This window comes from Vibrio sp. YIC-376 (genome assembly GCF_052353105.1).
GTDB lineage: Bacteria > Pseudomonadota > Gammaproteobacteria > Enterobacterales > Vibrionaceae > Vibrio.
Genome location: NZ_JBBWFK010000015.1, coordinates 1 through 57,671, shown reverse-complemented (window position 1 = coordinate 57,671; position 57,671 = coordinate 1). Strand labels below are relative to the sequence as shown.

51 protein-coding genes and 1 rRNA gene (1 of these 52 running past the window's edge) are annotated in these 57,671 nt (G+C 47.0%); 19 read left to right on the top strand and 33 right to left on the bottom strand.

The features are described from left to right. On the top strand, positions 1–92 hold the 3' end of the coding sequence (locus WJM94_RS20865; protein ID WP_444496098.1) for a DUF2860 domain-containing protein. Its footprint begins 868 nt before the window's first position; only the last 92 of its 960 coding nucleotides appear in the window; its start codon lies off the left edge, out of view; the stop codon is at positions 90–92. A 45-nt stretch (positions 93–137) separates the two neighbouring features. On the opposite strand, the gene WJM94_RS20860 is transcribed toward WJM94_RS20865, so the two are convergent. Next, positions 138–1,661, bottom strand: coding sequence for a YifB family Mg chelatase-like AAA ATPase (locus WJM94_RS20860; protein ID WP_444496097.1), 1,524 nt, complete (start codon positions 1,659–1,661; stop codon positions 138–140). A gap of 468 nt (positions 1,662–2,129) precedes the next feature. On the opposite strand from WJM94_RS20860, the gene ilvG reads away from it, so the two are divergent. From ilvG to ilvA, 4 genes are all read left to right on the top strand, one after another. After that, a complete protein-coding gene (gene ilvG / locus WJM94_RS20855; RefSeq protein WP_444496096.1) occupies positions 2,130–3,776 on the top strand; it encodes an acetolactate synthase 2 catalytic subunit in 1,647 nt (548 codons plus the stop codon). Positions 3,777–3,787: 11 nt separating this feature from the next. Beyond that, positions 3,788–4,072 carry an acetolactate synthase 2 small subunit gene (gene ilvM, locus WJM94_RS20850; RefSeq protein ID WP_444496095.1) on the top strand — a complete coding sequence of 95 codons (285 nt, stop codon included), beginning with the start codon at positions 3,788–3,790 and terminating at the stop codon, positions 4,070–4,072. A gap of 249 nt (positions 4,073–4,321) precedes the next feature. Next, on the top strand, positions 4,322–6,163 hold the full coding sequence (gene ilvD, locus WJM94_RS20845) for a dihydroxy-acid dehydratase (RefSeq protein WP_444496094.1): 1,842 nt from the start codon (positions 4,322–4,324) through the stop codon (positions 6,161–6,163). Positions 6,164–6,165: 2 nt separating this feature from the next. After that, complete coding sequence (ilvA, locus tag WJM94_RS20840) at positions 6,166–7,713, top strand: threonine ammonia-lyase, biosynthetic (RefSeq protein WP_444496093.1); 1,548 nt, start codon at positions 6,166–6,168, stop codon at positions 7,711–7,713. Positions 7,714–7,751: 38 nt separating this feature from the next. Here ilvA and punR read toward each other — a convergent pair whose 3' ends face one another. Next, the gene (gene punR, locus WJM94_RS20835) at positions 7,752–8,654 is read right to left on the bottom strand and encodes a DNA-binding transcriptional activator PunR (protein ID WP_444496092.1); all 903 of its coding nucleotides are present in this window, start codon (positions 8,652–8,654) and stop codon (positions 7,752–7,754) included. Between the two features lie 154 nt (positions 8,655–8,808). On the opposite strand from punR, the gene punC reads away from it, so the two are divergent. Further along, complete coding sequence (gene punC / locus WJM94_RS20830) at positions 8,809–10,014, top strand: purine nucleoside transporter PunC (protein WP_444496091.1); 1,206 nt, start codon at positions 8,809–8,811, stop codon at positions 10,012–10,014. A gap of 59 nt (positions 10,015–10,073) precedes the next feature. On the opposite strand, the gene glmU is transcribed toward punC, so the two are convergent. From glmU to WJM94_RS20715, 23 genes are all read right to left on the bottom strand, one after another. Further along, the gene (glmU, locus tag WJM94_RS20825) at positions 10,074–11,435 is read right to left on the bottom strand and encodes a bifunctional UDP-N-acetylglucosamine diphosphorylase/glucosamine-1-phosphate N-acetyltransferase GlmU (RefSeq protein WP_444496090.1); all 1,362 of its coding nucleotides are present in this window, start codon (positions 11,433–11,435) and stop codon (positions 10,074–10,076) included. A 149-nt stretch (positions 11,436–11,584) separates the two neighbouring features. Then, positions 11,585–12,007 carry a F0F1 ATP synthase subunit epsilon gene (locus WJM94_RS20820; RefSeq protein WP_014233411.1) on the bottom strand — a complete coding sequence of 141 codons (423 nt, stop codon included), beginning with the start codon at positions 12,005–12,007 and terminating at the stop codon, positions 11,585–11,587. A gap of 18 nt (positions 12,008–12,025) precedes the next feature. After that, a complete protein-coding gene (gene atpD, locus WJM94_RS20815) occupies positions 12,026–13,429 on the bottom strand; it encodes a F0F1 ATP synthase subunit beta (protein ID WP_444496089.1) in 1,404 nt (467 codons plus the stop codon). A gap of 35 nt (positions 13,430–13,464) precedes the next feature. Next, positions 13,465–14,331, bottom strand: a complete 867-nt coding sequence (gene atpG, locus WJM94_RS20810) for a F0F1 ATP synthase subunit gamma (RefSeq protein ID WP_444496088.1) — start codon at positions 14,329–14,331, stop codon at positions 13,465–13,467. A 44-nt stretch (positions 14,332–14,375) separates the two neighbouring features. Next, positions 14,376–15,917 (bottom strand): F0F1 ATP synthase subunit alpha, encoded by a 1,542-nt coding sequence (gene atpA / locus WJM94_RS20805; protein ID WP_444496087.1) that lies wholly within the window; start codon positions 15,915–15,917, stop codon positions 14,376–14,378. 13 nt (positions 15,918–15,930) lie between these two features. Next, positions 15,931–16,464, bottom strand: coding sequence for a F0F1 ATP synthase subunit delta (atpH, locus tag WJM94_RS20800; protein WP_444496086.1), 534 nt, complete (start codon positions 16,462–16,464; stop codon positions 15,931–15,933). Between the two features lie 14 nt (positions 16,465–16,478). Then, complete coding sequence (gene atpF / locus WJM94_RS20795) at positions 16,479–16,949, bottom strand: F0F1 ATP synthase subunit B (protein ID WP_444496085.1); 471 nt, start codon at positions 16,947–16,949, stop codon at positions 16,479–16,481. Between the two features lie 71 nt (positions 16,950–17,020). Continuing rightward, positions 17,021–17,275 (bottom strand): F0F1 ATP synthase subunit C, encoded by a 255-nt coding sequence (gene atpE / locus WJM94_RS20790; protein WP_002540812.1) that lies wholly within the window; start codon positions 17,273–17,275, stop codon positions 17,021–17,023. A 55-nt stretch (positions 17,276–17,330) separates the two neighbouring features. Continuing rightward, positions 17,331–18,143 carry a F0F1 ATP synthase subunit A gene (gene atpB, locus WJM94_RS20785; protein WP_444496084.1) on the bottom strand — a complete coding sequence of 271 codons (813 nt, stop codon included), beginning with the start codon at positions 18,141–18,143 and terminating at the stop codon, positions 17,331–17,333. A gap of 8 nt (positions 18,144–18,151) precedes the next feature. Next, a complete protein-coding gene (locus tag WJM94_RS20780; RefSeq protein ID WP_444496083.1) occupies positions 18,152–18,541 on the bottom strand; it encodes a F0F1 ATP synthase subunit I in 390 nt (129 codons plus the stop codon). A 189-nt stretch (positions 18,542–18,730) separates the two neighbouring features. Beyond that, positions 18,731–19,612 (bottom strand): ParB/RepB/Spo0J family partition protein, encoded by an 882-nt coding sequence (locus tag WJM94_RS20775; RefSeq protein ID WP_444496082.1) that lies wholly within the window; start codon positions 19,610–19,612, stop codon positions 18,731–18,733. Positions 19,613–19,636: 24 nt separating this feature from the next. After that, positions 19,637–20,410 (bottom strand): ParA family protein, encoded by a 774-nt coding sequence (locus WJM94_RS20770; RefSeq protein WP_444496081.1) that lies wholly within the window; start codon positions 20,408–20,410, stop codon positions 19,637–19,639. A gap of 10 nt (positions 20,411–20,420) precedes the next feature. Then, positions 20,421–21,056 carry a 16S rRNA (guanine(527)-N(7))-methyltransferase RsmG gene (gene rsmG, locus WJM94_RS20765; RefSeq protein WP_444496080.1) on the bottom strand — a complete coding sequence of 212 codons (636 nt, stop codon included), beginning with the start codon at positions 21,054–21,056 and terminating at the stop codon, positions 20,421–20,423. Continuing rightward, complete coding sequence (mnmG, locus tag WJM94_RS20760) at positions 21,056–22,951, bottom strand: tRNA uridine-5-carboxymethylaminomethyl(34) synthesis enzyme MnmG (RefSeq protein ID WP_444496079.1); 1,896 nt, start codon at positions 22,949–22,951, stop codon at positions 21,056–21,058. The genes rsmG and mnmG overlap by 1 nt, the downstream gene beginning before the upstream one ends. A gap of 475 nt (positions 22,952–23,426) precedes the next feature. After that, a complete protein-coding gene (gene mioC, locus WJM94_RS20755; RefSeq protein ID WP_444496078.1) occupies positions 23,427–23,861 on the bottom strand; it encodes an FMN-binding protein MioC in 435 nt (144 codons plus the stop codon). A 105-nt stretch (positions 23,862–23,966) separates the two neighbouring features. Continuing rightward, positions 23,967–25,328, bottom strand: a complete 1,362-nt coding sequence (gene mnmE / locus WJM94_RS20750; protein ID WP_444496077.1) for a tRNA uridine-5-carboxymethylaminomethyl(34) synthesis GTPase MnmE — start codon at positions 25,326–25,328, stop codon at positions 23,967–23,969. 117 nt (positions 25,329–25,445) lie between these two features. Next, positions 25,446–27,068 carry a membrane protein insertase YidC gene (gene yidC / locus WJM94_RS20745; protein WP_444496076.1) on the bottom strand — a complete coding sequence of 541 codons (1,623 nt, stop codon included), beginning with the start codon at positions 27,066–27,068 and terminating at the stop codon, positions 25,446–25,448. Between the two features lie 2 nt (positions 27,069–27,070). Continuing rightward, the gene (gene yidD / locus WJM94_RS20740) at positions 27,071–27,328 is read right to left on the bottom strand and encodes a membrane protein insertion efficiency factor YidD (protein ID WP_444496075.1); all 258 of its coding nucleotides are present in this window, start codon (positions 27,326–27,328) and stop codon (positions 27,071–27,073) included. Next, entirely contained in the window at positions 27,295–27,618 is a 324-nt protein-coding gene (rnpA, locus tag WJM94_RS20735) for a ribonuclease P protein component (protein ID WP_020333575.1), read from the bottom strand. Before rnpA ends, yidD begins: the two co-directional genes overlap by 34 nt. A gap of 46 nt (positions 27,619–27,664) precedes the next feature. Further along, on the bottom strand, positions 27,665–27,799 hold the full coding sequence (rpmH, locus tag WJM94_RS20730; RefSeq protein WP_005378825.1) for a 50S ribosomal protein L34: 135 nt from the start codon (positions 27,797–27,799) through the stop codon (positions 27,665–27,667). A 241-nt stretch (positions 27,800–28,040) separates the two neighbouring features. Next, positions 28,041–28,778, bottom strand: coding sequence for an amino acid ABC transporter ATP-binding protein (locus tag WJM94_RS20725; RefSeq protein WP_444496074.1), 738 nt, complete (start codon positions 28,776–28,778; stop codon positions 28,041–28,043). Then, the gene (locus WJM94_RS20720; protein WP_444496073.1) at positions 28,775–29,446 is read right to left on the bottom strand and encodes an amino acid ABC transporter permease; all 672 of its coding nucleotides are present in this window, start codon (positions 29,444–29,446) and stop codon (positions 28,775–28,777) included. The genes WJM94_RS20725 and WJM94_RS20720 overlap by 4 nt, the downstream gene beginning before the upstream one ends. A 112-nt stretch (positions 29,447–29,558) precedes the next feature. Then, positions 29,559–30,305 (bottom strand): amino acid ABC transporter substrate-binding protein, encoded by a 747-nt coding sequence (locus WJM94_RS20715; protein WP_444496072.1) that lies wholly within the window; start codon positions 30,303–30,305, stop codon positions 29,559–29,561. A 426-nt stretch (positions 30,306–30,731) separates the two neighbouring features. On the opposite strand from WJM94_RS20715, the gene dnaA reads away from it, so the two are divergent. From dnaA to WJM94_RS20690, 5 genes are all read left to right on the top strand, one after another. Next, the gene (dnaA, locus tag WJM94_RS20710; protein ID WP_444496071.1) at positions 30,732–32,138 is read left to right on the top strand and encodes a chromosomal replication initiator protein DnaA; all 1,407 of its coding nucleotides are present in this window, start codon (positions 30,732–30,734) and stop codon (positions 32,136–32,138) included. A gap of 63 nt (positions 32,139–32,201) precedes the next feature. Then, positions 32,202–33,302 (top strand): DNA polymerase III subunit beta, encoded by a 1,101-nt coding sequence (dnaN, locus tag WJM94_RS20705; RefSeq protein ID WP_444496070.1) that lies wholly within the window; start codon positions 32,202–32,204, stop codon positions 33,300–33,302. Positions 33,303–33,311: 9 nt separating this feature from the next. Then, positions 33,312–34,391, top strand: a complete 1,080-nt coding sequence (recF, locus tag WJM94_RS20700; RefSeq protein ID WP_444496069.1) for a DNA replication/repair protein RecF — start codon at positions 33,312–33,314, stop codon at positions 34,389–34,391. 13 nt (positions 34,392–34,404) lie between these two features. Then, a complete protein-coding gene (gene gyrB, locus WJM94_RS20695) occupies positions 34,405–36,822 on the top strand; it encodes a DNA topoisomerase (ATP-hydrolyzing) subunit B (protein WP_444496068.1) in 2,418 nt (805 codons plus the stop codon). Between the two features lie 686 nt (positions 36,823–37,508). Then, positions 37,509–37,946 (top strand): Hsp20 family protein, encoded by a 438-nt coding sequence (locus WJM94_RS20690; RefSeq protein ID WP_444496067.1) that lies wholly within the window; start codon positions 37,509–37,511, stop codon positions 37,944–37,946. 89 nt (positions 37,947–38,035) lie between these two features. On the opposite strand, the gene WJM94_RS20685 is transcribed toward WJM94_RS20690, so the two are convergent. The 4 genes from WJM94_RS20685 to glyQ all read right to left on the bottom strand — a co-directional run bounded on the left by WJM94_RS20685 (position 38,036) and on the right by glyQ (position 44,828). Next, positions 38,036–39,289 carry a valine--pyruvate transaminase gene (locus WJM94_RS20685; protein WP_444496066.1) on the bottom strand — a complete coding sequence of 418 codons (1,254 nt, stop codon included), beginning with the start codon at positions 39,287–39,289 and terminating at the stop codon, positions 38,036–38,038. A gap of 226 nt (positions 39,290–39,515) precedes the next feature. Next, the gene (locus WJM94_RS20680; RefSeq protein WP_444496065.1) at positions 39,516–41,600 is read right to left on the bottom strand and encodes an alpha-amylase; all 2,085 of its coding nucleotides are present in this window, start codon (positions 41,598–41,600) and stop codon (positions 39,516–39,518) included. A 226-nt stretch (positions 41,601–41,826) separates the two neighbouring features. Beyond that, a complete protein-coding gene (glyS, locus tag WJM94_RS20675; protein WP_444496064.1) occupies positions 41,827–43,893 on the bottom strand; it encodes a glycine--tRNA ligase subunit beta in 2,067 nt (688 codons plus the stop codon). A 14-nt stretch (positions 43,894–43,907) separates the two neighbouring features. Continuing rightward, positions 43,908–44,828, bottom strand: a complete 921-nt coding sequence (gene glyQ / locus WJM94_RS20670) for a glycine--tRNA ligase subunit alpha (RefSeq protein ID WP_444496063.1) — start codon at positions 44,826–44,828, stop codon at positions 43,908–43,910. A gap of 482 nt (positions 44,829–45,310) precedes the next feature. Here glyQ and WJM94_RS20665 point away from each other — a divergent pair, with 482 nt between their 5' ends. Further along, positions 45,311–45,865, top strand: coding sequence for a TMEM165/GDT1 family protein (locus WJM94_RS20665; RefSeq protein ID WP_444496062.1), 555 nt, complete (start codon positions 45,311–45,313; stop codon positions 45,863–45,865). A gap of 209 nt (positions 45,866–46,074) precedes the next feature. Continuing rightward, positions 46,075–46,335, top strand: coding sequence for a hypothetical protein (locus WJM94_RS20660; protein WP_444496061.1), 261 nt, complete (start codon positions 46,075–46,077; stop codon positions 46,333–46,335). Between the two features lie 33 nt (positions 46,336–46,368). On the opposite strand, the gene tusA is transcribed toward WJM94_RS20660, so the two are convergent. Beyond that, positions 46,369–46,617, bottom strand: coding sequence for a sulfurtransferase TusA (gene tusA, locus WJM94_RS20655; protein ID WP_014230434.1), 249 nt, complete (start codon positions 46,615–46,617; stop codon positions 46,369–46,371). A gap of 140 nt (positions 46,618–46,757) precedes the next feature. Here tusA and WJM94_RS20650 point away from each other — a divergent pair, with 140 nt between their 5' ends. Then, positions 46,758–46,940: a hypothetical protein gene (locus WJM94_RS20650; RefSeq protein WP_444496060.1), complete on the top strand. Its 183-nt coding sequence runs from the start codon at positions 46,758–46,760 to the stop codon at positions 46,938–46,940. Between the two features lie 165 nt (positions 46,941–47,105). Then, a complete protein-coding gene (locus WJM94_RS20645; protein WP_444496059.1) occupies positions 47,106–48,047 on the top strand; it encodes a LysR family transcriptional regulator in 942 nt (313 codons plus the stop codon). A 44-nt stretch (positions 48,048–48,091) separates the two neighbouring features. Here the strand turns inward: WJM94_RS20645 and acuI are convergent, their stop codons facing one another. From acuI to fadB, 3 genes are all read right to left on the bottom strand, one after another. Next, the gene (gene acuI, locus WJM94_RS20640; RefSeq protein WP_444496058.1) at positions 48,092–49,072 is read right to left on the bottom strand and encodes an acrylyl-CoA reductase (NADPH); all 981 of its coding nucleotides are present in this window, start codon (positions 49,070–49,072) and stop codon (positions 48,092–48,094) included. Between the two features lie 261 nt (positions 49,073–49,333). Then, on the bottom strand, positions 49,334–50,509 hold the full coding sequence (fadA, locus tag WJM94_RS20635; RefSeq protein WP_444496057.1) for an acetyl-CoA C-acyltransferase FadA: 1,176 nt from the start codon (positions 50,507–50,509) through the stop codon (positions 49,334–49,336). A gap of 15 nt (positions 50,510–50,524) precedes the next feature. Beyond that, positions 50,525–52,711 (bottom strand): fatty acid oxidation complex subunit alpha FadB, encoded by a 2,187-nt coding sequence (gene fadB / locus WJM94_RS20630; protein ID WP_444496056.1) that lies wholly within the window; start codon positions 52,709–52,711, stop codon positions 50,525–50,527. Between the two features lie 273 nt (positions 52,712–52,984). Here fadB and WJM94_RS20625 point away from each other — a divergent pair, with 273 nt between their 5' ends. The 4 genes from WJM94_RS20625 (at position 52,985) to WJM94_RS20610 (ending at position 57,666) form a co-directional block, all read left to right on the top strand. Further along, positions 52,985–53,608, top strand: coding sequence for a YigZ family protein (locus WJM94_RS20625; protein ID WP_444496055.1), 624 nt, complete (start codon positions 52,985–52,987; stop codon positions 53,606–53,608). Positions 53,609–53,654: 46 nt separating this feature from the next. Beyond that, positions 53,655–55,112, top strand: coding sequence for a TrkH family potassium uptake protein (locus WJM94_RS20620; protein ID WP_444496054.1), 1,458 nt, complete (start codon positions 53,655–53,657; stop codon positions 55,110–55,112). Between the two features lie 9 nt (positions 55,113–55,121). Beyond that, positions 55,122–55,649, top strand: a complete 528-nt coding sequence (gene hemG / locus WJM94_RS20615) for a menaquinone-dependent protoporphyrinogen IX dehydrogenase (protein WP_444496053.1) — start codon at positions 55,122–55,124, stop codon at positions 55,647–55,649. A gap of 464 nt (positions 55,650–56,113) precedes the next feature. Next, a 16S ribosomal RNA gene (locus tag WJM94_RS20610) occupies positions 56,114–57,666 on the top strand. Positions 57,667–57,671: the final 5 nt, after the last annotated feature.

The window sequence follows — 57,671 nt, the reverse complement described above, 5'->3', positions numbered from 1 at the left end:
TCGCAGGTTATAACCAAACCGACTCAAACATCACCTTCTACGATGAGAAAGAATATTTATTATCTTTAGGTTTCAACTATCGCTTTAAGTAGGCTGACGGATTCAGTTCTTGTTCAGGCTGATTAATCTGAGAATGATTACACTGACTGAGCAGTCAGCTGTTTCAGTAATCGGTCCATCGCGCGATATCCGAGCGCTTCCGCCAGATGGGAGCGCTCAATCTGATCTGCGCCATCAAGATCCGCAATAGTACGGGCAACTTTGATGATGCGATGATAGGCGCGAATAGACAAACCAAGCCGATGCAAAGCGGTCTCCAGAAACTCTGCATCGTTTTTCTGTAATGGACAAAACGCCTCTATCTCACGGCTACCAAGCAAGGCATTCACCTTACCACTACGACTCAACATGTGACGACGAGCATGGTTGACCCGCTCCTTAACGACGGAGGTAGGCTCACCTCGGTCACCACCTTCAGACAACGTTCCCTTTGGTAAAGCAGGAATTTCCAGCGACATATCGAATCGGTCGAGCAGCGGTCCCGATAAGCGGCCTAAATAGCGCAAAATAGCTTGCGGATTAGTACGCGCTTGATTGCCTTCGTAGTAGCCTGTCGGGCTGGGATTGAGTGCGCCCACCAGCTGGAAGCGAGCCGGAAAGCGGGTTTTACCCTGAGCTCGTGAGATGATGATTTCACCTGATTCGAGCGGTTCTCGTAACGAATCCAGCACCTTGCGGTCAAACTCCGGCATTTCATCCAAGAATAATAATCCATTGTGTGCCAAAGAAATTTCCCCCGGCCTGGGCACCGAACCCCCACCCACCAGCGCCGCCATTGAGCTTGAGTGGTGCGGAGAACGAAATGGCCTTGATTTCCAGTTATGCTCGTTAATATCACTTTGGGTCAGCGACGCCACCGACGCAGTTTCCATCGCCTCTTCATCGCTCATCTCCGGTAACAAATCGCACAGACGTGACGCTAGCATGGTTTTTCCGGTACCTGGAGGTCCAAGAAAAAGCAGGTTATGGTTACCTGCCGCAGCGATCTCCAGAGCCCGCTTTCCCTGTTGCTGACCAATAATATCCTGCAAATCTCGACCATGTTTTTCCGGCGTAATAGACTTTGGTGCCTGATAAAGATTAAGTCGATGTTGACCGCATAACTCTGCGCACACCTCCAATAATGATTGTGCCGACTTATGCTGTTCTTTGCCCACCAGCGCTGCCTGATCGCCATTCGCATTAGGTACCACTAAATGGCGCTGAATCTTGCTCGCAGCCAATGCCGCAGGCAGCACACCTTTTACTGCTCTTAAGCCTCCAGACAATGCTAACTCACCAACAAATTCGTAGTTTTTTAGCTTATCTGTCGCTATTTGTTCCGAAGCTGCCAAAATCCCTAATGCGATAGGCAAGTCAAAACGGCCACCCTCTTTAGGCAGATCCGCCGGTGCCAAATTAACCGTAATACGCTTGGCCGGGAATTGAAAATTGGAATTGATGATCGCACTGCGTACCCGATCTTTGGACTCTTTTACCGTGGTTTCTGGAAGCCCAACCAGAGTAAAGCCTGGCATGCCATTGCTGATATGCACTTCCACACTAACTGCCGGCGCTTCTACCCCGACACTTGCCCGACTATGAATGATTGCCAGCCCCATACGCTCCTCGATTTATTGAACACTATATAAACAAATGTTTTTCTAAGTAGTTATGTTATATACCGCGTCCAATTTCAGAGTTAATGTGAAAAAAGAATGACTTTTTGCTTGTCATGCAGAGGATTTGTGTGATACCACTAATGACGCAAACAATTTCGTAGAACATTACACAACACTTTTTAACTAAATTACGAAAGAACGACAGACAGATGAATCTTTTCGCTTACATTAACTCACTGCTAGCCCTGATTATCGTGGTCATTATTGGCACCGCGCGGGGTATTGTGGGCGAAAGATAACCACAAATTACAAAAAACCCCCGCGCTGAAAAGTCCGGGGGTTTTTTTACAACTACAAGTTGTCATCTGTCTAATCCTTGGACAGTTTAACGGGAAGAATGGGAGTGCACATGATGTGCAATACACATAGTGATAGCTACGAGCCACAACGTAGCAAAGGAGGTTTACGATGACTGGTGCACAACTTGTCGTAGCCGCTTTAAGACAGCAAGGCATCAAGACAGTGTTTGGTTACCCCGGTGGAGCCATCATGCCAATCTACGATGCCTTGTATGACGGAGGTGTGGAACACATCTTATGTCGTCATGAACAAGGGGCTGCCATGGCCGCCATCGGTATGGCACGATCAACTCAAGATGTTGCCGTTTGCATGGCGACTTCCGGCCCTGGCGCCACTAACCTTGTTACAGGCCTTGCCGACGCGTTCCTTGATTCAGTTCCCCTGGTAGCCATCACAGGTCAGGTTGCCAGTTCTCATATCGGTACCGATGCATTCCAAGAAATGGATGTGATTGGTATGTCTCTAGCCTGTACTAAGCACAGCTATCTGGTTACAGAAATTGAAGATCTTGCTCCTACGCTAGCTGAAGCGTTTGAAGTTGCGAAAACTGGCCGTCCGGGCCCAGTCATTGTCGATATCGCGAAAGATGTTCAGCTTGCTCAAACTCCTACAGAATTACTGCCTCCGTACGTAGCACCAGCTATCCCAGATGTCAGCGTTGAAGACATCCAACGCGCACAAGAAGTATTGGCTGAGTCTACTCGTCCAGTGCTATATGTTGGTGGTGGTGTTCAGCTAGCAAAAGCAACCCACGCAGTACGAGAGTTCTTACGCCTGAACCCAATGCCAGCGGTAAGCACTCTGAAAGGCCTCGGCACGATTGAGCGCCATGACCCTCATTACTTGGGTATGTTGGGCATGCACGGCACTAAAGCTGCCAACCTTGTGGTTCAAGAAGCGGACCTACTGATTGTTGTTGGTGCACGATTTGATGACCGCGTGACGGGTAAACTCGATACTTTTGCACCCAATGCAAAAGTAATTCATATCGATATCGATGCAGCAGAAATTCATAAGCTGCGCCACGCAAATGCACCACTACGTGGCGACATCAATACCATTCTTCCTCAGTTAGAGCTGACTCAAGACATCTCACCGTGGGTTCACCATAGTGAAAGCTTACGCAGTGGCTTTAAGTGGCGCTACGACCACCCAGGCGATCCTATCTACGCACCACTGTTACTTAAGCAGCTTTCTGACATGATGCCGGATTCCTCCATCGTTTCCACTGATGTAGGACAACACCAAATGTGGGCAGCGCAGCATATCCAGCCGCGTGAGCCACAAAACTTCATCACCTCAGCGGGTCTGGGCACGATGGGCTTTGGCCTGCCAGCTGCAATGGGCGCAGCAGTCGCGCGTCCGGATGATCAGTCTATCCTTATTTCTGGTGACGGTTCATTCATGATGAACGTACAGGAGTTAGGTACGCTAAAACGCCGCCAAATCCCGGTGAAGATTGTTCTCCTAAACAACCAACGCCTTGGCATGGTACGTCAGTGGCAGTCCCTGTTCTTTGATGGACGACACAGCGAAACCATCCTTGATGACAACCCAGATTTCGTGATGCTGGCAAAAGCATTCGATATTCCGGGAAAAACCATCACCAAGAAAGAAGAAGTGGAACCAGCACTCAAAGAGATGTTGGAAAGCAAAACCGCTTATATGCTTCACGTTTTAATCGACGAAGAAGAGAACGTGTGGCCGTTGGTGCCACCTGGCGCATCAAACAGTGATATGTTGGAAAATACGTAGGAGACAATCACATGGACAGATATTTACTCGACATCAAAGCCGATGACAAACCGGTACTGTTAGAGCGCGTTTTACGTGTGATTCGTCACCGCGGCTTTGTGATCAAACAAGTGGCAGCGACTCAAAACCACGAAAGCAAAGTAGCCAGTGTAGAGATCATCGTCGACAGCGATAGACCTATCTCCTTTTTGATAAACCAAATTGAAAAGTTATGGGATGTTCGTAAAGTTGAGGTACTCAAAATCCGCAACGATGAACTGCCAAACCACAACTTACAGCAACAGGTAAACGCATAAGGTAAGCCATCAATGGCAACGCAAACTACAGAGGTCATTTGGTTTAATAATGAATGAAATGACTCTGTAGGAGAAAGCTGCGGTACCTGTTATAACAATTGACAAAATGGAAATGGGCAGCGGTAAACACGGCCCTAATACTAAAGAACTGCAAGAGGCCTACGATGGCCTATTTAAAGGCACCACAGAAGATAAATGGTGCTGATTAGACTGTGTGTACCCAGAGCAGAATTAAGAAGGAATTAAGAAATGCCAAAATATAGATCAGCAACCACCACACATGGTCGTAACATGGCGGGTGCTCGTGCGTTATGGCGCGCAACAGGTGTAAAGGAAGAGGATTTCGGCAAGCCAATCATCGCCGTGGTAAACTCGTTTACTCAATTTGTACCGGGCCACGTACACCTGAAAGATTTAGGCCAACTTGTTGCTAAAGAGATTGAAGCAGCAGGTGGTATTGCAAAAGAATTCAACACCATCGCTGTGGATGATGGTATCGCAATGGGTCACGGAGGCATGCTTTACTCTCTACCTTCTCGTGAACTGATTGCTGACTCAGTGGAATACATGGTTAACGCTCACTGTGCAGATGCCATGGTGTGTATCTCTAACTGTGACAAAATCACTCCGGGGATGCTGATGGCGTCAATGCGCCTTAACATCCCGGTTATCTTCGTTTCTGGCGGCCCAATGGAAGCGGGTAAAACCAAGCTATCTGATCAGATCATCAAACTCGACTTGGTTGACGCAATGATCCAAGGTGCGGATCCAAAAGTATCTGATGAGCAAAGCGAACAGATCGAACGCTCAGCGTGTCCGACTTGTGGCTCGTGTTCAGGTATGTTTACTGCAAACTCAATGAACTGTCTGACCGAAGCTCTGGGTCTGTCTCAACCTGGTAACGGTTCTCTGCTTGCAACTCACGCGGACCGTAAAGAGTTGTTCGTCAACGCAGGTAAACGCATCGTTGAACTGACTAAGCGTTACTACGAGCAAGACGACGAAACAGCCCTACCACGTAATATCGCGACCAAAGCCGCGTTTGAAAACGCGATGGCACTCGATATCGCCATGGGTGGCTCAACCAACACGGTTCTGCACCTGCTAGCTGCTGCTCAAGAAGGTGAAGTCGATTTCGATATGACGGACATCGACCGTATGTCTCGTCAGGTGCCTCATCTATGTAAAGTGGCTCCATCGACACAGAAATACCACATGGAAGACGTACACCGCGCTGGTGGCGTAATTGGTATTCTTGGTGAACTCAACCGTGCAGGGCTTTTAAACAACCAGTCCAAGACAGTTCTGGGCCTTAATTGGGAAGAGCAACTGGCACAATACGACATCATGCTGACCGATTCGGAAGAAGTGAAAAAATTCTACCGTGCAGGTCCTGCAGGCATCCGTACCACTCAGGCATTCTCACAAGATTGTCGCTGGGATACATTGGATGATGACCGCGCAGAAGGCTGTATTCGTACCAAAGAGAATGCCTTTAGCCAAGACGGCGGTCTTGCTGTTCTTAAAGGTAATATCGCGCTGGATGGCTGTATCGTTAAAACCGCAGGTGTGGACGCAAGCATCCTCAAATTTACCGGCCCGGCAATCGTGTTTGAAAGTCAGGAAGATGCAGTAGATGGCATTCTTGGTGGCAAAGTTAAAGCGGGTGATGTCGTCGTGATTCGTTACGAAGGACCAAAAGGCGGCCCGGGTATGCAAGAGATGCTCTACCCTACGACTTACCTGAAATCGATGGGTCTGGGTAAGGAATGTGCGCTACTGACTGATGGTCGATTCTCCGGTGGTACATCAGGTTTGTCTATCGGCCACGCTTCGCCAGAAGCCGCAAACGGTGGTGCGATTGGTTTGGTGAAGAACGGAGACTTGATTGCGATTGATATCCCTAATCGCAGTATCTCACTTGAGGTTTCTGAACAAGAACTTGCAGAGCGTCGTGCAAAACAAGATGAACTTGGCTGGAAACCTGCAGACCGTCAACGTAAAGTTTCTCTTGCACTTAAAGCGTACGCCAGCATGGCAACCAGTGCTGACAAAGGTGCAGTACGAGACAAATCTAAGCTAGAGGGCTAGCAATGATGGAATCTCAACCCGAAAAGAAAGTGAATCAAACTGGCGCAGACTATCTGCGTCAGATCCTGCGTGCGCCAGTTTATGAGGTCGCTACGGTCACACCGCTACAAGATATGCCCCGCCTTTCTGCAAGGATTGGCAATAACGTGCAAATCAAGCGTGAAGACCGTCAGCCAGTTCACTCATTTAAGCTGCGCGGCGCTTATAACATGGTAGCAAGCTTATCTGAAGAGCAAAAAGCTGCGGGCGTGATTGCTGCTTCAGCAGGTAACCATGCGCAAGGCATGGCGCTCTCAGGCACCAAGCTGGGTATCAAAACCACCATCGTGATGCCAAAGACAACGCCAGATATCAAAGTGGATGCGGTGCGAAGCTTTGGTGGTAATGTCGTGCTGCATGGCAACAACTTTGATGAAGCCAAGGCCGAAGCAGAACGTCTGGCTGAAGAATGCGGCTACACGTTTGTTCCTCCCTTTGATCACCCGTTAGTGATTGCGGGTCAGGGCACCATTGGCATGGAAATGCTGCAGCAAAATGGTCACCTTGATTACATCTTTGTACCGGTTGGCGGTGGTGGCTTAGCTGCGGGTGTAGCGGTACTGGTTAAACAACTGATGCCGGAAATCAAAGTAATTGCTGTCGAACCTGAAGACTCTTCATGTTTAAAAGCAGCCTTAGATGCTGGCGAACCAGTGGTGCTGGATCAGGTCAGTATGTTTGCAGATGGTGTGGCTGTAAAACGCATCGGCGAGGAAACGTTCCGTCTCTGTCAGAAATACATTGATGGTCATGTAGCCGTATCGAGCGATGAAATCTGTGCTGCAGTCAAAGACATCTTTGAAGATACTCGTGCAATTGCGGAACCATCCGGCGCTTTGGCTTTGGCGGGACTGAAGAAATTTGCCGAGAAGAATCAGCTTAAAGGCAAAAACCTCAGTACGGTGTTGTCTGGTGCCAACACCAACTTCCACGGCTTACGCTATGTATCCGAACGTTGTGAACTTGGTGAAAAACGTGAAGGCTTATTGGCCGTTACGATTCCAGAACGCCAAGGTGCTTTCTTTGAGTTTTGTAACCTGATTGGCGGCCGTGCAGTCACTGAGTTTAACTACCGTTACAATGATGACGAACTGGCGAACATCTTTGTCGGTGTTCGACTTCAAGGTGGTCAGGAAGAGCTGGAACACATTATTCGCGATCTGCGAGAAGGTGGCTATCCAGTGGTGGACTTATCCGACGATGAAATGGCGAAGCTACACATTCGCTATATGATCGGTGGCAAACCATCGAAAAAACTGAAAGAGCGTTTGTATAGCTTTGAGTTTCCAGAATATCCGGGAGCGCTGCTGAAATTCCTGAGCACACTCGGTACTCACTGGAACATCAGTCTGTTTAACTACCGCAACCATGGTGCAGATTACGGACGTGTTCTGTGTGGTTTCGAGTTAGATGAAAGCGATTTAGCCCAGTTTTCTGCACATTTACGTGAACTAGGCTATCAGTGCAAAGACGAAACGGATAACCCGTCCTACAAGTTCTTCTTATCGTAGCAGCCTTAAAAAACACCTCGCAAACGCGAGGTGTTTTTCTATGACTGAAGCCAGTCCTGATGTAATTGATTGGACGATCCTAAATAATCGACCATCCATTGGATCAACTTATGGTTTTCATCTTTACGCCACACCAAACAACATCGACTTAGTGGCTTGTCGTCCGGCAGCACTTTCTCCACCAGCACACCTTCATTGATCAATGGTGTCGCAATATGACGCGGCATGTACCCCACACCTACCCCATTTTTCAGACACTCAATCGCGGCATACCAGTTAGGCAGTAATAAGCGGCGCTGCTGAGCATAATGACCAGTATGACGCTTGGGTAATACACTAGACGTGTCATCAAGACAGATAGCAGGAAACTGGCTGACAAACGCTTCGGTTAATGTCTGCTGACGCACACAGGGATGCGCTGGTGACATAACAAAGGCCCAGTCCAGCATTCCCATGTCTCTGACTTCGAAATCACCGCCAACCGGAATGGCACTAGTCGCACCAACCACGATATCTGCCCGCCCCTGAGCAATCGCTTCCCACGAACCATTAAACACTTCCATGTTGATCTGCAATTCGGCAAATTCAAACTCGCGATAAAAGTCTTCCACCAGAGGCTTTAGCTTTTCCAATTTCACAACGTTATCCAAAGTCAGCTTCAGGGTCGTTTGCCAGCCATGTGCTGCACGGCGCGTCTGTGCTTTCACCTCTTCCATTTGGCGTAACAAAGCGCGCGCTTCTGCCATAAATAGCTCCCCGGCAGGAGTTAGCTCGACCTTTCTTGGCAAGCGACGAAACAACACCACATCCAAATCTTGCTCTACCTGACGCACACCATAACTGATTGCTGAAGGCACTTTGTGCAGAACTTCAGCCGCCGCAGTAAAACTGCCTAACCGGGCAACGGTATCGAGCATTTCTAACGAAGATTTGGAAAACATTGCCATTGACCTTTCAAATTTTTTGATTGATAACGAATAATTTTAACGTTTTATTTTTTATAAATCGAAAAATAGAATGAAAAGGTAAATAAATCAGGGTTGGCGCCAACTGATATTGGTTAAAAAATAATTAAATAATTTGATTGGTTTAATAATGAAAATATCAAAAATACAACTCGTTTATCTTGCAGTATTATCGATGCTTGGCTTCATCGCCACAGACATGTACCTGCCAGCATTTAAAGCAATGGAAGCAGACTTCGCGACAGGGCCGGAACAAATCGCCCTGTCTTTGACCGTATTTTTAGGCGGGATGGCATTTGGTCAGCTTATGTGGGGACTGGCTTCAGATAAGTTTGGTCATCGTAATACTCTGGCAGCAGGCTTAGCCGTATTTACTCTCGCTTCATTTGGTTTAGCGTTCTGCGATCAAGTATGGCAATTACTCACGTTGAGATTTGTTCAGGCGATCGGTGTATGCGCACCAGCGGTGATCTGGCAAGCGATGGTCATTAAACGTTATTCCAGCAGCAGTCAGCAGATATTTGCCACTATCATGCCGCTGGTCGCCCTGTCTCCTGCTCTTGCTCCTCAATTGGGTGTGTTACTTGCGGACAACTTTGGCTGGCACAGTATTTTTATCGCTTTAACGCTGGTGGGCGTATTACTTGTCGCCGCAACCATGATGCAAAAAGACGAAAAAGCGGAAGTAAAACAAACCAGCATCTCATCTGATATTAAAACTCTGCTGGGGTCGAAAACTTACCTCGGCAACGTGATTATGTTTGCCACCGCATCTGCTGCGTTTTTTGCTTACCTAACCGGCATGCCGGAAATCATGGCTCAACTGGGCTACGAAGCAAAAGACATTGGTCTGAGCCTTATTCCACAAACCATCGCCTTTATGGCTGGTGGCTACCTAGGCAAAGTGGGTGTGCGCAAATATGGCGACAAAAACGTTTTGCGCCAGCTGATCGGTCTGTTTAGCGTTGCGGCGCTGATGGTGTTCGTCGCGTCACAATGGACGTTAACCTCTATATGGCCAATTCTGGCACCTTTCTGCCTTATCGCGGTTGCAAACGGTGCGCTTTATCCTATTGTGGTTAACCGAGCTCTGGAGAGTGCTCAGCAAAGCCCAGCGACAGCAGCTGGCTTGCAAAATAGCCTGCAGATCTGTGTCAGTAGTCTGGCCAGCGCTTTCGTTGCCGCGATGGCCAGTCAGGCTCAGTCAATCACTGGTATCGCGATTGTCATCTGCATGGGCGGTTTATGGATGGGCTACATTCTGTCAAACCGAGAGCTGGCAAAGCACTTTGCCACACCCGACAATGCTCGCGTTGTTAGTGAAAAAGAAAGCTAAATACAACAAAGCCGCTCATAGTAAGCGGCTTTGATTCAATTTATCAGCAAAATCGTGAGTTATTTCTTTTTAACCGGACGCTGCCAGCCAGTAATTTTGCGCTCTTTCGCACGAGTGATCACTAACTCACCTTCAGCTACATCTTTGGTAAGCGTCGTACCCGCACCAATAGTTGCACCATCAGCGATAGTCACTGGCGCCACCAGCTGACTGTCCGAACCAACAAAAACGTCATTGCCGATGATAGTTTTGAACTTGTTTGCACCGTCGTAGTTACACGTAATCGTGCCAGCGCCAATGTTGGTGCGTTGACCAATTTCAGCGTCGCCCAGATAAGTCAGGTGGTTGGCCTTAGAACCTTCACCAATACGGGCATTTTTCACTTCCACGAAGTTGCCTACGTGAGAGTCGTTACGCAGCTCAGCGCCAGAGCGAAGGCGAGTAAATGGACCTACCGTACACTCTTCACCGACGGTCGCGCCTTCAATTACGCTGTATGGACGAACGATGGTATTGTCATCGATTTCGCAATCTTTCAGAACACAACCCGCGCCGATAACAACATTATCACCCAATGATACGGTACCTTCGATGATTACGTTGACATCGATTTCACAGTCCATACCACATTGCAGCTCACCACGTAGGTCAAAACGCGCTGGATCACGCAGCATTACACCCTGCTCCAGCAGCTTTTGCGCCTGCATGGATTGGAAAGCACGCTCCAAACGAGCAAGTTGAGCACGGTCATTGACGCCTTCAACTTCAATCGCATTAACTGGGTGCACCGCTTCCACCGCACGACCTTCATCATGTGCTGCTGCGATGATGTCAGTCAGGTAGTATTCGCCCTGCGCATTGTTGTTGTTAAGACCCGACAACCAGCGCTTCAGGTCACCACCTGTTGCGACCATCACACCGGTGTTGATTTCTTTAATCAGTTTTTGTTCTTCGCTCGCATCTTTCTGCTCAACGATAGCCACCACCGGACCATTCTTACGTACGATACGGCCGTAGCCCATCGGGTTATCCAGAACAACTGTCAGTAGTGCGATACCACCCGTTGGTTGTGCATCAAGCAGGCTCTCAATGGTTTCCGCAGAAATCAGTGGTACATCCCCGTACAGGATCAGTACTTTTTCATCATCTTCGAATTGTGCTGAAGCCTGATCTACCGCATGACCAGTACCTAACTGCTCAGCTTGAAGTACCCAGCTAACAGGCTCGTCAGCAAGCGTCTGCTGCATTTGCTCACCACCGTGACCATACACCAGATGAATGTTTTGCGCGCCCAGACCTGTACATGTATCGATCACATGTTTTGCCATTGGCTTCCCTGCCAAAGTGTGTAGCACTTTAGGCATGTTCGAGTACATACGGGTTCCTTTTCCCGCAGCCAGAATAACAGCACTGAATTTCATTAATAACCTATTGACGTTCTTTATGTAGTTGGCAGATATTTTAGACAGCTTGAAGGGATAAGTTAATGGCGAGAGGTCAATTTCCGATTAAAAATAATCAAAAAGGCGACCATTTGGCCGCCTTTTTCATGCAACGTTGCTAATTGAGCTTAGCGACGCTTTTTAGTCAGCTCGATAACTCGTAGCTGAGCAATGGCTTTAGCCAGTTCACTGGCCGCTTGTGCGAAGTCCATATCGCCATGCTGATTCTGGATATTCTCCTCAGCACGACGCTTAGCTTCTTCTGCCTTCGCTGCGTCTAGATCTTCACCACGAATCGCAGTATCAGCGAGTACTGTAGCAGTACCCGGCTGAACTTCGACCATACCACCAGAGACATAAATGAACTCTTCGTGGCCGTGCTGTTTCACAATACGCACCATACCAGGCTGAATAGCGGTCAGAAGCGGAGTATGGCCATGGAAAATACCAAGCTCACCTTCGCTACCGGTCACCTGAAACGTTTCTACACGACCAGAGAAAATACGTTTCTCAGCGCTTACTACGTCTAGATGAAAGGTTATTGGTGCCATATCGCCTCCTAGTTAGCCTTATAGCTTCTTAGCATTCTCAATAGCATCTTCGATGCTACCGCAGTACATAAATGCCTGCTCTGGAATGTCATCGTATTCACCAGCTAGTAGACCTTTGAAGCCACGTAGAGTCTCTTTAAGAGGTACGTAAACACCTGGGTCACCTGTAAATACTTCCGCTACGTGGTAAGGCTGAGTTAGGAAACGCTCAATCTTACGTGCACGAGATACAACTTGCTTATCTGCTTCAGACAGCTCGTCCATACCTAGAATCGCAATGATGTCTTTCAGCTCTTTGTAGCGCTGAAGTGTCTGCTGAACGCCACGAGCGATGTCGTAGTGCTCTTGACCTACTACTAGTGGGTCTAGCTGACGAGACGTTGAATCTAGTGGGTCGATCGCTGGGTATAGACCCATTGCTGCGATGTTACGGTTAAGTACAACCGTTGCATCCAAGTGCGCGAACGTTGTTGCTGGAGACGGGTCAGTCAAGTCATCCGCAGGTACGTATACTGCCTGTACAGACGTGATAGAACCTTGCTTAGTTGACGTGATACGCTCCTGTAGTACACCCATCTCTTCTGCAAGAGTTGGCTGGTAACCTACCGCAGAAGGCATACGACCTAGAAGTGCTGATACCTCAGTACCTGCAAGCGTGTAACGGTAGATGTTATCAACGAACAGAAGTACGTCACGACCTTCGTCACGGAAACGTTCTGCCATTGTTAGACCAGTCAGTGCAACACGTAGACGGTTGCCTGGTGGCTCATTCATCTGACCGTAAACCATCGCTACTTTAGATTCTTCAGGCTTCTCAACGTTTACAACGCCCGCTTCCTGCATCTCAAAGTAGAAATCGTTACCTTCACGAGTACGCTCACCAACACCAGCAAATACTGATAGACCTGAGTGTTGAAGTGCGATGTTGTTGATAAGTTCCATCATGTTAACGGTCTTACCTACACCTGCACCACCGAATAGACCGATTTTACCACCCTTCGCGAATGGACAAACCAAGTCGATTACTTTAACACCAGTTTCTAGTAGAGCTGTTTCGTTTGATTGCTCTTCGTAGCTTGGTGCTTCACGGTGAATAGAGTAAGTCTCTTCTGCACCGATTTCACCACGCTCGTCAATCGCGTCACCTAGAACGTTCATGATACGACCTAGGGTCTTAGTACCTACTGGTACTGAAATTGGAGCGCCAGTATTTACTACTTCAACTCCACGACGTAAACCATCAGAGCTACCCATTACGATACAACGAACTACGCCACCGCCTAGCTGTTGTTGAACTTCAAGAACTAGACGCTCTTTTGAGTCCGTTACGTTTAGAGCGTCATATACACTAGGTACATCGCTCTGTGGGAACTCTACGTCGACTACCGCACCGATGATCTGTACGATCTTACCTGTAGCCATCGTTAATCCTCTAAACTATTTCGTTTTACCTAAGCTTAAACCGCAGATGCACCACCAACGATTTCCGACAGTTCTTGTGTGATCGCAGCCTGACGGGCTTTGTTGTACACAAGTTCTAGATCTTCAATCAAGTTGGTTGCGTTATCCGTTGCAGCCTTCATCGCAATCATTCGAGCCGCTTGCTCACAAGCAAGGTTCTCAACCACACCTTGGTATACCTGAGACTCTACGTAACGCACTAGTAGCGTATCCAGTAGAGGTTTTGGCTCAGGCTCATAGATGTAGTCCCATGAGTGCTCACGCTGCATCTCTTTGCTGTCCGATTTAGGCAAAGGTAGCAATTGATCGATCGTTGGTTGCTGAACCATAGTGTTCACAAACTTGTTGAACACTACGTATAGACGGTCCAGTTCACCTTCATCGTATTTCTTTAGCATTACGCCAACAGAACCGATTAGGTCTTCCAGGCTTGGATTATCACCAAGACCAGAAACCTGTGCCGCAACTTTTGCGCCACCATGTTTAAAGAAACCTGTTGCTTTCGAGCCAATTACTGCCAGCTCAATTTCAGCACCTTTCTCTTTCCATGTTTTCATATCTGTAACGGCTTTCTTGAACACATTAATGTTCAAACCACCACACAGACCACGGTCTGTCGAAACGATGATGTAACCAACACGTTTAGCTTCACGCTCTTCTAGGTACGGATGACGGTACTCTAGATTTGCATTAGCCACGTGACCGATCACTTTACGCATTGTTTCAGCGTATGGACGAGAAGCTTCCATTGCGTCTTGAGAACGACGCATTTTTGAAGCTGCTACCATTTCCATCGCTTTCGTAATTTTCTGCGTGCTTTTAACACTACCGATTTTATTACGTATCTCTTTTGCGCCGGCCATCGTTACTCTCCGTTAGTTGGTGGCAGAAACTGCCACCGACCTAATTACCAAGTTTGGGTTGCTTTGAAGTCGTCAGTCAGTTTCTTCAACTGAGCTTCGATTTCATCGTTGTAAGCACCAGACTTGTCGATCTCAGCTGCTAGTTCAGCGTATTGACCGCGAGCGTACGATAGTAAAGCCGCCTCGAAATCTAGAACTTTGCTAAGTTCTACATCGTCAAGGTAACCGCGCTCTGCTGCGAAGATAGTTAGCGCTTGGTCAAATACAGACATTGGAGCGTACTGCTTCTGCTTCATTAGTTCTGTAACTTTTTGACCATGGTCTAGCTGTTTCTTCGTCGCTTCATCAAGATCAGAAGAGAACTGAGCAAATGCTGCTAGTTCGCGGTATGCAGCTAGTGCTGTACGGATACCACCTGATAGCTTCTTGATGATTTTCGTCTGAGCCGAACCACCTACACGAGATACTGAGATACCTGGGTCAACAGCTGGACGTACACCTGCGTTGAATAGCTCAGTTTGTAGGAAGATCTGACCATCGGTAATCGAGATTACGTTAGTCGGTACGAATGCTGAAACGTCACCTGCTTGAGTTTCGATGATAGGAAGAGCAGTCAAAGAACCAGTCTTACCTTTCACTTCACCGTTAGTGAAACGCTCTACGTACTCTTCGCTTACACGAGCTGCACGCTCTAGTAGACGAGAGTGGAGGTAGAATACGTCACCCGGGAATGCCTCACGGCCTGGTGGACGTTTAAGTAGTAGAGAGATCTGACGGTAAGCTACCGCTTGCTTAGATAGATCATCGTAAACAATCAGAGCATCTTCACCGCGATCGCGGAAGTATTCACCCATCGCACAACCTGCGTATGGCGCTAGGTATTGAAGCGCTGCAGATTCAGAAGCAGATGCAACAACAACGATAGTGTTAGCTAGCGCGCCGTGCTCTTCTAGTTTGCGAACTACGTTAGCGATAGTCGATGCTTTCTGACCGATTGCTACGTAGATTGAGAAAATACCAGAGTTTTTCTGGTTGATAATCGCATCGATCGCCATTGCTGTTTTACCAGTCTGACGGTCACCGATTACTAGCTCACGCTGACCACGACCGATTGGGATCATTGAGTCAACTGATTTGTAACCAGTTTGTACAGGTTGGTCTACCGATTTACGGTCGATTACACCTGGTGCGATTACTTCTACAGGCGAAGTCATTTTCGCTTCGATTGGACCTTTACCATCGATAGGCTCACCCAGCGTGTTTACTACGCGGCCTAGTAGCTCTGGACCAACTGGCACTTCAAGAATGCGGCCAGTACCTGTAACTTTCATGCCTTCCTTAAGGTCAGCATATGGGCCCATTACTACCGCACCAACCGAGTCACGCTCAAGGTTAAGTGCTAGTGCATAACGGCCACCCGGTAATTCAATCATTTCACCTTGCATCACGTCCGCTAGGCCGTGGATGCGGATGATACCATCGCTTACCGATACGATAGTACCCTCGTTGCGAGCTTCACTAACAATATCGAAAGATTCGATACGCTGTTTGATCAGATCGCTGATTTCCGTGGAATTAAGTTGCATGCTCCAATCCCCATTAAGACTGCAATGCATCGCTCAGGCGGTTCAAACGACCACGCGCTGAGTCATCGATGACTAGGTCTCCGGCTCGAATAATAACCCCACCAAGTAGGGTCTCATCTACGCTGCAATTCAGCTTCACTTTACGTTCAAGACGTGCTTCAAGTTTGCTGCCAATCTTTGCAAGTTGTTCATCAGTAAGCTCTGATGCTGAAATTACTTCAACATCAATTTCTTTCTCATGCTCTTTCTTCAGAATGAAGAATTGCTCACAAACATCAGGAAGGGCCGTTAAACGACCATTCTCAGCCATCACCTTCAGAAGGTTTTGACCATTTGCATCAACTTGTTCACCACAAACTGCAACAAAAATCTCTGCCATTTTTTCAGCAGAGAATGAGCTGGTTAGTAGCTCACTCATTTGTTCGTTTTTGGCAACTTCAGCAGCAAAAGACAGCATTTGACCCCATTGGTCTAGTTGGTCTTTTTCTACCGCAAAGTCGAAAGCTGCTTTAGCATAGGGGCGTGCGATTGTAGTCAAATCAGACATATGCGCCCCCAGACTTAAAGTTTTGCAGTAATGTTGTCAAGAATATCTTTTTGCGCTTCTTTATCGATAGTACGCTCAAGGATTTTCTCAGCACCAGCTACAGCCAGAGTAGCAACTTGTTTGCGCAGCTCATCGCGTGCACGATTACGTTCAGCTTCAAGTTCAGCTTCTGCTTGCGTTAGGATTTTCTGGCGTTCTGCCTGAGCTTCCTCGCGAGCTTCTTCTAGAATTTGAGACTTACGCTTGTTCGCTTGCTCGATGATCTCAGTTGCTGTGCGCTTCGCTTCTTTCAATTGATCAGAAGCGTTGGCTTGTGCTAGATCCAAGTCTTTAGCAGCACGTTCAGCTGCTTGAAGACCGTCAGCGATTTTCTTCTGACGTTCTTCGATCGCTTGCATCAATGGTGGCCATACATACTTCATGCAGAACCACACAAATAGTGCGAACGAGATTGCTTGACCTAGCAGAGTTGCGTTTATGTTCACAACAGCTACCCCTCTATTTGGACTTAGTGTTAATCAGTGACAAGCCTAAGCTCGCCCCGAGTTAAAGGTGATTAACCTAGTTGACCAACGAATGGGTTTGCAAATGTGAATAGTAGCGCGATTACGATACCGATCATTGGAACCGCATCAAGTAGACCTGCGATGATGAACATCTTAACTTGTAGCATAGGAGCCATTTCTGGTTGACGTGCTGCACCTTCTAGGAATTTACCACCTAGCAGTGCGAAACCAATCGCTGTACCAAGAGAAGCAAGACCGACGATAATACCTACGGCGATTGCAGAAAAGCTCAGTAAAGTTTCCATTACTATCTCCAATTTATAGTTGTTGGCTTAGTGCCCAAATAAAAAGCTAAAAAAATTAATGATCAGGATCTTCGTGTGCCATTGACAGGTAAACAATTGTCAACATCATGAATACGAAGGCTTGAATCGTAATAACCAAGATATGGAAGATTGCCCACGGTAGGGAACCCATCCATTGTAAGTACCATGGTAGCATTGCCGCACAAAGAATGAATACAACCTCACCCGCGAACATGTTACCGAATAGACGCATACCAAGTGATAGAGGTTTCGCAAGTAGCGATACCACTTCAATCAGTAGGTTAAACGGAATCATCAGTGGGTGATTGAATGGATGTAGTGCAAGTTCTTTTGCGAATCCACCTAGACCTTTCACTTTGATGCTGTAGAAAATCATCAATGCAAAAACGCCTAGAGCCATAGCCATGGTGATATTCACATCAGCAGAAGGTACAACCTTAAGATAAGGAATACCAAGCCAATGCTCTGCTGGGTATGGTAAGAAGTCGATAGGAACTAAGTCCATCACGTTCATTATAAATACCCAACAAAAGATAGTCAGTGCTAAAGGCGCGATCAGTGGGTTGCGTCCATGGAACGTATCTTTGACGTTATCAGCGACAAATTCAACGATCATTTCTACAGCACACTGAAGCTTACCTGGTACACCCGCTGTTGTTCTCTTCGCTACTTTGTAAAAGATTCCGAGGAAAATTAAACCAGTAAACCAAGAAAAAAACAGGCTATCGATATGTACGTTCCAGAAACTTGTCTCCTCCGCAACTAAACCTAACTTGTATAACGATAGGTTAGAAAGGTGGTGGGCAATGTAACCGGACGATGTTAGCGCTTCACCTGGCGCAGCCATAACTCATCCTATTTTTTGTTGTTAATGAATAGCACTGGTGCAAAGATATTAATACCTAGTACCAGCAAATAGGTTAGTTTGAGGGGAACAAGTTCCACCTGCATATACATGTAGGCAACATAGAACAGTGCAACCGTGATGAGAATTTTCAGTACTTCGCCCGTATAGAAGGAGGCAGCGATGCGCTTGGCAGCGCGAGCTCCACTAAACATGAAAGCACATAACGCGAATACTGCATTGGCAATGACAAAAATGCCCCCACCAATCAACGCTGAAAGTCCCCAATCAGGATTTACGGCCACCGCCATTCCTGCAGCCACAAAAATAACCGCGCCAGACTCGATCATTAACAATTGCCTTGCAAGCTCTCGTCCTGGTCTAGCTAACGCAGCTACCATGTATTCGTACCTCTAGTAATATCCACTTCGCACTAAACTCTCTGTGCAGTGAAATTGGCGAAAATTATACGTTCAGTCCAACCGAATGCAATTAAATTGCATCAAAAACTTACAGTTTTGTTTACAAAACGACAACTTTCGCACAAAATTCGAATTATTCAGTTTATTGACCTAAATCAATTATCTCATTTAGGCTTCAAGCTTGGCAATAAGTTGGTCTAATTTGTGAGGCTCATCAATACTTATCGTCAATTTAGCTTTTCCATTTGCAGAACGAACCAGAGAAACTTTAGCGTCAAGCATTTGGCTTAATTTATGCGACATTTGCACAGCTTCGGTATCTTCTTGTTGAGCTTTTTGCTCATTCTGTGGGGCTAAGCACTTTTTTACTAACTGTTCGGTTTGACGAACAGTCATCTGTTTCTTCGCAACTTGCTGAGCTACTTCAACTTGCTGCTCACCTTCCAGTGCCAATAGTGCTCGAGCATGACCCATCTCAAGCTTTTTCTGCGCAACCAGGCTTTTGACTTCAAGCTCAAGCTGATTCAGACGCAGCAAGTTGCTCACCGTGGTTCTTGACTTACCAATCACATCAGCCACTTGCTGGTGCGTTAAGACAAACTCGTCTTGCAGACGCTCAAGAGCCTGAGCCTCTTCAATAACATTGAGATCTTCACGTTGGATGTTTTCAATTAACGCCATTGCAATCGCAGCGCGATCTTCAACCTTTTTAACTAAACAAGGGACACGCTTAAGTCCAGCTTGCTTAGCCGCGCGCCAACGACGCTCACCCGCAATGATTTCGAATTGGCCACTGGCGACCTGACGAACCACTATCGGTTGAATAATGCCTTGAGATTGAATTGAGGCCGCCAGCTCTTCGAGCGCTTCCGGTGCCATATCTTTACGCGGTTGGTAGACACCCGGTTGCAATTGAGCAATCGCTATTTCAGTTAACTCACCATCAACCGATAAGGCTTGGCTTTGCGATGCAATGTGCTGTTTTTCACGAGCAAATGAACTGGTCGACAACAACGCATCCAGTCCTTTTCCTAGACCACGCTTAGACATGGGATTGAATTCCTTAGGTTAGAGTTAAACTGGAAGCTCTTCACGGCGCAGCATCTCACCCGCAAGAGCAAGATACGCTTTGGCACCAGCAGAGTACTTATCGTAGTACATGGCTGGTTTACCGTGACTTGGCGCTTCAGCCAAACGTACGTTACGCGGGATAACCGTGCGATACACTTTGGTACCAAAGTGTTTTTTAAGTTGGTCAGATACTTCGTTCGATAAGCGGTTGCGCGGATCGTACATAGTCCGCAATAAACCTTCAATTTTGAGGTTTTCATTCACCACGGCAGCTAATTTGCTGATCGTATCCATCAGAGCAGTTAAACCTTCTAACGCAAAGTATTCACATTGCATTGGCACCAGCACTGAGTCAGCTGCAGCCATAGCATTGATTGTAAGAAGGTTTAGAGAAGGGGGACAATCGATAAAGATGAAATCATAGTTATCACGAACTGATGCTAAGGCATTTTTCAAACGAACTTCGCGTGCAAACACTTCCATCAGTTTGATTTCTGCGGCCGTCACATCACCGTTTGCCGCGATAAGATCATACTTACCGCTCGTTTCGGTGCACACAACTTGGTCAAACGGCGCTTCTTCAACAAGAAGATCATATGCCGTGGCATCAACCATATACTTATCAACACCACTGGCCATCGTAGCATTGCCTTGAGGATCGAGATCGATAACCAAAACTTTGCGCTTTGTTGCCGCCATCGAAGCCGCTAAGTTAATGCACGTTGTTGTTTTGCCGACCCCACCTTTCTGGTTGGCGATTGCTACAATTTTACCCACGATTACCTCGCTAATTATCCTTGCGCGATAAGACTACTAGATGACGATCCCCTTCTAACTCAGGAACCATCAAAGATATGACCTCGCTCACATAACACCACTCAGGAAGCTGATCTATTTCATCTTTAGGGTGCTGACCTTTCAATGCAAGAAATAATCCATTTTCCTGTTTCGGCAGATGATGACACCATTCCACCATATCTGTCATTGAAGCAAAAGCACGACTTAGAACACCATCAAATTTTTCTTCAGGCTGGAACTCTTCCACACGACTTTGAATTGGCGTCACATTTTTTAGACCTAAGGCATGTACCACTTGCTTGATGAAGCGGATACGCTTACCTAAGCTGTCCAGCAAGAAGAAGGTCTTGTCAGGGTTCATGATAGCGAGTGGAATCCCAGGCAGCCCAGGACCAGTGCCGACATCAATAAATCGCTCACCTTGCAAGTGAGTACTAACCACTATGCTATCAAGGATATGTTTCACTAACATCTCAAGCGGATCACGTACCGACGTTAAATTGTAGGCTTTGTTCCACTTATCGAGCAGTTCGACGTATCCGACTAACTGCTCGCGTTGTTTATCTGAAACCTCTAAATCGGTTTGAGCAATCAGAGCATCTAACTTAGTTCGTAGTGCACTCATTACTCTTCCTCACCTTTTTTGAGCAATCCTTGTTTCTTCAGGTGTACCAGAAGAATTGAAATTGCCGCAGGCGTAATACCCGAAATGCGAGACGCAATACCAATGCTTTCAGGTTTGGCTTCGCTCAGCTTCGCTACCACTTCGTTCGATAAGCCTTTCACGTCTTTGTAGTTCAAATCCGCAGGTAGCTTAGTGTGTTCGTGGCGAAGCGATTTTTCGATCTCTTCTTGCTGACGCTTAATGTAACCGTCGTATTTCACTTGGATTTCAACTTGCTCAGCGGCTTGCTGATCGTCCATTGCCGGAGCGAACGCATCCAATTGAGTTAACTGAGCATAGGAGATCTCCGGGCGACGCAGAAGATCTTCACCACTGGCTTCGCGAGCCATTGGGGTTTTAAGCAATTTGTTTAATTCGTCGATACCCGCCGAGTTTGGATTCATCCACGTCGCCTTCAGACGCTGACGCTCGGTTTCCATGTTATCGATTTTTTGGTTGAAACGCGCCCAACGAACGTCATCAACAAGTCCAAGCTCACGTGCTTTTTCTGTCAAACGTAAATCGGCATTGTCTTCACGAAGCAACAGACGGTACTCGGCGCGAGAGGTAAACATACGGTACGGTTCTTTAGTACCCATTGTTGATAGATCATCAATCAATACGCCCATGTAAGCCTGGTCACGACGTGGGCTCCAGCCTTCTTTGTCCTGACTGTACAAACTTGCGTTCAGACCCGCCATCAAACCTTGAGCAGCCGCTTCTTCGTAACCGGTTGTGCCGTTAATCTGGCCCGCAAAGAACAATCCGCTAATAAACTTGGTTTCGTAAGTCTGTTTTAGATCTCGTGGGTCAAAGAAATCGTACTCAATCGCGTAACCTGGACGCACGATATGCGCGTTCTCAAAGCCCTTCATTGAGCGAACGATTTGTACCTGAACGTCAAATGGCAAGCTGGTGGATATACCATTTGGATAAAGTTCGTTGGTTGTTAAACCTTCTGGCTCAATAAAAATCTGGTGACTATTTTTATCCGCAAAACGCATTACTTTGTCTTCGATAGACGGACAGTAACGCGGACCAATACCTTCGATAACGCCAGCATACATCGGGCTACGATCGAGGTTATTGCGGATCACATCATGTGTTTTTTCATTCGTATGAGTAATGAAACATGGGATTTGACGCGGGTGCTGCTCACGCTTGCCCAAGAATGAAAACACAGGAGTTGGATTATCACCGTGTTGCTCTTCCAGCACAGAAAAATCAACTGAACGAGCATCAATACGTGGTGGTGTACCTGTTTTCAGGCGATCAACCCGGAACGGAAGTTCACGAAGACGATCCGCAAGCGCGATCGATGGTGGATCACCAGCTCGGCCACCAGAAGAACTTTCCATACCAATGTGGATCTTACCACCCAGGAAAGTACCTACCGTCATGACCACCGCTTTGGCATGGAATTTCAGCCCCATCTGGGTCACAACGCCAACCACGCGATCCTGGTCAACAATCAGATCGTCGACCGATTGTTGGAACAATGTCAGGTTAGGTGCATTTTCTAATGCGCTGCGTACATACGCTTTGTAAAGGGCGCGATCAGCCTGAGCACGTGTAGCTCGTACCGCTGGCCCCTTAGAGGCATTAAGTGTGCGGAACTGAATACCTGCATGGTCGATAGCTTGTGCCATCAGACCGCCCATAGCATCCACTTCTTTTACTAAGTGACCTTTACCGATACCACCAATCGCCGGATTACAAGACATCTGGCCTAATGTATCGATGTTATGGGTAAGGAGAAGAGTTTTTTGTCCTGTACGTGCAGATGCGAGTGCGGCTTCCGTTCCTGCGTGTCCGCCACCAACAACAATGACGTCAAAGTTTTCGTGATAAAGCATGAACCGACCTCAGGTATTCAAAGGATTTATTGGACAGATAAAGGAGCAGTATTTTACCTGCTTTATGCCGGAGAGAAAATCGTTTTCTCGCTTTATCCGTTTTAAGCTTCAAGATAAATATATATAAGATCTATATATATGATCTTTTATTAGATCTATTATTAGGATCGACGTCTTCTGTGGATAACCTAAAAATGATCAACAAGATCATGGATCTTCTTTGGATCATATCTTGTGATCTTGCTTGGATCTGATCGAGGATTAGCTGGGATCAAAATAGGTGGTTATACACAGGGGGTAAAAACGATCAAAGTTGTTATTGGGATAACTAAAGGAAAATCACTGGATCTTCTCTTACTTATCCACAGATAGATTGGGTGTTTTTTGACCGTTTGAGAAAAAATAACAGGGGAAGTTATTCACATGATGGTTAGCAGAGCCGCAAAGCGACTCTGAAAGCGGTGGAGTCGGGAGGTTAGAATCGCTCGATATGTTCTTTTAGCCATTCTTCAGCGGCATCTTCCGGTACTGTGTGGCTAAGGACATCAATCTTCAAGCAGTCAGCAATCGGGGTCGCACCGATGTCTTCCAGTAAATCATACGCATGCTGGCCAGCAGCACAGAACGTATCATAGCTTGAGTCACCAATGGCAATCACAGCAAACTTCACATCCGTCATCTTAGGTGGTGTATTCTGCAGTGCGGCGATAAAAGGCTGAATGTTATCTGGGTATTCGCCTGCACCATGTGTTGAGGTGATGATCAGCCAGGTACCTTGATTATCAATTGACGCTAGCTCTGGCTGGTTGTGGATCGTCGTTTCAAATCCGTTCTCAATGAGGAGATCACTCAGGTGATCACCCACGTATTCAGCGCCACCTAGGGTACTGCCTGTAATAATGTGGATCATTTGTCTTCCTTATAAAGCCATACCTGTGCTCGTACATAGAGTTGTTGAGCGGGAGTACAAAAAGAAACGCGGTGGCAAGCTTAAGCTTAACACCGCGAGTTTTTATTATTTGCCGATACAGAATGAAGAGAAGATGCGGCCGAGCAGGTCGTCTGAGCTGAACTCCCCGGTAATCTCGTTCAGATGCTGCTGAGTGATGCGTAGCTCTTCAGCGAGTATCTCACCAGCCATATAGCCTTCAAGCTGCTCCTGACCGATTTGCAGGTGCTGAGCAGCACGTTCTAACGCGTCTAAGTGGCGACGACGAGCCATAAAGCCACCTTCGGTGTTACCTGAGAAGCCCATGCACTCTTTTAGATGCGCGCGCAATGCATCGACGCCAGCACCTGTTTTTGCCGATAGTCGGATCAGAGTGGGGTTATTCACATGACAGATCCCCATCTCTTCACTGGTTTGATCCGCTTTGTTACGGATCACTGTCATACCAATATTGTTTGGAAGGCGATCGACAAAGTCAGGCCAGATGTCTTTAGGATCGGTGGCATCGGTTGTGGTGCCGTCAACCATAAACAGAACTCGGTCAGCTTGAGCGATTTCATCCCATGCGCGTTCGATACCAATTTTTTCGACTTCATCGGAAGCATCACGCAGACCTGCAGTATCGATGATGTGAAGAGGCATACCATCAATGTGGATGTGTTCTCTCAGTACGTCACGCGTGGTACCCGCGATATCGGTCACGATAGCTGACTCTTTACCGGACAGCGCGTTCAGCAGGCTGGATTTACCGGCATTTGGACGACCCGCGATGACAACCTTCATACCCTCACGCATAATCGCGCCCTGGTTCGCTTCACGACGTACAGCGTCAAGATTATCGATAATCGTCTGTAGATCTCCGGCGACTTTGCCGTCGGCGAGAAAATCAATTTCTTCTTCCGGGAAGTCGATGGCGGCTTCCACATAGATACGCAGATGAATCAGTGATTCCACCAGCGTCTGAATGCGCAGAGAGAACTGGCCTTGTAGCGATTGTAGTGCGGATTTTGCTGCTTCTTCTGAGCTGGCATCAATCAGGTCTGCAATGGCTTCTGCTTGGGTCAGATCCATTTTATCGTTGAGGAATGCTCGTTCTGAGAACTCACCCGGACGCGCGGCGCGCACACCATCAATACCCAGAATGCGTTTAATCAGCATATCCATCACGACAGGGCCGCCGTGGCCTTGCAGTTCCAGTACATCTTCACCAGTGAAAGAGTGTGGGTTAGGGAAGTACAGAGCGATGCCCTGATCAAGCACAGTGCCGTTTTCTGCCTGGAATGAAAGATATTCTGCGTAACGAGGTTTGAGAGTTTTGCCCGTTACTTCCTGAGCCACCAGACTGGCCTTGGGGCCGGAAACACGAATAATGCCGACACCGCCACGACCTGGCGCGGTCGCTTGAGCGACAATCGTATCTGTAGTCATAATCTTGCCTTTTGAGCTGGGCTCAACTGAGCCATAACCATTTGTTAGCTGAATTGTAATCAGCCAAAAACAAAAAGGCGACCTTTTGGCCGCCTTTCTCTATCAATTCCAAAAGGATTACTTGGTGTGTAAGCCTTTTTTCTCTAATCCTTTGTAGATCAGAGTTTGCTGGATAAGCGTAACGATGTTCGACACCAACCAGTACAGAACCAGACCTGATGGAAAGAACAAGAAGAAGAAGGTAAACATAACCGGCATAAAGGTCATGATCTTCTGCTGCATTGGATCCGTTACTGTTGTCGGGCTCATCTTCTGGATTAGGAACATTGAAGCACCCATCAGCAGTGGCAGGATGTAGTATGGGTCCTGCGCTGAAAGGTCATGAATCCAACCGAAGAACGGTGAGTGACGTAGCTCAACTGATTCCATCAGTGCCCAGTATAGAGAGATGAAGATAGGCATCTGTAGAACAAGAGGTAAACAGCCACCTAATGGGTTCACTTTCTCTTTCTTGTACAGCTCCATCATTTCTTGGCTCATACGCTGACGGTCATCACCGATACGCTCACGCATTGCTTGCAGCTTAGGCTGTAGCATGCGCATTTTCGCCATAGAGGTGTACTGAGCTTTAGTCAGTGGGTACATTGCACCACGAACCACGAAGGTCAACAGCATGATTGCCAAACCCCAGTTAGACACAAAGCCATGAATCATCGACAGTAGCCAGTGTAGCGGCTTCGCGATAAACCATAGCCAGCCGTAATCCACAACTAGGTCCAGGTTAGGAGCAACGACAGCCATATCGTCTTGCAGTTTTGGACCAATCCATAGTGTTGCTTCAAACTTCGCTTGGTCGCCATTTGCGATAGTTTTGTTTGGCATACGTACGCCGATGTCAGCCAGATTACCAATTACACGAGTGTAAAGGTTGGTACCTGGTTCGTTGCGTGGAATCCAAGCTGTAGCAAAGTAGTGTTGGATCATCGCTGCCCAACCTTGGCCATCTGCCAGATTGATAGACAGGTTGCGATCCTGCATATCGTCAAAGCTGTATTTCTTGTAGCGAGTATCTTCAGTTGAGTAAGCACCGCCACGGTATGTTGGCATTGTGATGCTGCCGCCATCGTCCATCACGTTTTGACGAAGGTGAGCGTACATACCGAATGTTGCGTTGTTACCCGAGTTGTTAACTACATCGTATTCAACGTTAAGTGCGTAGCTGCCGCGCTTAAAGATGTAAGTCTTCGAGTATTCAATGCCGTTTGCCGCGAAAGTCATCGGAACGCGCAGTTCGTCTTGGCCTTCAGCCAGAGTGAAGTTCTCTGCACTTACAGTGTATTGAGGGCGGTTAGTACTGCTAAGGTCGATACCTTGAGGACCAACAAGACCACTTTGTGCGATGAACTGGTGGCCTTGTGTATCTTTAAGCAGAACAAATGGGTCTGAAGAATCTAGTTCAGCAGCGTATTTATTTAGGTCGGCATGTACCACATCGCCACCAACGGTGTCGATCGACAGAGTTAAAACATCAGTCGTTACTGTGATAGTTTTTGCAGAAGCTTGCTGGTGACCAGGAGCTGGGTCGAGTTCATCAGCAAAAGATGGTGCAGGTAGACTGCTGTTTGATTGAGCCTGTTCAATAGCTTGAGGTTCTGGATTCTTCGCTACTTGCCATTGTTGAAACAGCAAGAAAGAAACCAGGGCCAAAGCGATGAGCAGGATATTACGTTGAGAATCCATCGTTAGTTATCTCTGTCTTGTTTTTGGACTGGTGGAACGGGGTCATACCCCCCTTCATTCAAAGGGTGGCATTTTAATAGACGTCTGCCTGATAACCAACATCCTTTTACAAAACCGTGAGCTCTCAAAGCTTCTAGCGCGTAAGTGGAGCAAGTTGGTGTGAACCGGCAACGAGGACCAATCAAAGGGCTGATAAACCAGCGATAAAGATAAACGAGCCCAATGGCTATCCACGTGAAGGGCGAGACAGGCGTTGCCATAGCTTATCAAACAATTTAAATAATTCCTCATTGCTTAAATCTTGCGCGCTTTTCTTCGCGATCACAACAAAATCTTTGTTTGGAAGCTGATGTTGTTTATTACGAAAGCTTTCACGTGCCAAGCGCTTAAATCGATTGCGACCTACGGCAGTTTTTATCTGCTTTTTCGGAACAGCCAGACCTAATCGTGGATGAGAAAGGGTGTTATTGCGAGCAATGATGGTGAAATGAGGCGAGCCAGCTCGATGAGCTTGCTGGAAGACGTTTTGATAATGCTCGGGAGTTAACAAGCGTAACTCCCGATTAAACGCGTACGTGTTCAAAATAAACTAGCGATTATTTTGATAGGCGCGCACGGCCTTTTGCACGACGTGCGTTGATAACTTTACGACCGTTCTTAGTTGCCATGCGAGCACGGAAGCCGTGAGTACGCTTGCGCTTTAGAACTGTAGGTTGAAAAGTGCGTTTCATGATAATTACCTTTACTGATCAGTAGTTTTAGGTTCTTGTTAAACCCGGCGTGGGCACATGCTTTCTTATATAAAGAAGCTCTTTACATAGAGAAGGCAACCGACGCCTCTCAACAAAGAGGCGGAATTGTAATCACACTCACATTATGTGTCAATGACTCAATGCGTATGAAATTCCGGCCGGGCGATTATACGTAGTGTGAGTAAAATCTCAAGGATCAATCGATCCTGATGCTTGATCGTTACTCTATTCCAACTTGGTTAAGGAATTTTTTCAAACGAGGATCTTGTGGATTATCGAAAATATCCTGTGGAGAACCTTGTTCAACAATGTTGCCTTCGGCCATGAAGATCACTCTATCCGCCACTTCTTTGGCAAATTGCATTTCGTGCGTGACCACCAGCATGGTTTGATGTTGGTTGGCCAATTTCTTCATTAAAGACAATACTTCGCCGACCCATTCAGGATCGAGTGCAGAAGTCGGTTCATCGAAGAGCAGCAGTTCTGGCTGCAATGCCATAGCGCGGCCAATACCAACACGTTGCTGCTGACCACCAGATAGTGCGGCAGGGTAGCTGTCGCCTTTTTCCCCGAGGCCAATATCGTCCAGAATCTGCTGAGCACGTTGTAGTGCCTGGTCTTTTTTCCAACCGCGAACGGTAACCAGACCCTCGGCAATATTCTGGCGTGCTGTCATATGAGCAAACAGTGCATAGTTTTGGAAGACGAAACCCGTTCGGCGACGTAAAGCCAGCACTTCTGCTTTAGTATGGTGATTTACGTCGACAGAGATATCATCAATGGTGATACGGCCTTCATCAGCTTGTTCTAAAAAGTTGACCGTGCGCAGCAGGGTTGATTTACCGGTTCCGCTGGAGCCGATAATAACAATGATCTCACCTTGTTTGATGTTGAGATCGATGCCTTTCAGCACTTCTGTCTCACCAAAACGCTTATGAATATTCTCTAATTTGATCATCGTACATACGCCTTATTCAGTTTCAATTCTGCCCAAGTTTGTACTCGGGTTAGAATCACCACCACACCCCAGTAAATAAGCGCGACCGCGAGGAAAGCTTCAAAGAAGCGAAAGCTTGAAGACGCTTCCATTTGCGCTTTGGCCATGATTTCTGCCACACCTAGCGTAAAGGCGAGAGAAGTCGATTTAATCATATCGATGAAGTAGTTCATCAGTGACGGCAGAGCAACACGAGTTGCTTGTGGCAAAATTACCCGACGCATCGCCTGTGGCGTCGTCATCCCCACCGATAAGCTGGCTTCCATCTGGCTGCGGTCAATGCCGATGATAGCAGCACGAATACTCTCTGCCATATAAGCTGCAAAGTGGAGGGTTAAGCCGATCACTGCAGCGGAGAATGCATCGATACCAACCATGACAGGGAAGATTTGAGGCAAGCCGTAATAAAGCAGGAAAAGTTGTACTAAAAGCGGAGTACCACGGAAGAAGCTGATGTACAGTTGGCTCAATTGGTCGAGAACGGGTAGCTTAAATACGCGAATGTTAGCCAAAATTACGGCTAAAATCAGTGAAAACACCAATCCCCATGTGGCCATTTCCATCGTTGTGCCAAGATATTTGAGTAATATCGGCAGCAATTCCAACATGTAATTAAAATCAAATCCCATATGGCTTTCCTGAAGGCTAGAGAAAAGAAAAGGTGGAAAACAACGTTCCACCTTCCCGTAAATTTATACTGGTGGGGAGGGTATCTCTCCGCACCTTATATTTCAAAGTGTTTTATTTGGTGATGTCAGCACCAAACCACTTCACTGAGATCTTCTCAACGGTACCATCGGCACGCATCTCTGCCAGTGCTTTATTAACTTCTGCTTGCAGTTGACGACCTTTTTCGTTGTCGACAAATGGCCATGCATTCTGAATAGTTTCAAATGGTTCGCCTGCTAATTCTAGTGGCAGACCTGTCTTTTTAATCAGTTCCAGAGCGGATAGACGATCCATTACAAAAGCGTCTGCACGACCCAGAGCGACATCGTGTTCGATACCTGTGTCGTAAGTCTTGATGTTGATTTTTCCATCTTTATCGTATTGACGAAGCAGTTGTTCAAAGTTTGAACCTAGGTTTACCGCAACCGTCTTGCCTGCAAGATCGTCGATACCTTTGATGCTGTCGTTACCTTTACGTACGGTAATTTGTGCTCCGTCAATCACGTATGGGTCAGCAAACAGATACTTCGCTTTGCGCTCGTCAGTCATCGTGATTTGGTTTGAGATAGTATCGATTCGACCAGTTTCCAGCAGACCAAACAGCCCCGAAAAGTTTGCCGTGACGTATTCGATCTTGTAATCGTTGCGTTTACCGATCTCGTCCCACATATCGACTTCAAAGCCTTGTAGCTTATCTTGCTTAACAAATGTGAACGGGAAGTAACGACCAGACATACCTACTTTTACTTCTGTTGCTGCTTGAACAGTTGCTGCCGATAGTGCGATAGCCGCTACAGCAACCTTAATCCAGTTTTTCATCTTAAATCTCCACAATTTTATGGTTAGATATACTACTGTTGGTTCACTCAATTAAATAATAACCAAGTGCAATAATCTAGATCTGGGCGTAATAAGTTAACAAATGTTTCAAATAATAATAAGTTTATTCACAGGTCTGGTGAAATACGATCTCAACTAGAAATTAAGATCGAAAAAATAGCGGTCGAAATAAAATAATACACAGAGTTATCACCAATCAGTCGATCGGGGCAATTTTGCCCAATTGTGGATCAATGTGTGGGCAAAGTTGGGGCAAGGTGTGTTGATCTCACCAAGTTTGGCGAAATAATTGTGAATAACTTAGATCTTATTCACTGGATCGTCGATCAAGTGCTGGCGATCTTGGTTATCAACAGGTAAAATTGCCAGTCTTTTCCGACAATCCAATTACTCCGTGGGGGCACCGTGTCATCTTCGCTTTGGCTGCAATGTTTGCAGCAGCTTCAAGAAGAGCTACCAGCAACAGAATTCAGCATGTGGGTTCGTCCGCTACAAGCGGAGCTCAATGACAATACTCTCACTCTATTCGCGCCAAACCGTTTCGTGTTGGACTGGGTGCGTGACAAGTATCTGAACAGCATTACTCGCTTACTGCAGGAATTCTGCGGTAATGACATCCCAAGCTTACGTTTTGAAGTAGGCAGCCGCCCGGTCTCCGCGCCTAAGCCGGCACCGACGCGTACGCCAGCGGATGTGGCTGCTGAATCCTCGGCTCCGGCCCAGTTGCAGGCTCGTAAGCCAGTGCATAAAACCTGGGATGATGACGCACAAGCAATCGCGGACATCAACCACCGCTCGAACGTGAACCCAAAACACAAGTTCAACAACTTTGTAGAAGGTAAGTCGAACCAGTTGGGTTTGGCTGCAGCACGTCAGGTATCGGATAACCCGGGCGCAGCTTACAACCCGTTGTTCCTTTACGGTGGTACCGGTCTGGGTAAAACTCACCTGCTGCACGCAGTAGGTAACGCAATTGTGGATAACAACCCGAACGCGAAAGTGGTGTACATGCATTCTGAGCGTTTCGTGCAGGACATGGTTAAGGCACTGCAAAATAACGCGATCGAAGAGTTTAAGCGCTACTACCGCAGTGTGGATGCATTGCTTATCGATGATATTCAATTCTTTGCTAATAAAGAGCGTTCGCAGGAAGAGTTCTTCCATACCTTCAACGCGTTGTTAGAGGGTAACCAACAGATCATCCTAACTTCTGACCGTTATCCAAAAGAGATCAGTGGGGTAGAAGATCGTCTGAAATCTCGTTTCGGCTGGGGTCTGACTGTTGCGATCGAACCACCTGAGCTGGAAACTCGCGTAGCGATTTTGATGAAGAAGGCAGAAGATCACCAAATTCACCTGGCAGACGAAGTGGCATTCTTTATTGCTAAGCGTCTGCGTTCAAACGTTCGTGAGCTGGAAGGCGCACTGAACCGCGTCATCGCGAATGCTAACTTCACTGGTCGTCCAATCACGATTGATTTTGTACGTGAAGCGCTGCGCGATCTACTAGCGCTGCAAGAAAAGCTGGTCACCATCGACAATATTCAGAAAACGGTGGCGGAATACTACAAAATTAAAGTGGCAGATTTGCTGTCTAAGCGTCGTTCTCGCTCTGTTGCGCGTCCTCGTCAGCTGGCGATGGCACTGGCAAAAGAGCTGACTAACCACAGCTTACCTGAAATTGGTGATGCGTTTGGCGGACGTGACCATACTACGGTTCTGCATGCGTGTCGCAAGATTGAACAGCTACGTGAAGAGAGCCACGATATTAAGGAAGATTACTCTAACTTGATTCGCACCCTGTCTTCTTAATCGGTTAGAATAACGGTATTCTAAGCAAATCATTTTTTGAGCTGACAGCGTAAAGAGCCAAGCATGAAATTTACTATTGAACGTAGTCATTTAATCAAACCGCTACAACAGGTTTCGGGCGCTTTGGGTGGCCGACCAACCCTGCCTATTCTGGGCAACCTACTGATGAAAGTAGAAGAGAACGTGCTATCAATGACCGCAACCGATCTGGAAGTGGAACTGGTCAGCAAAGTGACTCTGGAAGGGGATTTTGAAGCGGGCAGCATTACCGTTCCTTCTCGTAAGTTTCTCGATATCTGTCGTGGCTTGCCAGACGACGCGATCATTACTTTTGTACTGGAAGGCGATCGCGTACAAGTTCGTTCTGGCCGCAGCCGTTTCTCATTAGCCACGCTACCTGCGAATGACTTCCCGAACATTGAAGACTGGCAAAGTGAAGTTGAAGTATCACTTAGCCAAGCGGAATTGCGCACACTGATTGACAAAACTCAGTTCTCGATGGCAAATCAGGACGTGCGTTACTACCTCAATGGTATGTTGTTTGAAGTTGATGGTACAACGTTACGTAGCGTTGCCACCGATGGCCACCGTATGGCGGTATCACAAACAGAACTGGGCGCAGATTTCGCTCAAAAGCAAATCATTGTGCCACGTAAAGGTGTCCAGGAATTAGTTAAGCTCATGGACGCACCTGAGCAGCCTGTCGTTTTGCAAATTGGTAACTCGAATGTGCGTGCTGAAGTGAACAACTTTATCTTCACTTCTAAGCTGGTTGATGGTCGTTTCCCTGACTATCGCCGTGTATTGCCACAAAATACCAACAAAACCTTAGTCGCAAGCTGTGATGAGTTGCGTCAGGCATTTTCACGTGCTGCGATTTTATCAAATGAAAAGTTCCGTGGCGTGCGAGTCAATCTGGCAGATACGGAAATGCGCATTACGGCCAACAACCCAGAACAAGAAGAAGCTGAAGAGATGCTGGACGTCAGCTTTGATGGTGAACCGATCGAAATCGGCTTCAACGTCAGCTACGTTCTGGATGTGCTGAATACGCTACGTTGTGAAAATGTGCGCGTGTCGATGTCGGATGCCAATGCAAGTGCGCTGATTGAAAATGCCGACGATGACAGTGCCATGTACGTGGTGATGCCAATTCGTCTATAAGCGAACAGAATGCCTCTTTCTCGTCTTATTATTCAGCAGTTTCGAAACATTAAAGCCTGTGATATTCAGTTATCAGCAGGCTTTAACTTTCTTATCGGTCCGAACGGCAGCGGTAAAACCAGTGTCTTAGAAGCCGTATATTTGCTTGGACATGGCCGCTCGTTCAAAAGCACTCTGACTGGTCGAGTGATCCAAAATGAGTGCGATGAACTGTTTGTTCATGGGCGTTTTTTGAACTCTGATCAATTTGAGCTACCAATAGGCATTAATAAGCAGCGCGATGGCTCGACAGAGGTTAAAATAGGCGGCCAATCCGGACAAAAATTAGCGCAGCTGGCACAAGTGTTACCACTGCAATTGATACATCCGGAAGGGTTTGATTTACTTACCGATGGTCCAAAACATCGTCGCGCATTTATCGATTGGGGAGTGTTCCACACCGAGCCCGCTTTTTATGATGCGTGGGGACGTTTTAAGCGTCTTAATAAGCAGAGAAACGCATTACTAAAAACCGCCACCAGCTATCGAGAGCTCAGCTACTGGGATCAGGAGATGGCACGTTTGGCGGAAAATATCAGCCAGTGGCGTGCGCTTTACATCGAACAGATGAAAATTGTCGCAGAAACCATCTGTCAGACATTTTTGCCAGAATTTGAGATCCAATTAAAGTATTATCGTGGTTGGGATAAAGACACCCCATACCAAGAGATACTAGAGAAGAATTTCGAGCGTGATCAGGCATTGGGTTACACCTTTAGTGGCCCAAATAAAGCGGATTTGCGCATTAAAGTGAATGGAACTCCGGTGGAGGATGTTCTGTCACGCGGTCAATTAAAACTCATGGTGTGTGCATTGCGAGTGGCGCAAGGGCAGCATCTGACAGAAATGACCGGTAAACAATGTATTTACCTAATTGACGACTTTGCGTCGGAATTAGATAGCCAACGTCGCAAGCGTCTTGCTGATTGCTTGAAAGAGACGGGCGCACAAGTATTTGTAAGCTCTATCACTGAAAACCAAATCGCCGACATGTTGGACGAACATGGTAAATTGTTTCATGTGGAACATGGCAGGATAGAGTCAAACTAGAAGAGAGAAACTCATGTCTGAAAATTACGATTCATCGAGTATTAAGGTACTGAAGGGTCTGGATGCGGTACGTAAGCGTCCAGGTATGTACATCGGCGATACGGACGACGGCACCGGCCTTCACCACATGGTTTTCGAGGTGGTGGATAACTCAATTGATGAAGCGTTGGCAGGTCACTGTAAAGACATCGTTGTGACAATTCATGAGGACAACTCGGTTTCCGTTAGCGATGATGGTCGTGGCATTCCAACTGAATTGCACCCAGAAGAAAAAATCTCAGCGGCAGAAGTTATCATGACGGTACTTCACGCTGGTGGTAAGTTCGACGACAACTCTTACAAAGTATCTGGTGGTCTGCACGGTGTGGGTGTTTCAGTAGTAAACGCACTGTCTGAGAAAGTCGAACTGACGATTAATCGTGGTGGTCATATCCATAGCCAGACTTACCGTCATGGCGAGCCTCAGGCACCACTAGCGGTAGTGGGTGATACGGATAAAACTGGTACGAAAATTCGCTTCTGGCCAAGCGCTGAGACGTTCACTAACACGGAATTCCATTACGATATTCTGGCAAAACGTCTGCGTGAACTGTCGTTTCTTAACTCTGGCGTCTCTATTAAGCTGTTTGATGAGCGTGAAGAAGACAAGCATGACCACTTCATGTATGAAGGTGGTATTCAAGCATTCGTTCAGCACCTGAACACTAATAAAACACCGATCATCGAGAAAATATTCCACTTCAACTTTGAGCGTGAAGACGGCATTGCAGTAGAAGTAGCAATGCAATGGAATGACGGTTTCCAAGAAAACATCTACTGTTTTACTAACAACATCCCGCAACGTGACGGTGGTACTCACCTGGCTGGCTTCCGTGCAGCGCTGACGCGTACACTGAATACCTTTATGGATAAAGAAGGGTTCTCGAAGAAAGCGAAAACTGCGACGTCAGGTGATGATGCGCGTGAAGGCTTGACTGCAGTCGTATCTGTAAAAGTGCCTGATCCAAAATTCTCAAGCCAAACCAAAGACAAGCTGGTTTCATCAGAAGTGAAGTCGGCGGTTGAGTCTGTAATGGGTGAGAAGCTGTCTGAGTTCCTGGTTGAAAACCCGTCTGAAGCGAAAATGGTTTGTTCGAAAATCATCGACGCGGCACGTGCTCGTGAAGCGGCTCGTAAAGCACGTGAAATGACTCGTCGTAAAGGCGCATTAGACCTTGCTGGTCTTCCAGGTAAACTTGCAGACTGTCAGGAAAAAGATCCGGCACTCTCTGAACTATACATAGTGGAGGGTGACTCTGCGGGCGGTAGTGCTAAGCAGGGTCGTAACCGTAAGAACCAGGCCATCCTGCCATTAAAAGGTAAGATCCTGAACGTAGAGAAAGCTCGTTTCGATAAGATGCTGTCTTCTCAAGAAGTAGCAACGCTTATTACAGCACTAGGCTGTGGTATCGGTCGTGACGAATACAATCCAGATAAGCTGCGTTACCATAACATTATCATCATGACCGATGCGGACGTCGATGGTTCTCACATCCGTACGTTACTGTTGACGTTCTTCTACCGTCAAATGCCAGAGCTGATCGAGCGTGGCTACGTGTACATCGCTCAGCCACCACTGTACAAAGTGAAGAAAGGCAAACAAGAGCAGTACATCAAAGATGAAGACGCGATGAACCAATACCAGGTTTCGTTAGCATTGGACAGTGCATCGCTACACGTAAACGCAGAAGCTCCGGCTCTTGCGGGTGAAGCGCTGGAAAAACTGGTTCAGCAATACAATGCGGGCGTAAAGCTGGCGGATCGTATGAGTCGTCGTTACCCAAGCGCACTGATGCATGAGCTAGTTTACACGCCTCGTCTGACAGCAGAACTATGCAATGATGCAGCAGCGGTAGAAGCTTGGACCAAGCAGTTGGTTGAGCAACTTAACGCGAAAGAAGTGGGTGCGAGCCAGTACAGCTTCGAAGTAGAGCAGCATGCAGAACTAGGCCTAAATCTGCCGAAGATTATCGTGCGTACTCACGGTGTGACCCATAAGCATGTTCTTAGCATCGATTTCCTAAATTCGAAAGAGTACAGCAAACTGGCGGATCTATCTGAAGCGTTAGATGGCCTGATTGAAGAAGGTGCATTCATCAAGCGTGGTGAGCGTACTCAGCCGGTATCTAGCTTTGCTAATGCACTAGATTGGCTGATTAAAGAATCTCGTCGTGGTCTAAGCCTGCAGCGCTACAAAGGTCTTGGTGAGATGAACCCGGATCAGCTATGGGAAACCACCATGGATCCTGAAACTCGCCGCATGATGCAAGTAACGATTGAAGATGCAGTAGGTGCAGATCAGTTGTTTACAACGCTAATGGGTGATCAAGTTGAGCCGCGTCGTAACTTCATCGAAGAGAACGCACTGAAGGTTGCTAACCTAGACGTGTAGTCGAAAACTCGCAACTCATTGTGATTAAAAACGTCATCTCGAAAGAGGTGGCGTTTTTTTGTTTTTGATTAGTAAAGGCCCTAGGTGGTTAGGATCCTAGGGCCTAGATGTGTCTGCGGTTAGTTCAGTTACAACTATAAGCTCAGGTGCTTGTTGTCTTGGAATACGGATTACAGAATACAGAAGTGTTTGACATCGTGATTGGGTGGTTGAAAAATAATCCGTAATCCGTAATCCGTAATCCGTAATCCGTAATCCGTAATCCGTAATCCGTAATCCGTAATCCGTAATCCGTAATCCGTAATCCGTAATTGTGTTTTTCCTAGGACCTAGGATTCTAGAACCTAGGATCTTAATACAGGACCTCAAATCCATAAATTTTTCTCGCTTTAACCCTTGAAAGCAATCTTTCAGACCTTATATCTAGAATTGAAGAGGTTAGCTGGCTTGCTAAAGACTAGAAGTTCAGCCCTCTGCAATCGCTGAAACCCAATCGCTCAGAAGAGGATACGTGGTCTTAGCAACAAAACTTAACCCTAAAGATTCCACATCATGTCTCCGTGCTGAAGATAACAGCCTGCGGAATGATAAGAATCGCTTAGCTCAGCGCTGGTTTTTGCATAACCTCGCTTTTTAGATGACCGTCATCTGGGCTAAGACTATTGCTTGATTAAGAGGATAGATTTATGCGCAATGTAGATTTCTCACCACTATACCGTAATGCTATTGGCTTCGACCGTCTGTTAAACCTGATGGAAGCGGGTTCTGCGAAAAACTCTTCCGGTGGTTACCCTCCATACAATATCGAACAAAAAGATGAGCACAACTTCCGTATTACGATGGCAGTTGCGGGCTTTGCTGAAGAGCATCTTGACTTAACCCAAAACGAAAACATGTTGATTGTGAAGGGTGAACGTCCAGCTGAAGAAGGTAAAAACTACGTTTATCAAGGTATTGCAGAACGCGATTTTGAGCGTAAGTTCCAGCTAGCCGACTACGTGAAAGTCACTGGTGCATCAATGGAAAACGGCCTGCTACATATTGATTTGGTTCGTGAAATTCCGGAAGCGATGCAACCACGTAAAATTGCTATTGGCGGTGGCAACCTGCTGGAAAGCAATTAAGCAGCAAGTGATTTGCACTATAGAGTGAGAAAGAGCGCCTTCCGTAATGGAAAAGGCGCTCTTTTTAATTCGTTCTTTTGAAATTTTATCTATTTAACTTCGCGGTACGCCTTTTCAACTTCTTCGGCGATTATCGCAATGCCTTTCTGCATCATCTCGTCATCTTGAACGTAGTTCATGCGCAAACATTGATGAGCATGATCCCATTCATCTTCCTGACCGATAAAGAAGTATTCACCCGGAACAATCAATACCCCACGAGCTTTCAGGCGTTGGTACAATTCCATCGTAGTGATAGGTAGTTCATCAAACCACAGCCATAAGAAGATCGCACCTTCAGGCTTATGAATACGGAAACGTTGGTCGGTAATGGCTTGTTGCAAGAGCTCTACGGCGCGTTGCGACTTCTGTTTGTAGAAGGGCTTAATGACATCTGAACTCAGTTTAAGTAGATCGCCATTGCCAATGATATGGTTGGCTATAGCAGGGCCCACGCTGCCTGGTGCTAAGCTGATAATGCCATTCATATTGGTCAGAGCTTGAGTGATCGCTTCACTGGCAATCACAATGCCACAGCGCACGCCCGGTAATCCTAGTTTAGATAGGCTCATGCACAGAATCGTATTGTCATTCCAGAAGGGTTCAACATCTTCAAAAATGATGTTCGGAAACGGCAAACCGTAAGCATTGTCGATGATCAGCGGGATGTTGTTTTCACGCGCCAGCTTATCTAATTTACGAATTTCTTCGTCAGTTAACACGTTGCCTGTTGGGTTGGTCGGGCGAGATGCACAGATAGCCGCGATGGAGTCATCAACTTTTAGCTGTTCGAAGTCAACGTGGTATTTAAACAGACCATTGTCGAGCAACTCGATTTCTGGGTGGTAAGAGATAAAGATATCTTCATCAATTCCTGCATCCCCATAGCCTATATATTCTGGTGCGATCGGCAGCAACACCTTTTTATGCGAACCATCTGGTTGCTGGCCAGCGAGCAGGTTAAATAGGTAGAAGAAGCCGCTTTGGCTGCCATTAGTCAGACTGATGTTCTTTTCGCTGATGTCCCATCCGTAGGTTTCGCGGAAGAGCTGAGCCAGCGCTTTGATAAACGCATTTTTACCCTGAGGTCCGTCATAGTTGGTCAGTGCAGAAATAAGCTCCCCGCTGGCGAGCATTTCCTCACAGGCTTGGTGAAAGTAATCGAGCATGGCAGGAATGGCGGCTGGGTTGCCTCCGCCGAGCATGATGGCACCGGGCGTACGCAGACCATCATTCAAATCATCCATTAACTGCGTGATACCTGAATACTGATTAAATTTTTCGCCAAACTTTGAGTACTGCATGTTTACTTATACCTAATTCATTGTGATTGCTTTGTGTAATCTTGCTGATTGCGCATCAGCTTATAGTGTAATACGTGACCTTACCCTAATGTTATAACGACGCAAAGTGTGAATTCACTCGAAGAAGAAAAAAGTGTCTGTTCAGACCAGATGAATGGATTATAAAGCGAAAAGAGGATTAAAAAGGGAAGCCTACGCTTCCCTTGCTGGTGGATAGATGGATGTGCTATTCGCCGGTATAGACGATGAGCACTTTATCACCTTGATACTGGCGCTCGAAGGCGTAGTAGCCTTCCTGATTACGCGTGATGTGCTGACCTTGTGCCACAGCTGGATGACGTTTGCGGAATTCACCCAGTTTTTTCCAGTGCTGCAGTAAGTCTTCACGCTCGCCATGAATCTTATCCCATGGCATGTCTGAACGGGTACCTTGATGGGTATCTGAGCCGGTATGGCCAAAGTCGCGGGCAACTTCATCTCCGTAGTAGATTTGCACCGCGCCTGGTGTCAGCATTAACGCGTTTGCTGCACGCGCCTGATCATCGAAACTGCGGCTACGTGCAGACCAGAACAGTTGAGTGTCGTGAGAAGAGAGGTAACTCAACACGTTGAATTCCGGGTCGCTATTGATTTGCTCCGCGTAACGTCGGTAATCACTATCGAGGCTCGCAAAACACTTCAAAGCTTTCGGTGCCACGTCTGTTTGGAATTCAAAGTTGATAATTGAGTCGAAGCCGTTATCGAAGTACGGGCTTTTCACCACGCTGTGTGCCCAGACTTCACCTGTCATCCAGAATGGCAAATCGTCCAGCGCTTTATCCGGGTTGTTTTGCTTCCACTCTGCCAGAGCTTGTGTGGTACTGGCCTTCAATTCTGACCACGCGTCCATTTCCACGTGTTTCGCGGTATCGACACGGAATCCATCAATGCCGTAATCACGTACCCAATCGGATAACCAGGTGATCAAGTGCTCACGTGGGGTTTTCTGCTCATCACGTGCACTGGTGTCTTTATTACGGAAGAAATTTGGCAAGCCGGTTTTCTGGGTCGACTCGGTTTTCAGATCCGGTAAGTAGTTCAGAGACATGGTGATGTCGTTGTACCCAGGTGCATCGTAATTGCCGATGTCGGTTCGAATCCAGGCCTTGCCCCACCATTTTTCCCACGCTTCACCGTCACTGTACTTGATGTAATCGTTGAAGCTATGCCAACTCTGGCCCGATTTTGGTTGCCAGTCTGTCCAATTTTCACCAAGTACTTTTTTTGCTTCCTGCTCATCAAGATAAAGCTGACCAAAGCCAAATTCCTGCATGTCGGCTAAGGTTGCATAGCCGGTATGGTTCATCACCACGTCCCAAACAATGCGGATGCCTTTTTTGTGCGCAGTATCGACGAAAGTACGCAGCTCTTCTTTCGTGCCCATGTTGGCGTCAAGTTTGGTCCAGTCCTGATGATAGTAACCATGGTAGCCGTAGTGTTTGAAGTCACCTTTATCACCGCCGCCTACCCAGCCATGAATTTGCTCCAGTGGTGAGGTTATCCAGATGGCATTCACGCCCAGTGATTCAATGTAATCGAGTTTTTTGGTCAGGCCCGCTAAGTCGCCACCGTGGAAGGTACCGATCTCGTATTGGCCGTCTTTACTGCGGCCATAGCTGTTGTCATTGTTCGCGTTACCATTGTAAAAGCGATCCGTCATGACGAAGTAAACCGTCGCGTTATCCCAACTGAATGGTTTGTCAGCTTGCTGGTCTACTTTTTCTAACAGCAGCAGGCCCTGACTCATCGGTCCCGGCTGAAGAGTTACAGTGCCGTTCGTTACTGTGATCTCTTGGCCGGAAAGTGCATCCCGAACCAAGGTGCCATCACTGAAGGTCTCGCCCACATTAATGGTTTTTGCTGTATCTGTGGCGACAGGGCAAGAGTAAGCCAAACTTTGAGATTGTTGTGGCTTGATCTTCACTGTGAGCTCGTTGGTCTTTGGGTTCAGCGTAAACTGGTAAGTATTGGCTTTGAAAATGCGCAGCTGCATATTAGCGTCAGTTGCACAGTTATCCATTTTTAATGGCGTATTGAATTTGATCCGGCTTTCTTCCGCCAGTGCGAAGCTACTACCACAGCTCTGCTTGCTGTCGGCGATAGTAAAGGTGTAATTTCCTTTCTCCAGTTTTTGCTCCGCAATAAGTAAGCCTTGCGCATTCTGTTCAAACACGGCTTTGTCTTCACCGACGCTCAGTACAATGGCATTTTCTGGTATTTGGCTACAGGCACTGAGCAGACCGATAGAGAGTGCGAGAATTGTTTTTTTCATTGTTTCCTTCCCCCGAATAAACAACTCTTTTATAACAAAAAGGTACCTCTACAATCCGAGCGGTGTACCAACAAGTTAAACGTCTCTCACCCTACAAATTTTTGTCTTGTTCACAAAATGAATAATAAACTTCTCTAACATCAGAATGTTGGCAACAAAAAAGGGGAAGCATCCGCTTCCCCTTTGGTTTTCTTGTGATTTATTCTTCAGCTTGTAACCAGGTTACTTACTTTTGAAGAAGAGAGATATCGGCAATCTGTAGGAACAGATTACGTAGGTTATTCAATAGCGTCAGACGGTTCTTCTTAAGTGCTTCATCGTCTGCCATTACCATTACGTTATCGAAGAACGCATCTACTGGCTCGCGCAGGTCAGCAAGTTTGCTAAGGGCTTCTTGGTAGTTACCGGTCGCAAAAGCTGGCTCAAGTGCTTCAGTCATCACTTCAACACTTTCTGCCAGTGCTTTCTCTGCGTCTTCCTGTAGAAGCGCTAGGTCGATCTCTTCCGCTAGTTCACCGTCGAATTTAGCCAGAATGTTGCCAACACGTTTGTTCGCTGCCGCCAGAGATTCTGCCGCTTCCAGCTCACGGAAGTGAGATACTGCTTTCACGCGTTGATCGAAGTCTGCTGGTTTGGTTGGGTGACGAGCCAAAACTGCCTGAATGATGTCTACGCTGAAGCCTTCATCTTGGTACCAAGCACGGAAACGGCCAAGCATAAACTCAATAACGTCTTGCTCAACGTTGTGGTTGGTTAGCTTATCACCGAACAGCATTTTCGCTTCACGCACTAAATCAACCAGATCAACTTTGTAGCCGTACTCAACGATAATACGCAGTACACCTAGTGATGCACGACGAAGTGCAAATGGGTCGCTGCCTTTAGGAGCTTGACCGATACCAAAGATACCAACGATAGTATCTAGTTTATCTGCCATCGCTACCGCAGTTGATACGCCGTCAGTTGGTAAATCGTCACCAGCGAAACGCGGCATGTACTGCTCGTTTAGTGCAACTGCAACCGCTTCGTCTTCACCGTCATGGCGCGCGTAGTGCATGCCCATCACACCTTGTGTGTCGGTAAATTCGAATACCATAGAAGTCATCAGGTCACACTTCGCCAGTAGGCCAGCGCGGGTTGATTTATCTACGTCGGCACCAATTTGTTTAGCGATGTAGCCTGCTAGCGCCGCGATACGGTCGGTTTTATCTTTGATCGTGCCAAGCTGCTTCTGGAAGATAGCGTTTTCCAGTTCAGGAAGGCGGTCGATCAGAGGACGTTTACGGTCTGTATTGAAGAAGAACTCTGCATCAGCAAGACGCGGACGTACTACCTTTTCGTTGCCTTCGATGACGTAACGAGGTTCTTTCGATTCAATGTTCGACACGAAGATGAAGTTAGGCAGTAGTTTTTTATCTGCTGAGTAAACAGGGAAGTATTTTTGGTCACCCTTCATGGTGTAAACCAAGGCTTCCGCTGGTACTTTCAGGAACTCTTCTTCAAATTTCGCGGTAAGTACCACAGGCCATTCAACCAGAGAGGTCACTTCTTCTACCAAGTCATCTTCCAGGTCTGCGATACCACCAACTGCCGCCGCCGCTTTTTGAGCGTCTGCAAGGATAATGGCTTTACGCGCTTCGTAATCTGCCATTACTTTACCGCGCTCTTCAAGAAGTGCAGGGTATTGATCAGCAGAATCGATAGTGAACTCTTTTTCACCCATGAAGCGGTGACCACGGATAGTACGGTCAGACTGTACGCCAAGGATTTCGCCTTCGATAAGGTCTGAGCCCATCAGCATGGTCAGCGTTTTTACCGGACGGATAAACTGAGTCGTTTTGTTACCCCAGCGCATTGGTTTTGCGATAGGTAGGTTGGCCAGTGCTTTTGCCGCTAGCTCTGAAACGATATCAGAAGTTGGCTGACCTTTTACTTCTTGATTGAAGAGTAGCCATTCGCCTTTGTCAGTCACCACGCGATCTGCTTGGTCAACTGTGATACCACAACCGCGAGCCCAGCCTTGAGCCGCTTTAGTTGGGTTACCTTCTGCGTCAAATGCAGCAGAAACAGCAGGGCCACGCTTTTCAACGACTTTGTCTGACTGGCTTTCTGCCAACGCGGCTACTTTTAGTGCCAGACGTCGAGGTGCTGCGAACCATTTTACGCCTTCGTGAGTAAGCTCTGCGCCTTTAAGTTCGGCTTCGAAGTTTGCTGCAAATGCTTCAGCCAGAGTACGAAGCTGCGTTGGTGGTAGCTCTTCTGTACCCAGCTCGATTAGAAATTCTTTTGCCATGTTTCTCTCTTCCCTTACGCGTTTTCTTCTTTCTTGCACATTGGGAAGCCAAGAGCTTCACGTGATGCGTAGTATGCTTCTGCCACAGACTTAGTCAGGTTACGGATACGCAGGATGTAGCGTTGACGCTCAGTGACTGAGATCGCTTTACGTGCGTCCAGTAGGTTAAATGCGTGACCTGCTTTTAGGATGCGCTCGTAAGCCGGCAGTGGAAGAGGTTTTTCAAGAGCGACGAGCTCTTTACACTCTTTCTCACATTGCTCAAAGAAACCGAATAGGAAATCAACGTCAGCGTGTTCGAAGTTATACGTTGATTGCTCAACTTCGTTTTGATGGTAAATATCGCCGTAAGTGACTTTGCTGCCGTCTGGGGCGATGTTCCAAATAAGGTCGTAAACAGAATCTACTTCCTGGATGTACATAGCTAGACGCTCGATACCGTAAGTGATTTCACCCGTTACAGGTTTACACTCAAGGCCGCCAACTTGCTGGAAGTACGTAAACTGAGTTACTTCCATGCCGTTTAGCCACACTTCCCAGCCTAGACCCCATGCGCCCAGTGTTGGGTTTTCCCAGTTGTCTTCTACAAAACGGATGTCGTGTACAAGAGGATCAATACCAAGAATTTCAAGAGAACCAAGGTACAACTCTTGGATATTGTCTGGCGATGGTTTTAGCGCTACTTGGAATTGGTAGTAGTGCTGAAGACGGTTTGGGTTTTCACCATAACGGCCATCAGTAGGACGACGTGAAGGTTGTACGTAAGCTGTCGACATTGGCTCTGGGCCAATCGCTCGTAGACAGGTCATTGGGTGAGAGGTACCCGCACCAACTTCCATATCGAGTGGTTGAACAATCGTACAACCATTTTGAGCCCAATAATCCTGCAGCGCGAGGATCATTCCCTGGAAGGTTTTGATATCGTATTTTTGCATAAGTCAGGTTCGCGCGATTCTCTTGTTACTCGTTAATTCGCTCTCTATGCCGAGTTTTGTAACTCTAACAAGGGCGATAAGGAGTAATTACGGTTGAATAAATTAACAATCAAGTATACCCAGATATTGAGCATGGGAGTAGAGCTAATCTTGATTAATTCGTGGACAATTTTCTCCTTTAATGGATTTTTACCGAGTTATCTTCGGTATTTTTCTTAAAAGGGAGTTTTCGACTGAATTGGTGCTTGAGGTGTGCAACAAGGTTGGCTAGAATTGCGCCTGTCTTTGGGGAGTAGCTTACCTGGTGAAGGTTCAATTCATCCGGTTCGTTCGTCAACATAATTGGTGCAAAATCACCATGGCGCTCGAGACTCGAAGCCTTTCGAGTTTAGCAAGACCTTAGACAAATCATCACGAACCGGGGTGGGGCGTGAGGTTTGTCTACGGTTAAATATAATAATCCCTGCCTCAAAGAGCATGTCGTGAGCGTTTTAGCTATTTCAATTACTACTGTAGCGTTAGCAGAAATTGGCGATAAGACCCAATTGCTATCCCTGTTACTTGCCAGTCGATACCGCAAGCCGGTTCCTATTATTGCAGCAATCTTTTTGGCTACTATTGCCAACCACGCTTTGGCTGCATGGTTAGGTGTCGTTGTGGCCGATTACCTGTCTCCTGAAGTTTTAAAATGGGTGCTGGTGGTCAGCTTCGCAGCTATGGCGGCTTGGGTTCTTATCCCTGATAAACTTGATGACGATGAAGAAATCTCCAACCGAGGTCCATTCATTGCCAGCTTTATTGCCTTTTTTGTGGCTGAAATCGGTGACAAAACCCAAATCGCAACGTCTATTCTTGGCGCGCAATATGCTGATGCCCTGAATTGGGTGGTGTTAGGTACTACGATTGGTATGTTGCTGGCGAATGTCCCAGTGGTTCTGATTGGTAAGTTGTCAGCGGATAAAATGCCTCTGGGTCTTATTCGTAAAGTGACCGCCTTTTTATTCATCTTATTGGCGGTTGGTGCTGCATTCTTCTAATTTGCGTTCGAGGACAAAGCAAACTGTAGAGGGGGCTTTGTTCACGAAACGTCGATGAAAATGGTGCTAATTATCAACAAGTAGCGAAATCGTGGCTTATTTCAAACTCTGGCTTAAAATCGTTCAGTAGCGTGACGAGAGGCATATTAGTGTCATACTTGTCATGGTAGTTTGTATATTGATGTGAATGATAGCGAGAGGGCAAGTTTATGCTTACACGTTACATGGGGATGACCCCAAAAAGTCAGAGTTATTTATTCACTTTTGGTTTGGCGCTGTGCTTGTTGGCATTGGCGCTGACCGATATGTGGTTACCGATTGTGGCGGGAACTTTCGTTCTTACCGGTTTAACGGTAGAAGCGTGGATTCGGGTTGCTCATATCATACCGATGCATGAAGAAATGCGGGCGATGAAGAAACAGCTCAACAAGCTACAGTCAGAAGTTCGCACATTAGAATATGATGAATAAACAAACGGCAGCCCATTGGGCTGCCGTTTTTGATTATTCCAACCCTTTCTTGATCAGATACTGATAGGGCAGCTGCTCTGTTTGTGCTGCAATCAACTGGTGATCCATAAAACGACAGAAACTCGGAATATCTCGAGTTGTTGATGGATCGTCCGCTTTTACTAGCAAAATTTCACCATCTTGCATGTTGCGAATTGTCTTCCTGACCATCATCACTGGCTCCGGGCAGCGCAGTCCCTCTGCTTCTAATGTCTTGGTTGCCAGTTCAGGATTAAAGCTCATAGTGTGATTCTCGTAGCTAACTTAGCGTTGAATTTTACGTTCGTGGAAAAAATATTCAATAACCACTTGGCAAACTGTTATTTTTGCTTTACCTTAAATTAACAAATTGGTAACAAGTGGTGAAAGGGAGGCGATAAACGATGCTGACAGCATTAGACAGACTTACGATTTACTCCGTTCTGTGTTTTATCTCGTTCTGTGGATTAGTACTCAGAGCACCAGCTGAAACATCACTACTGCCTCTTGTAGGCGTGATTGCGACGATTATTGGTATTTGGATTGAGATGCATAAATGGTCAGATGCATCCGAGCAAGAAAATTAGTCCTGCTCTTTCAATCAAAATTCGTTGAAATTTCCACCGGCTTATTACCAAGCACTTCATTCCGACACTATCCCCATTTTTTCTTGGGCTTCCCCGCTGAAAGGCGGGATTTTTTTTGCCTGAAGAGTACAATTTATCTAATCCCTTCTATTGTATGTGGTCATTGTGGAATTAGAAGACATTTATCGTCGAGATCTTAATTTATTAGTTGCATTACGTGTGCTGATTGAAGAAAGCAGTGTAAGCAAGGCTGCAACCCGTTTGAATTTGAGCCAGTCGGCGATGAGTCGAGTGCTTGGTCGACTGCGTGATTTGCTGGGTGATCCGCTTTTTACGCGGCAGGGACAGCATTTGATTCCAACACAGAAAGCGCTGGAAATTGATCGCTCGCTAGGCGAACCATTAGAGTCGTTACGACAACTGCTTTCTCCGGTTGAATTCGACCCGTTGCAATGTGATCTGACATTCACGATTTCGACAACAGACTACGCCATGCAGACAATATTACCTTTTGCTCTGCCACGTATTTATCAGGAGGCGCCGAATGTATCCTTCAATTTTCTGCCATTGCAGCACGACAGGTTATCTGATCAATTAACCTATGAAGGTGCTGATCTCGCGATTTGTCGACCTACCGGTCCTGTAGAGCCACTGCGTAGTGAAATATTAGGTCGGGTAGGAGTGCTATGTTTGTTATCGAAACAACACACTCTGGCGGCTAAAGAGATGAGTCTGGATGATTACCTAAGTTTTCCTCACGCAATGATTGCCATCAGTGATGGTGTCAATGCGCTTATAGAGCGGGCTTTGATCGATAAGCCTGCGCGTAAAATGGTCTTGCGTGCTTATCATTTGGAAGCAGCACTGGCGATTGTCGACACTCTACCTATCATCATCACTGTGCCTGCAGACTTGGCGTATTTAGTGGCTGAACGCTATGACCTGATAGTCAAACCTTTGCCGTTTGAATTTACTCCGTTTGACTACTCGATGATCTGGCATGCGCGTTGCGAGCATTCTCCCGCACAAGAGTGGCTGCGAGGAATTGTTAAAGAAGAGTGTGGTCGGTTGATTGCCAAGCGTATCGAAGATATGGGACTGGGTTGATCTAAAAAGAGCCAGCAATGCTGGCTCTTTTGTAATTGTATTGTTTAAAGTTTGATAACCACTCGTCCGGTGACTTGACCATTGGTGATGTCTTCAGCGTATTTTGGCGCTTCTGACAGTTCAACTTCTGTACAAGCTTGCTCAAAGTAGCTATCAGGTAATATCTCAACCAGCTTTTCCCATGCGGCGATACGTTTTTCAGTCGGGCACATCACTGAGTCCACACCTTGCAGACGCACATTGCGTAGGATAAATGGCATTACCGTTGTTGGCAGGTCAAAACCACCAGCTAGGCCACATGCCGCGACTGCGCTGTTGTAGTCCATTTGTGCCAATACTTTTGCCAGCACTTTACTGCCGACAGTATCTACTGCACCTGCCCAGATTTGTCTTTCAAGCGGGCGAGCTGGTTCTTCAAACTCAACACGGTCGATGATGCGACTTGCGCCCAGTTTTGTTAACAGAGGGCCGTTTTGTTCTACACGTCCTGTTACGGCAGCTACTTTGTAACCTAGTTGAGCTAGAAGCGTTACCGCTACTGATCCCACGCCACCACTTGCGCCAGTGACAAGGATTTCGCCCGCTTCTGGTTTGATGTCTGCATCAAGCAGAGCTTGAACACACAGCATAGCGGTAAAGCCTGCTGTACCGACCATCATTGCTTTTTTGCTGTCTAAACCTTTTGGCAGAGGCACTAACCAATCTGCTTTTAAACGAGCACGTTGCGCCATGCCACCCCAGTGATGTTCACCTACGCCCCAGCCTGTAAGGACCACTTTGTCGCCAGCTTGGTAACGAGCGTCTTCAGAGCTTACCACTGTACCGGCCAGATCAATGCCCGGAACCATTGGGAAATGACGGATGATTTTACCTTTTCCAGTAATAGCCAAACCGTCTTTGTAGTTTAGCGATGAGTAGTCAACGTCAATCAGGACGTCACCTTCCGGCAGTTGAGATTCATCAATCTGTTCGATGTTGGCGATAGTACGTTTGTCTTCTTGGTTTAGAACTAGAGCATTAAACATGAGGTTCTCCGAGTGTGCGGTAGTGTGGCTGAGAAGCCACAGCAGCAAGATATTAACTGCCTCTAAGTGTATGTCTTGTCTGATTATGAATAAAATGAAAGTTCATCATTTAATCTATGCTTTACATGCATAGTTTGTTAATGACATTCCGAGAAAGAAAAGGGCGACATTGGATGTCGCCCTTAAGTCTAATACTAAATTTCTTTAGTATCGGTTCATTTCATCAGATTGCAGGGTGGATCACTATGCAGCTTCAAATACCTAAGGTCTTTCAAAAACAGTAGCGATACCCTGACCAAGACCGATACACATGGTTGCAAGGCCGTATTTCGCGTCTTTTGCTTCCATCAGGTTGATCAATGTTGTTGAGATACGAGAGCCTGAACAGCCTAGTGGATGGCCAAGAGCGATTGCACCGCCATTCAGGTTCACTTTTTCATCCATCACATCAAGCAGACCCAAGTCTTTAGCACATGGTAGAGATTGTGCCGCGAACGCTTCGTTTAGCTCGACTACGTCCATATCTTCGATAGACAGTCCTGCGCGCTTCAGTGCTTTTTGTGTCGCTGGTACCGGACCGTAACCCATGATGGAAGGATCGCAGCCTGCGATTGCCATGCCTTTGATGCGTGCGCGGATCTTCAAGCCAAGCTCGTTTGCTTTCTCTTCGCTCATGATGAGCATGGCTGATGCGCCATCTGAAAGAGCCGATGACGTACCTGCGGTGACCGTACCATGGGCTGGATCGAATACCGGGCGAAGCTGAGACAGGCCTTCAACGGTCGTTTCTGGACGAATGACTTCGTCGTAGTCGAGTGTAAACAGTGTGCCGTCTGCCGCGTGACCTTCAGTTGGCAGGATTTCATTCTTAAAGCGACCTTCCACAGTTGCTGCGTGAGCACGAGCATGTGAACGTGCAGCAAACTCGTCTTGTTGCTCACGGCTGATGCCGTGTAGCTTACCCAGCATTTCTGCCGTTAAGCCCATCATGCCCGCTGCTTTTGCTACGTTTTTTGCCATACCAGGGTGGAAATCCACACCGTGGCTCATTGGTACGTGACCCATGTGCTCAACGCCACCAATCAGACAGATCTCAGCATCGCCAGTCATGATCGCGCGAGTACCATCATGCAGAGCCTGCATTGATGAACCACACAGACGGTTCACAGTAACGGCACCAATTTCAATTGGCAGACCAGCCAGTAGCGCTGCGTTACGTGCAACGTTAAAGCCTTGTTCCAGCGTTTGTTGTACACAGCCCCAGTAGATGTCTTCTATCTCACTTGGGTTTACTTGTGGGTTACGCGCCAGAATGCCTTTCATCAGGTGTGCAGAAAGGTCTTCAGCGCGAGTATTACGGAAAGCGCCACCTTTAGAGCGACCCATTGGGGTACGTAGACAATCTACTACGACAACATTTCTTGTTTGATTAGTCATTTTGGGAATCCCTCCTTAGATAGAACCTTGCTGTTGTGCGCCATAGAAGCTTTCGCCTTTAGCCGCCATATCAATCAGCATTTGCGGTACTTGGTACATCGCGCCTAACTCTGCGTATTGTTTTGCCATTTCGATGTACTCCGCAATACCAACGCTGTCTAGGTAGCGGAACGCACCGCCGCGGAATGGAGGGAAGCCCAGACCATAAACCAAAGCCATATCCGCTTCTTGAGGAGTCGCGATAATGCCTTCCTGCAGACACAGCACCACTTCGTTGATCATAGGAATCATCATACGTTGAATGATGGTCTGCTCGTCGAAGCGTTCTATATCATGGAAAGGTTTATCGGCACACACGTCTGCCAGTAGTGGCAAGATTTCTTCAGAGAAGGTTTTCTTCGGTTTGCCTTTTTTATCAATGGAGTAGCTGTAGAATCCACTGCCATTTTTCTGACCAAATTTGTTGGCTTCAAACAAAGAATCAATCGCGTCGCGGCCTTGTTTGCCCATACGCTCAGGGAAGCCTTCAGCCATTACCGCTTGTGCGTGGTGAGCGGTATCAATGCCTACGACGTCAAGCAGGTAAGCCGGACCCATTGGCCAGCCAAATTTACGTTCCATGACTTTATCGATTTGCGTGAAGTCTGCTCCGTCACGAAGTAGCATGCTGAAACCTCCGAAATATGGGAACAGTACGCGGTTGACGAAGAATCCAGGGCAGTCATTCACTACGATCGGAGATTTACCCATTTTTGCAGCGTAAGCCACAACACGGTTGATGGTTTCATCAGACGTTTTCTCGCCACGGATGATCTCAACCAGAGGCATGCGATGTACTGGGTTAAAGAAGTGCATACCACAGAAGTTTTCTGGGCGTTTTAGTGATTGAGCCAACAGGTTGATTGGAATGGTCGATGTGTTCGACGTGATAACCGTATCTTCGCCAACGTTTTGCTCGACTTCGCTTAGTACCGCAGCCTTCACTTTCGGGTTTTCAACTACAGCTTCGACAATCACATCTGCGTTTTCGATGCCAGCGTAGTGCAGGCTTGGTGTAATAGACGCTAGGATGCCAGCCATCTTGAAGCCGTCAAGACGACCTGTCTCTAGACGTTTGTTAAGCAGTTTAGATGCTTCGTTCATGCCCAAATCTAGCGAAGACTGAGCGATGTCTTTCATCAGTACAGGCACACCTTTCAGCGCGGATTGGTATGCGATACCGCCGCCCATGATGCCCGCCCCAAGTACTGCTGCACGCTTAGTGTCTTTATTTGCTGATTTTGCAGCTTTTTTAGCGATGCCTTTGATGTATTGGTCGTTAAGGAACAGACCAACCAGTGATTTCGCTTCTTCTGATTTTGCCAGCTTAACGAAGTGTTTGCGTTCTACATCCAGCGCTTCATTACGTGCAAATCGAGCGCCTTCTTCAATAGTAATGACAGCGGTCATTGGCGCTGGGTAGTGTGGACCTGCTTTTTGTGCCACCAGGCCTTTCGCCATCGTGAAGCTCATCATCGACTCAAGCTTGCTCAGCGTTAGCGGTGATGTCTTTTGTTTGCGGCGTGCTTGCCAGTCAAGTTTCTCGTTGATTGCAGAAGTCAGCGTTTGCAGACCTGATTCATATAGAGACTCTGTTTCTACTACAGCATCTAACAGACCAATACTCAATGCTTCATCAGCGCGGCAAGCTTTGCCCTGTGTGATGATTTCCATTGCGTTGTCAGCGCCGATGACGCGAGGTAGACGTACACAACCGCCAAAACCAGGCATGATACCAAGTTTGGTTTCTGGTAGACCAATGCTGGTGGTTTTATCACCGATACGCATGTCTGTTGCGAGTACGCATTCACAACCACCACCAAGAGCGTGGCCTTTGATTACTGAGATAGTTGGAACGGGTAGGTCTTCAAGTTTGTTAAAGATGCTGTTGGCAAATTGTAGCCACTGATCCAGTTCGGCATCTGTTTTAGCAAACAGACCTAAGAATTCGGTGATGTCCGCGCCTACAATGAACGCGTCTTTATCTGAGGTAAGCATTAAGCCCTTCAGACCTTGATGTGCGATAAGTGCATCAAGAGCTTTATCTAAAGACTCAAGCGTAGCTAGATCGAGTTTATTTACGGATTTTGGCGAGCAGAAAGTAAGTTCTGCAATACCATCCTGTATTTCCTTTACCTGTAGGGTTTCGGCTTGGTAAATCATTGTCTATCTCCATGACATACAATCTGGGATTGTCTGTATACCTATTTAAATGGTGCTACCTTCCTCGTAAAAATAGCCTCGGAAAATAGGTATCGAGGAAGTGCTTTATTCTAATTCTGGTAAGACCATTAATGTTAGTTTTGATCGGCGAATGTTTAATTTCAATACATTTTTCAAACAAGTGTTTAACACTGTGCACTGAGCCAGATCTTATGCACCCCGGAAATCACTCTCGTGATAAACTCTAGATAAAGAGACAAGTGACCTAATTCTATGAATGACCAGCCTTATTTAGTACCAGCGGAACCAACTCAGTTCGAAGAAGAGATCAAAAAGAGTGTGTTTATTACTTATCTGGCCCACACGCCAAGTATTGAAGCGGCTAAAGCGTTTGTGGATCAAATAAAAGCCAAGCATGCGGACGCGAGACATAATTGCTGGGGGTTCGTTGCTGGAAGGCCAGAAGATTCGATGAAATGGGGGTTTAGCGACGATGGCGAGCCATCGGGTACAGCCGGTAAACCTATTCTTGCGCAGTTATCTGGATCTGGAGTTGGGGAGATTACTGCGGTTGTGACTCGTTATTCCGGTGGAATCAAGTTAGGCACAGGTGGTTTGGTTAAGGCTTATGGTGGTGGTGTTCAACAAGCGCTCAAGCAGCTTCAAACTATTGAGAAAAAAATAACCACAAAGCTCAGACTAGCGTTAGACTATGGATTCATGCCTATCGCACAATCTATTATGCCTCAGTTTGGAGCAGTTGAAGTCGATGCTGAATACAGTGATCAGGTCGTGCTGGTGGTAGAAATTGAGCTTCGTGAAGTGAGCGCATTTACCCAAGCTATCATCAATAAAAGTGGTGCAAAGGCAATTGTTACCCCGCTAGACGGAAAATAATGAAAAATAGGAAGCAACAGGGACAGCTTCGCTAGTCAATCAATCCATGCAATTTCGTTCAATTATTCGAATCGTCGGGCTATTGCTCGCGCTTTTTAGTGTCACAATGCTCGCGCCCGCAATCGTCGCGCTTACGTATCGGGATGGCGCAGGTGTATCTTTTGTTGCGACATTTTTTGTTCTGCTGTTTTGCGGAGCCGTTTGCTGGTTTCCGAACCGCAGGCACAAGCATGAGCTGAAAGCACGTGATGGTTTCCTTATCGTTGTTTTATTTTGGACGGTATTGGGTAGTGCAGGCTCTATTCCGTTTTTAATCTCAGATAACCCTAATGTTTCAGTGACCGACGCGTTTTTTGAATCGTTTTCAGCATTAACGACAACTGGTGCAACCGTGATTGTTGGTCTGGATGAGTTGCCTAAAGCGATTTTGTTCTACCGCCAGTTACTGCAATGGTTCGGTGGGATGGGGATCATCGTATTAGCGGTCGCGATTCTGCCAGTACTTGGTATCGGTGGCATGCAGTTATATCGAGCTGAAATCCCGGGGCCAGTAAAAGACACCAAGATGACCCCACGTATTGCCGAAACAGCAAAAGCCCTTTGGTATATCTACCTGAGTTTAACCATCGCATGTGCTACGGCGTTCTGGTTAGCGGGTATGACACCGTTCGATGCCATCAGTCACAGTTTCTCGACTATCGCAATTGGCGGGTTCTCAACCCATGATGCGAGCATGGGGTATTTTGATAGTTATACGATTAATCTCATCACCGTGATTTTCCTGCTGATATCTGCGTGTAACTATACGCTGCACTTTGCCGCATTTGCATCGGGTGGTGTTCACCCAAAATACTATTGGAAAGATCCCGAGTTTCGCGCTTTCATCTTTATACAGGTGATATTGTTTGTGGTTTGCTTCTCATTATTACTGAAGCATCACTCATACACGTCCACTTACGATGCTTTTGACCAAGCGCTGTTCCAAACCGTCTCCATTTCGACGACGGCTGGTTTTACTACAACTGGATTTGCAGACTGGCCATTGTTCTTGCCAGTGCTTCTCCTGTTTTCATCTTTTATAGGAGGGTGCGCTGGCTCAACAGGTGGTGGCATGAAAGTGATCCGCATTTTACTGCTTACCTTACAAGGTGCGCGTGAGATTAAGCGTCTGGTTCACCCTCGTGCGGTCTACACCATTAAAGTTGGCGGCACTGCGCTACCACAACGAGTTGTTGATGCCGTTTGGGGGTTCTTCTCTGCGTATGCATTGGTTTTCGTTGTCTGTATGTTATGCCTGATTGCAACTGGCATGGATGAACTGAGTGCATTCTCGGCTGTCGCTGCAACGTTGAATAACCTTGGCCCAGGGCTGGGCGAAGTGGCTCTGCATTTTGGTGATGTGAATGACAAAGCAAAATGGGTACTGATCGTCTCCATGCTGTTTGGTCGTCTGGAAATCTTTACCTTACTCATTCTACTCACGCCAACGTTTTGGCGTAGTTAAGGGGAAATCGTGGCAAAAGCGTTGTTCTTATACTCTTCCCGTGAAGGGCAAACAAAAAAAATCTTCCACTATATAGAAGAGAAGTTGACGGACTTCGATTGTGATTTAGTGGATCTACACACTGCAGAGACGATTGATTTCAGCCCTTATGACAAAGTGTTGGTCGGTGCATCGATCCGTTATGGTCATTTAAATAAGAAGTTGTACCAATTTATTGAGCGTCATCTCACCCAGTTGGAGCAGCACAAAGTGGCTTTCTTCTGTGTGAACTTAACGGCACGTAAAGAAGACCAGGGTAAAGATACGCCGGAAGGCAGTGCGTACATCCGTAAGTTCTTAATGAAATCCCCTTGGAAGCCAACCTTGATAGGTGTGTTTGCTGGTGCGCTTTATTATCCGCGATATGGATGGTTCGACAAAATGATTATCAAGTTCATCATGTCGATGACTGGTGGGGAGACCGACACCACTAAAGAAGTGGAATACACCAACTGGGAAAAAGTGACTCTTTTCGTGGATAAATTCAAAGAACTGTAGAAATAACGTGCTCTTTTGAGTGTTTTTGCTGATATTTCACCCGAATGATAGAAAATTCAAAAAAAACGCAAAAAATGGCTTGCCAATGTGATCGCAATCCCTATAATGCCACCTCGCTGACACGGCAACGCTTCGAAAGAAACGAAACTGAGTTAGCTAGCCAAATTAGCCAAGCGGAAACGCTTGAAAAAAGTTTAAAAAAAGTGATTGACACTAAACCTTAACTCGCTAAAATGGCCGTCCGATTTGAGTGGGGCGCATAGCTCAAGGCTCAATAGGAAAGCTCTTTAACAATATAGACCTATCAATCTGTGTGGGCACTCGTTGATGATAATCCAATTAGAAACTTCGGTTTCAAATTAGGTTTCAATGATACGAAGTGACCATTGAATCGCAAGATTCAGCACAGTCAATTCAAACATTACTTATGTAATGTTCAGTATTCATTGAGCCGACAAAATCTTAAATTGAAGAGTTTGATCATGGCTCAGATTGAACGCTGGCGGCAGGCCTAACACATGCAAGTCGAGCGGCAGCGACAACATTGAACCTTCGGGGGATTTGTTGGGCGGCGAGCGGCGGACGGGTGAGTAATGCCTAGGAAATTGCCCTGATGTGGGGGATAACCATTGGAAACGATGGCTAATACCGCATGATGCCTTCGGGCCAAAGAGGGGGACCTTCGGGCCTCTCGCGTCAGGATATGCCTAGGTGGGATTAGCTAGTTGGTGAGGTAAGGGCTCACCAAGGCGACGATCCCTAGCTGGTCTGAGAGGATGATCAGCCACACTGGAACTGAGACACGGTCCAGACTCCTACGGGAGGCAGCAGTGGGGAATATTGCACAATGGGCGCAAGCCTGATGCAGCCATGCCGCGTGTGTGAAGAAGGCCTTCGGGTTGTAAAGCACTTTCAGTCGTGAGGAAGGTAGTGTGTTTAATAGATGCATTATTTGACGTTAGCGACAGAAGAAGCACCGGCTAACTCCGTGCCAGCAGCCGCGGTAATACGGAGGGTGCGAGCGTTAATCGGAATTACTGGGCGTAAAGCGCATGCAGGTGGTTTGTTAAGTCAGATGTGAAAGCCCGGGGCTCAACCTCGGAATAGCATTTGAAACTGGCAGACTAGAGTACTGTAGAGGGGGGTAGAATTTCAGGTGTAGCGGTGAAATGCGTAGAGATCTGAAGGAATACCGGTGGCGAAGGCGGCCCCCTGGACAGATACTGACACTCAGATGCGAAAGCGTGGGGAGCAAACAGGATTAGATACCCTGGTAGTCCACGCCGTAAACGATGTCTACTTGGAGGTTGTGGCCTTGAGCCGTGGCTTTCGGAGCTAACGCGTTAAGTAGACCGCCTGGGGAGTACGGTCGCAAGATTAAAACTCAAATGAATTGACGGGGGCCCGCACAAGCGGTGGAGCATGTGGTTTAATTCGATGCAACGCGAAGAACCTTACCTACTCTTGACATCCAGAGAATCTGGCGGAGACGCTAGAGTGCCTTCGGGAACTCTGAGACAGGTGCTGCATGGCTGTCGTCAGCTCGTGTTGTGAAATGTTGGGTTAAGTCCCGCAACGAGCGCAACCCTTATCCTTGTTTGCCAGCGAGTAATGTCGGGAACTCCAGGGAGACTGCCGGTGATAAACCGGAGGAAGGTGGGGACGACGTCAAGTCATCATGGCCCTTACGAGTAGGGCTACACACGTGCTACAATGGCGCATACAGAGGGCGGCCAACTTGCGAAAGTGAGCGAATCCCAAAAAGTGCGTCGTAGTCCGGATTGGAGTCTGCAACTCGACTCCATGAAGTCGGAATCGCTAGTAATCGTGGATCAGAATGCCACGGTGAATACGTTCCCGGGCCTTGTACACACCGCCCGTCACACCATGGGAGTGGGCTGCAAAAGAAGTAGGTAGTTTAACCTTCGGGGGGACGCTTACCACTTTGTGGTTCATGACTGGGGTGAAGTCGTAACAAGGTAGCGCTAGGGGAACCTGGCGCTGGATCACCTCCTTATACGA

Excerpts from the sequence above, each read along its gene's own strand:
- WJM94_RS20690 (WP_444496067.1), top strand. The coding sequence starts at position 37,509 with ATGCGCAATGTAGATTTCTCACCACTATACCGTAATGCTATTGGCTTC.
- atpD (WP_444496089.1), bottom strand. The coding sequence starts at position 13,429 with ATGGCTACAGGTAAGATCGTACAGATCATCGGTGCGGTAGTCGACGTA.
- recF (WP_444496069.1), top strand. The coding sequence starts at position 33,312 with ATGCCTCTTTCTCGTCTTATTATTCAGCAGTTTCGAAACATTAAAGCC.
- ilvA (WP_444496093.1), top strand. The coding sequence starts at position 6,166 with ATGATGGAATCTCAACCCGAAAAGAAAGTGAATCAAACTGGCGCAGAC.
- gyrB (WP_444496068.1), top strand. The coding sequence starts at position 34,405 with ATGTCTGAAAATTACGATTCATCGAGTATTAAGGTACTGAAGGGTCTG.
- WJM94_RS20780 (WP_444496083.1), bottom strand. The coding sequence starts at position 18,541 with ATGGTAGCTGCGTTAGCTAGACCAGGACGAGAGCTTGCAAGGCAATTG.
- dnaN (WP_444496070.1), top strand. The coding sequence starts at position 32,202 with ATGAAATTTACTATTGAACGTAGTCATTTAATCAAACCGCTACAACAG.
- rpmH (WP_005378825.1), bottom strand. The coding sequence starts at position 27,799 with ATGAAACGCACTTTTCAACCTACAGTTCTAAAGCGCAAGCGTACTCAC.
- WJM94_RS20725 (WP_444496074.1), bottom strand. The coding sequence starts at position 28,778 with ATGATCAAATTAGAGAATATTCATAAGCGTTTTGGTGAGACAGAAGTG.
- atpE (WP_002540812.1), bottom strand. The coding sequence starts at position 17,275 with ATGGAAACTTTACTGAGCTTTTCTGCAATCGCCGTAGGTATTATCGTC.
- atpH (WP_444496086.1), bottom strand. The coding sequence starts at position 16,464 with ATGTCTGATTTGACTACAATCGCACGCCCCTATGCTAAAGCAGCTTTC.
- fadA (WP_444496057.1), bottom strand. The coding sequence starts at position 50,509 with ATGACTAATCAAACAAGAAATGTTGTCGTAGTAGATTGTCTACGTACC.
- ilvG (WP_444496096.1), top strand. The coding sequence starts at position 2,130 with ATGACTGGTGCACAACTTGTCGTAGCCGCTTTAAGACAGCAAGGCATC.
- WJM94_RS20820 (WP_014233411.1), bottom strand. The coding sequence starts at position 12,007 with ATGGCACCAATAACCTTTCATCTAGACGTAGTAAGCGCTGAGAAACGT.
- WJM94_RS20660 (WP_444496061.1), top strand. The coding sequence starts at position 46,075 with ATGCTTACACGTTACATGGGGATGACCCCAAAAAGTCAGAGTTATTTA.
- acuI (WP_444496058.1), bottom strand. The coding sequence starts at position 49,072 with ATGTTTAATGCTCTAGTTCTAAACCAAGAAGACAAACGTACTATCGCC.
- glyQ (WP_444496063.1), bottom strand. The coding sequence starts at position 44,828 with ATGCAAAAATACGATATCAAAACCTTCCAGGGAATGATCCTCGCGCTG.
- glmU (WP_444496090.1), bottom strand. The coding sequence starts at position 11,435 with ATGAAATTCAGTGCTGTTATTCTGGCTGCGGGAAAAGGAACCCGTATG.
- tusA (WP_014230434.1), bottom strand. The coding sequence starts at position 46,617 with ATGAGCTTTAATCCTGAACTGGCAACCAAGACATTAGAAGCAGAGGGA.
- WJM94_RS20620 (WP_444496054.1), top strand. The coding sequence starts at position 53,655 with ATGCAATTTCGTTCAATTATTCGAATCGTCGGGCTATTGCTCGCGCTT.
- fadB (WP_444496056.1), bottom strand. The coding sequence starts at position 52,711 with ATGATTTACCAAGCCGAAACCCTACAGGTAAAGGAAATACAGGATGGT.
- mioC (WP_444496078.1), bottom strand. The coding sequence starts at position 23,861 with ATGATCCACATTATTACAGGCAGTACCCTAGGTGGCGCTGAATACGTG.
- mnmG (WP_444496079.1), bottom strand. The coding sequence starts at position 22,951 with ATGCTTTATCACGAAAACTTTGACGTCATTGTTGTTGGTGGCGGACAC.
- WJM94_RS20860 (WP_444496097.1), bottom strand. The coding sequence starts at position 1,661 with ATGGGGCTGGCAATCATTCATAGTCGGGCAAGTGTCGGGGTAGAAGCG.
- punR (WP_444496092.1), bottom strand. The coding sequence starts at position 8,654 with ATGTTTTCCAAATCTTCGTTAGAAATGCTCGATACCGTTGCCCGGTTA.
- yidC (WP_444496076.1), bottom strand. The coding sequence starts at position 27,068 with ATGGATTCTCAACGTAATATCCTGCTCATCGCTTTGGCCCTGGTTTCT.
- atpA (WP_444496087.1), bottom strand. The coding sequence starts at position 15,917 with ATGCAACTTAATTCCACGGAAATCAGCGATCTGATCAAACAGCGTATC.
- rsmG (WP_444496080.1), bottom strand. The coding sequence starts at position 21,056 with ATGAGTGCACTACGAACTAAGTTAGATGCTCTGATTGCTCAAACCGAT.
- ilvD (WP_444496094.1), top strand. The coding sequence starts at position 4,322 with ATGCCAAAATATAGATCAGCAACCACCACACATGGTCGTAACATGGCG.
- atpG (WP_444496088.1), bottom strand. The coding sequence starts at position 14,331 with ATGGCCGGCGCAAAAGAGATACGTAATAAAATCGGTAGTGTTAAAAGC.
- WJM94_RS20775 (WP_444496082.1), bottom strand. The coding sequence starts at position 19,612 with ATGTCTAAGCGTGGTCTAGGAAAAGGACTGGATGCGTTGTTGTCGACC.
- punC (WP_444496091.1), top strand. The coding sequence starts at position 8,809 with ATGAAAATATCAAAAATACAACTCGTTTATCTTGCAGTATTATCGATG.
- WJM94_RS20680 (WP_444496065.1), bottom strand. The coding sequence starts at position 41,600 with ATGAAAAAAACAATTCTCGCACTCTCTATCGGTCTGCTCAGTGCCTGT.
- WJM94_RS20625 (WP_444496055.1), top strand. The coding sequence starts at position 52,985 with ATGAATGACCAGCCTTATTTAGTACCAGCGGAACCAACTCAGTTCGAA.
- WJM94_RS20720 (WP_444496073.1), bottom strand. The coding sequence starts at position 29,446 with ATGGGATTTGATTTTAATTACATGTTGGAATTGCTGCCGATATTACTC.
- ilvM (WP_444496095.1), top strand. The coding sequence starts at position 3,788 with ATGGACAGATATTTACTCGACATCAAAGCCGATGACAAACCGGTACTG.
- WJM94_RS20650 (WP_444496060.1), top strand. The coding sequence starts at position 46,758 with ATGCTGACAGCATTAGACAGACTTACGATTTACTCCGTTCTGTGTTTT.
- WJM94_RS20715 (WP_444496072.1), bottom strand. The coding sequence starts at position 30,305 with ATGAAAAACTGGATTAAGGTTGCTGTAGCGGCTATCGCACTATCGGCA.
- glyS (WP_444496064.1), bottom strand. The coding sequence starts at position 43,893 with ATGGCAAAAGAATTTCTAATCGAGCTGGGTACAGAAGAGCTACCACCA.
- mnmE (WP_444496077.1), bottom strand. The coding sequence starts at position 25,328 with ATGACTACAGATACGATTGTCGCTCAAGCGACCGCGCCAGGTCGTGGC.
- yidD (WP_444496075.1), bottom strand. The coding sequence starts at position 27,328 with ATGGCAACGCCTGTCTCGCCCTTCACGTGGATAGCCATTGGGCTCGTT.
- atpB (WP_444496084.1), bottom strand. The coding sequence starts at position 18,143 with ATGGCTGCGCCAGGTGAAGCGCTAACATCGTCCGGTTACATTGCCCAC.
- WJM94_RS20685 (WP_444496066.1), bottom strand. The coding sequence starts at position 39,289 with ATGCAGTACTCAAAGTTTGGCGAAAAATTTAATCAGTATTCAGGTATC.